Annotated in this window: 53 protein-coding genes, 1 tRNA gene and 1 pseudogene (1 of these 55 cut by a window edge); 27 read left to right on the top strand and 28 right to left on the bottom strand. The window is 72.7% G+C overall.

From position 1 onward, the window contains the following. Window positions 1-87, top strand: a pseudogene (locus AB0D01_RS30225) (lytic transglycosylase domain-containing protein); the annotation flags it as partial. Between the two features lie 130 nt (window positions 88-217). Here the strand turns inward: AB0D01_RS30225 and AB0D01_RS30230 are convergent. Then, window positions 218-1,387: a steroid 3-ketoacyl-CoA thiolase gene (locus AB0D01_RS30230; RefSeq protein ID WP_363060789.1), complete on the bottom strand. Its 1,170-nt coding sequence runs from the start codon at window positions 1,385-1,387 to the stop codon at window positions 218-220. Window positions 1,388-1,644: 257 nt separating this feature from the next. Here AB0D01_RS30230 and AB0D01_RS30235 point away from each other — a divergent pair, with 257 nt between their 5' ends. Continuing rightward, on the top strand, window positions 1,645-2,898 hold the full coding sequence (locus tag AB0D01_RS30235) for a cytochrome P450 (RefSeq protein WP_363060791.1): 1,254 nt from the start codon (window positions 1,645-1,647) through the stop codon (window positions 2,896-2,898). Between the two features lie 243 nt (window positions 2,899-3,141). On the opposite strand, the gene AB0D01_RS30240 is transcribed toward AB0D01_RS30235, so the two are convergent. After that, window positions 3,142-3,657 (bottom strand): PaaI family thioesterase, encoded by a 516-nt coding sequence (locus tag AB0D01_RS30240; RefSeq protein ID WP_363060793.1) that lies wholly within the window; start codon window positions 3,655-3,657, stop codon window positions 3,142-3,144. A gap of 107 nt (window positions 3,658-3,764) precedes the next feature. Here AB0D01_RS30240 and AB0D01_RS30245 point away from each other — a divergent pair, with 107 nt between their 5' ends. Further along, a complete protein-coding gene (locus tag AB0D01_RS30245) occupies window positions 3,765-4,700 on the top strand; it encodes a helix-turn-helix domain-containing protein (RefSeq protein ID WP_363060795.1) in 936 nt (311 codons plus the stop codon). An 86-nt stretch (window positions 4,701-4,786) separates the two neighbouring features. Here AB0D01_RS30245 and AB0D01_RS30250 read toward each other — a convergent pair whose 3' ends face one another. Further along, complete coding sequence (locus AB0D01_RS30250; RefSeq protein ID WP_363060797.1) at window positions 4,787-6,904, bottom strand: bifunctional glycosyltransferase 87/phosphatase PAP2 family protein; 2,118 nt, start codon at window positions 6,902-6,904, stop codon at window positions 4,787-4,789. Between the two features lie 134 nt (window positions 6,905-7,038). On the opposite strand from AB0D01_RS30250, the gene AB0D01_RS30255 reads away from it, so the two are divergent. Continuing rightward, the gene (locus AB0D01_RS30255; protein WP_363060799.1) at window positions 7,039-7,374 is read left to right on the top strand and encodes an antibiotic biosynthesis monooxygenase; all 336 of its coding nucleotides are present in this window, start codon (window positions 7,039-7,041) and stop codon (window positions 7,372-7,374) included. Window positions 7,375-7,548: 174 nt separating this feature from the next. On the opposite strand, the gene AB0D01_RS30260 is transcribed toward AB0D01_RS30255, so the two are convergent. Then, entirely contained in the window at window positions 7,549-7,944 is a 396-nt protein-coding gene (locus AB0D01_RS30260) for a nuclear transport factor 2 family protein (RefSeq protein ID WP_363060801.1), read from the bottom strand. Window positions 7,945-8,158: 214 nt separating this feature from the next. On the opposite strand from AB0D01_RS30260, the gene AB0D01_RS30265 reads away from it, so the two are divergent. After that, window positions 8,159-8,665 (top strand): GNAT family N-acetyltransferase, encoded by a 507-nt coding sequence (locus AB0D01_RS30265; RefSeq protein WP_363060960.1) that lies wholly within the window; start codon window positions 8,159-8,161, stop codon window positions 8,663-8,665. Between the two features lie 20 nt (window positions 8,666-8,685). Here the strand turns inward: AB0D01_RS30265 and AB0D01_RS30270 are convergent, their stop codons facing one another. Next, window positions 8,686-10,737: an MFS transporter gene (locus AB0D01_RS30270; RefSeq protein WP_363060803.1), complete on the bottom strand. Its 2,052-nt coding sequence runs from the start codon at window positions 10,735-10,737 to the stop codon at window positions 8,686-8,688. A 136-nt stretch (window positions 10,738-10,873) separates the two neighbouring features. Here AB0D01_RS30270 and AB0D01_RS30275 point away from each other — a divergent pair, with 136 nt between their 5' ends. Continuing rightward, complete coding sequence (locus AB0D01_RS30275; protein ID WP_363060805.1) at window positions 10,874-12,445, top strand: peptidoglycan-binding protein; 1,572 nt, start codon at window positions 10,874-10,876, stop codon at window positions 12,443-12,445. 204 nt (window positions 12,446-12,649) lie between these two features. Continuing rightward, on the top strand, window positions 12,650-13,339 hold the full coding sequence (locus tag AB0D01_RS30280) for an HAD-IA family hydrolase (protein ID WP_363060807.1): 690 nt from the start codon (window positions 12,650-12,652) through the stop codon (window positions 13,337-13,339). A 196-nt stretch (window positions 13,340-13,535) separates the two neighbouring features. On the opposite strand, the gene AB0D01_RS30285 is transcribed toward AB0D01_RS30280, so the two are convergent. Beyond that, window positions 13,536-14,057 (bottom strand): DinB family protein, encoded by a 522-nt coding sequence (locus AB0D01_RS30285; RefSeq protein ID WP_363060962.1) that lies wholly within the window; start codon window positions 14,055-14,057, stop codon window positions 13,536-13,538. Between the two features lie 147 nt (window positions 14,058-14,204). Beyond that, window positions 14,205-14,786 (bottom strand): TMEM165/GDT1 family protein, encoded by a 582-nt coding sequence (locus AB0D01_RS30290; protein WP_363060809.1) that lies wholly within the window; start codon window positions 14,784-14,786, stop codon window positions 14,205-14,207. Between the two features lie 510 nt (window positions 14,787-15,296). On the opposite strand from AB0D01_RS30290, the gene AB0D01_RS30295 reads away from it, so the two are divergent. From AB0D01_RS30295 to AB0D01_RS30310, 4 genes are all read left to right on the top strand, one after another. Next, entirely contained in the window at window positions 15,297-15,971 is a 675-nt protein-coding gene (locus AB0D01_RS30295) for an HNH endonuclease family protein (RefSeq protein ID WP_363060811.1), read from the top strand. 106 nt (window positions 15,972-16,077) lie between these two features. Then, the gene (locus tag AB0D01_RS30300; protein WP_363060813.1) at window positions 16,078-17,736 is read left to right on the top strand and encodes an alkaline phosphatase D family protein; all 1,659 of its coding nucleotides are present in this window, start codon (window positions 16,078-16,080) and stop codon (window positions 17,734-17,736) included. A 216-nt stretch (window positions 17,737-17,952) separates the two neighbouring features. Beyond that, complete coding sequence (locus tag AB0D01_RS30305; protein ID WP_363060815.1) at window positions 17,953-18,570, top strand: VTT domain-containing protein; 618 nt, start codon at window positions 17,953-17,955, stop codon at window positions 18,568-18,570. A gap of 287 nt (window positions 18,571-18,857) precedes the next feature. Then, on the top strand, window positions 18,858-19,352 hold the full coding sequence (locus AB0D01_RS30310) for a hypothetical protein (protein ID WP_363060817.1): 495 nt from the start codon (window positions 18,858-18,860) through the stop codon (window positions 19,350-19,352). Between the two features lie 59 nt (window positions 19,353-19,411). On the opposite strand, the gene AB0D01_RS30315 is transcribed toward AB0D01_RS30310, so the two are convergent. From AB0D01_RS30315 to AB0D01_RS30330, 4 genes are all read right to left on the bottom strand, one after another. Then, window positions 19,412-19,642 carry a DUF2277 domain-containing protein gene (locus AB0D01_RS30315; protein ID WP_363060819.1) on the bottom strand — a complete coding sequence of 77 codons (231 nt, stop codon included), beginning with the start codon at window positions 19,640-19,642 and terminating at the stop codon, window positions 19,412-19,414. A gap of 7 nt (window positions 19,643-19,649) precedes the next feature. Continuing rightward, the gene (locus tag AB0D01_RS30320; RefSeq protein WP_363060821.1) at window positions 19,650-20,303 is read right to left on the bottom strand and encodes a hypothetical protein; all 654 of its coding nucleotides are present in this window, start codon (window positions 20,301-20,303) and stop codon (window positions 19,650-19,652) included. A gap of 469 nt (window positions 20,304-20,772) precedes the next feature. Further along, window positions 20,773-20,979, bottom strand: a complete 207-nt coding sequence (locus AB0D01_RS30325) for a hypothetical protein (protein WP_363060823.1) — start codon at window positions 20,977-20,979, stop codon at window positions 20,773-20,775. A 150-nt stretch (window positions 20,980-21,129) separates the two neighbouring features. Next, window positions 21,130-21,204, bottom strand: a tRNA-Val gene (locus AB0D01_RS30330). A gap of 105 nt (window positions 21,205-21,309) precedes the next feature. On the opposite strand from AB0D01_RS30330, the gene AB0D01_RS30335 reads away from it, so the two are divergent. The 3 genes from AB0D01_RS30335 to AB0D01_RS30345 all read left to right on the top strand — a co-directional run bounded on the left by AB0D01_RS30335 (window position 21,310) and on the right by AB0D01_RS30345 (window position 23,767). Continuing rightward, window positions 21,310-22,554: a hypothetical protein gene (locus tag AB0D01_RS30335; protein WP_363060825.1), complete on the top strand. Its 1,245-nt coding sequence runs from the start codon at window positions 21,310-21,312 to the stop codon at window positions 22,552-22,554. A gap of 276 nt (window positions 22,555-22,830) precedes the next feature. Continuing rightward, window positions 22,831-23,532 (top strand): DUF4383 domain-containing protein, encoded by a 702-nt coding sequence (locus AB0D01_RS30340; RefSeq protein WP_363060827.1) that lies wholly within the window; start codon window positions 22,831-22,833, stop codon window positions 23,530-23,532. A 10-nt stretch (window positions 23,533-23,542) separates the two neighbouring features. Continuing rightward, the gene (locus AB0D01_RS30345) at window positions 23,543-23,767 is read left to right on the top strand and encodes a zinc ribbon domain-containing protein (RefSeq protein ID WP_363060829.1); all 225 of its coding nucleotides are present in this window, start codon (window positions 23,543-23,545) and stop codon (window positions 23,765-23,767) included. 78 nt (window positions 23,768-23,845) lie between these two features. Here AB0D01_RS30345 and AB0D01_RS30350 read toward each other — a convergent pair whose 3' ends face one another. Genes AB0D01_RS30350 through AB0D01_RS30365 form a run of 4 tightly spaced genes read right to left on the bottom strand, consistent with a single transcriptional unit; the run spans window position 23,846 to window position 29,131 of the window. After that, window positions 23,846-24,505 (bottom strand): O-methyltransferase, encoded by a 660-nt coding sequence (locus AB0D01_RS30350; RefSeq protein WP_363060831.1) that lies wholly within the window; start codon window positions 24,503-24,505, stop codon window positions 23,846-23,848. After that, on the bottom strand, window positions 24,502-25,323 hold the full coding sequence (locus AB0D01_RS30355) for an HAD family hydrolase (RefSeq protein ID WP_363060833.1): 822 nt from the start codon (window positions 25,321-25,323) through the stop codon (window positions 24,502-24,504). The genes AB0D01_RS30350 and AB0D01_RS30355 overlap by 4 nt, the downstream gene beginning before the upstream one ends. Continuing rightward, window positions 25,320-27,896 carry a phosphoribosyltransferase gene (locus AB0D01_RS30360; RefSeq protein WP_363060835.1) on the bottom strand — a complete coding sequence of 859 codons (2,577 nt, stop codon included), beginning with the start codon at window positions 27,894-27,896 and terminating at the stop codon, window positions 25,320-25,322. The genes AB0D01_RS30355 and AB0D01_RS30360 overlap by 4 nt, the downstream gene beginning before the upstream one ends. Window positions 27,897-27,955: 59 nt before the next feature. Then, on the bottom strand, window positions 27,956-29,131 hold the full coding sequence (locus AB0D01_RS30365) for an HpcH/HpaI aldolase/citrate lyase family protein (protein WP_363060837.1): 1,176 nt from the start codon (window positions 29,129-29,131) through the stop codon (window positions 27,956-27,958). Between the two features lie 194 nt (window positions 29,132-29,325). On the opposite strand from AB0D01_RS30365, the gene AB0D01_RS30370 reads away from it, so the two are divergent. Further along, the gene (locus AB0D01_RS30370; protein WP_363060839.1) at window positions 29,326-30,117 is read left to right on the top strand and encodes a TerD family protein; all 792 of its coding nucleotides are present in this window, start codon (window positions 29,326-29,328) and stop codon (window positions 30,115-30,117) included. A 107-nt stretch (window positions 30,118-30,224) separates the two neighbouring features. On the opposite strand, the gene AB0D01_RS30375 is transcribed toward AB0D01_RS30370, so the two are convergent. From AB0D01_RS30375 to AB0D01_RS30400, 6 genes are all read right to left on the bottom strand, one after another. After that, window positions 30,225-30,965, bottom strand: a complete 741-nt coding sequence (locus AB0D01_RS30375; RefSeq protein ID WP_363060841.1) for a Tellurium resistance — start codon at window positions 30,963-30,965, stop codon at window positions 30,225-30,227. A 129-nt stretch (window positions 30,966-31,094) separates the two neighbouring features. Next, window positions 31,095-32,210 carry a DUF475 domain-containing protein gene (locus tag AB0D01_RS30380; RefSeq protein WP_363060843.1) on the bottom strand — a complete coding sequence of 372 codons (1,116 nt, stop codon included), beginning with the start codon at window positions 32,208-32,210 and terminating at the stop codon, window positions 31,095-31,097. A gap of 25 nt (window positions 32,211-32,235) precedes the next feature. Next, window positions 32,236-32,811, bottom strand: a complete 576-nt coding sequence (locus tag AB0D01_RS30385; protein WP_363060845.1) for a TerD family protein — start codon at window positions 32,809-32,811, stop codon at window positions 32,236-32,238. A gap of 121 nt (window positions 32,812-32,932) precedes the next feature. Then, window positions 32,933-33,508 carry a TerD family protein gene (locus AB0D01_RS30390; protein ID WP_266788238.1) on the bottom strand — a complete coding sequence of 192 codons (576 nt, stop codon included), beginning with the start codon at window positions 33,506-33,508 and terminating at the stop codon, window positions 32,933-32,935. Between the two features lie 150 nt (window positions 33,509-33,658). Beyond that, on the bottom strand, window positions 33,659-34,117 hold the full coding sequence (locus tag AB0D01_RS30395; RefSeq protein ID WP_363060847.1) for a peroxiredoxin: 459 nt from the start codon (window positions 34,115-34,117) through the stop codon (window positions 33,659-33,661). A gap of 166 nt (window positions 34,118-34,283) precedes the next feature. Next, window positions 34,284-34,706 carry a DUF3052 domain-containing protein gene (locus AB0D01_RS30400; protein ID WP_363060849.1) on the bottom strand — a complete coding sequence of 141 codons (423 nt, stop codon included), beginning with the start codon at window positions 34,704-34,706 and terminating at the stop codon, window positions 34,284-34,286. 437 nt (window positions 34,707-35,143) lie between these two features. On the opposite strand from AB0D01_RS30400, the gene aceE reads away from it, so the two are divergent. Both aceE and AB0D01_RS30410 read left to right on the top strand, forming a co-directional pair. Then, window positions 35,144-37,876, top strand: a complete 2,733-nt coding sequence (gene aceE, locus AB0D01_RS30405; RefSeq protein ID WP_363060851.1) for a pyruvate dehydrogenase (acetyl-transferring), homodimeric type — start codon at window positions 35,144-35,146, stop codon at window positions 37,874-37,876. 117 nt (window positions 37,877-37,993) lie between these two features. Continuing rightward, entirely contained in the window at window positions 37,994-38,794 is an 801-nt protein-coding gene (locus tag AB0D01_RS30410; protein WP_363060853.1) for a potassium channel family protein, read from the top strand. Here AB0D01_RS30410 and AB0D01_RS30415 read toward each other — a convergent pair. After that, window positions 38,775-39,167, bottom strand: coding sequence for a peptidase inhibitor family I36 protein (locus AB0D01_RS30415; RefSeq protein WP_363060855.1), 393 nt, complete (start codon window positions 39,165-39,167; stop codon window positions 38,775-38,777). The genes AB0D01_RS30410 and AB0D01_RS30415 overlap by 20 nt on opposite strands. A gap of 202 nt (window positions 39,168-39,369) precedes the next feature. After that, on the bottom strand, window positions 39,370-40,962 hold the full coding sequence (locus tag AB0D01_RS30420; RefSeq protein WP_363060857.1) for an MFS transporter: 1,593 nt from the start codon (window positions 40,960-40,962) through the stop codon (window positions 39,370-39,372). Between the two features lie 117 nt (window positions 40,963-41,079). On the opposite strand from AB0D01_RS30420, the gene AB0D01_RS30425 reads away from it, so the two are divergent. From AB0D01_RS30425 to AB0D01_RS30435, 3 genes are all read left to right on the top strand, one after another. Continuing rightward, window positions 41,080-41,751 carry a TetR family transcriptional regulator gene (locus tag AB0D01_RS30425; RefSeq protein WP_363060859.1) on the top strand — a complete coding sequence of 224 codons (672 nt, stop codon included), beginning with the start codon at window positions 41,080-41,082 and terminating at the stop codon, window positions 41,749-41,751. 211 nt (window positions 41,752-41,962) lie between these two features. Further along, on the top strand, window positions 41,963-43,105 hold the full coding sequence (locus AB0D01_RS30430; RefSeq protein ID WP_363060964.1) for an alpha/beta hydrolase: 1,143 nt from the start codon (window positions 41,963-41,965) through the stop codon (window positions 43,103-43,105). A 97-nt stretch (window positions 43,106-43,202) separates the two neighbouring features. Further along, window positions 43,203-43,931: a DUF4429 domain-containing protein gene (locus AB0D01_RS30435; RefSeq protein WP_363060861.1), complete on the top strand. Its 729-nt coding sequence runs from the start codon at window positions 43,203-43,205 to the stop codon at window positions 43,929-43,931. Window positions 43,932-43,992: 61 nt separating this feature from the next. Here the strand turns inward: AB0D01_RS30435 and AB0D01_RS30440 are convergent, their stop codons facing one another. Then, entirely contained in the window at window positions 43,993-45,078 is a 1,086-nt protein-coding gene (locus tag AB0D01_RS30440; protein WP_363060863.1) for an aldo/keto reductase, read from the bottom strand. Beyond that, window positions 45,078-45,476 (bottom strand): MerR family transcriptional regulator, encoded by a 399-nt coding sequence (locus AB0D01_RS30445; protein ID WP_363060865.1) that lies wholly within the window; start codon window positions 45,474-45,476, stop codon window positions 45,078-45,080. The genes AB0D01_RS30440 and AB0D01_RS30445 overlap by 1 nt, the downstream gene beginning before the upstream one ends. Before the next feature lie 79 nt (window positions 45,477-45,555). Here AB0D01_RS30445 and AB0D01_RS30450 point away from each other — a divergent pair, with 79 nt between their 5' ends. Continuing rightward, complete coding sequence (locus tag AB0D01_RS30450; protein ID WP_363060966.1) at window positions 45,556-46,377, top strand: serine hydrolase domain-containing protein; 822 nt, start codon at window positions 45,556-45,558, stop codon at window positions 46,375-46,377. A gap of 50 nt (window positions 46,378-46,427) precedes the next feature. Here the strand turns inward: AB0D01_RS30450 and AB0D01_RS30455 are convergent, their stop codons facing one another. Next, window positions 46,428-47,090 carry a pirin family protein gene (locus AB0D01_RS30455; protein WP_363060867.1) on the bottom strand — a complete coding sequence of 221 codons (663 nt, stop codon included), beginning with the start codon at window positions 47,088-47,090 and terminating at the stop codon, window positions 46,428-46,430. An 81-nt stretch (window positions 47,091-47,171) separates the two neighbouring features. Here AB0D01_RS30455 and AB0D01_RS30460 point away from each other — a divergent pair, with 81 nt between their 5' ends. From AB0D01_RS30460 to fabF, 5 genes are all read left to right on the top strand, one after another. Next, the gene (locus tag AB0D01_RS30460) at window positions 47,172-48,389 is read left to right on the top strand and encodes a helix-turn-helix domain-containing protein (protein WP_363060869.1); all 1,218 of its coding nucleotides are present in this window, start codon (window positions 47,172-47,174) and stop codon (window positions 48,387-48,389) included. A gap of 89 nt (window positions 48,390-48,478) precedes the next feature. Further along, on the top strand, window positions 48,479-49,396 hold the full coding sequence (locus AB0D01_RS30465; protein ID WP_363060871.1) for an ACP S-malonyltransferase: 918 nt from the start codon (window positions 48,479-48,481) through the stop codon (window positions 49,394-49,396). Window positions 49,397-49,415: 19 nt separating this feature from the next. Further along, a complete protein-coding gene (locus tag AB0D01_RS30470; RefSeq protein ID WP_363060872.1) occupies window positions 49,416-50,420 on the top strand; it encodes a ketoacyl-ACP synthase III in 1,005 nt (334 codons plus the stop codon). Between the two features lie 55 nt (window positions 50,421-50,475). Beyond that, window positions 50,476-50,724, top strand: a complete 249-nt coding sequence (locus AB0D01_RS30475; RefSeq protein WP_030227178.1) for an acyl carrier protein — start codon at window positions 50,476-50,478, stop codon at window positions 50,722-50,724. A gap of 79 nt (window positions 50,725-50,803) precedes the next feature. Continuing rightward, the gene (gene fabF / locus AB0D01_RS30480) at window positions 50,804-52,069 is read left to right on the top strand and encodes a beta-ketoacyl-ACP synthase II (RefSeq protein ID WP_363060874.1); all 1,266 of its coding nucleotides are present in this window, start codon (window positions 50,804-50,806) and stop codon (window positions 52,067-52,069) included. 83 nt (window positions 52,070-52,152) lie between these two features. Here the strand turns inward: fabF and AB0D01_RS30485 are convergent, their stop codons facing one another. Further along, the gene (locus AB0D01_RS30485) at window positions 52,153-52,647 is read right to left on the bottom strand and encodes a DUF3145 domain-containing protein (RefSeq protein WP_030160508.1); all 495 of its coding nucleotides are present in this window, start codon (window positions 52,645-52,647) and stop codon (window positions 52,153-52,155) included. Between the two features lie 250 nt (window positions 52,648-52,897). Here AB0D01_RS30485 and AB0D01_RS30490 point away from each other — a divergent pair, with 250 nt between their 5' ends. Then, complete coding sequence (locus AB0D01_RS30490; RefSeq protein ID WP_363060876.1) at window positions 52,898-53,794, top strand: SGNH/GDSL hydrolase family protein; 897 nt, start codon at window positions 52,898-52,900, stop codon at window positions 53,792-53,794. Window positions 53,795-53,960: 166 nt separating this feature from the next. Here the strand turns inward: AB0D01_RS30490 and AB0D01_RS30495 are convergent, their stop codons facing one another. Next, window positions 53,961-55,246: the 3' portion of a glycoside hydrolase family 3 C-terminal domain-containing protein gene (locus AB0D01_RS30495; protein ID WP_363060878.1), read on the bottom strand. It continues 1,192 nt past the right edge of the window; 1,286 of the gene's 2,478 nt are visible here — the last part of the coding sequence; the start codon falls outside the window, past its right edge — the gene reads right to left on this strand; its stop codon occupies window positions 53,961-53,963.

The raw sequence follows: 55,246 nt of genomic DNA on the forward strand, positions 1-55,246 counted from the left end.
ATCAAGTGGGGCCTGGACTACATGAACGAGCGCTACGGCAGCCCCGTCGGCGCCTGGAACTTCTGGCAGGCCAACCACTGGTACTAGGCCGCCACAGCACGAGCGCGGTACGTACACGAAGGCCCCGGCGGCCGACCTCCCCAGGTCCGGCCCCCGGGGCCTTCCGCATCCCATCCCACGGGGTCTGGTGCGCGCGCGTGGCGTCAGGCGTGCGACGTCACAGGCGCTGGATGATCGTGCCGGTCGCCAGCGCGCCGCCCGCGCACATGGTGATCAGCGCGAACTCCTTGTCGCGGCGTTCCAGCTCGTGCAGCGCGGTGGTGATCAGTCGGGCGCCGGTGGCGCCGACGGGGTGGCCGAGCGCGATGCCGCCGCCGTTGACGTTGACCTTCTCCAGGTCCTGGTCGAAGACCTTGGCCCAGCTGAGGACCACGGAGGCGAAGGCCTCGTTGATCTCCACGAGGTCGATGTCCTTGAGGGACATGCCCGCCTTGCCGAGGACGGCGCGGGTCGCGTCGATCGGTCCGTCCAGGTGGAAGTGCGGGTCGGAGCCGACCAGCGCCTGGGCGACTATGCGGGCGCGCGGGCGCAGTTTGAGGGCGCGGGCCATCTTGCGGGAGGCCCACATCACCGCGGCGGCGCCGTCGGATATCTGCGAGGAGTTCCCGGCGGTGTGCACGGCGGTCGGCATGACCGGCTTGAGCCGTGCGAGGCCCTCCATGCTGGTGTCGCGCAGGCCCTCGTCGCGGTCGACCAGTCTCCACATGCCCTGTCCGGCGGCCTGCTCGGCCTCGGTGGTCGGGACCTGGACGGCGAAGGTCTCGCGCTTGAAGCGCTCCTCGGCCCAGGCGGTGGCGGCCCGCTCCTGGGAGAGCACGCCGAGGCGGTCGACGTCCTCGCGAGTCAGGCCCCGGTGGCGGGCGATCCGCTCGGCGGCCTCGAACTGGTTGGGGAGGTCGACGTTCCACTCGTCCGGGAAGGGTTTGCCCGGTCCGTGCTTGGAGCCGGAGCCCAGCGGGACGCGGCTCATGGCCTCGACGCCGCAGGCGATGCCGACGTCGATGACCCCGCCGGAGATCATGTTGGCGACCATGTGGTTGGCCTGCTGGGAGCTGCCGCACTGGCAGTCCACGGTGGTCGCGGCGGTCTCGTAGGGCAGTCCCATGGCGAGCCAGGCGTTGCGGGCCGGGTTCATGGACTGCTCGCCGGCGTGGGTGACGGTGCCGCCGACGATCTGTTCGACGCAGTCGGGCTGGATGGCGGTGCGGGCGAGGAGTTCGCGGTAGGTCTCGCCGAGCAGGTAGGCGGGATGGAGGTTGGCCAGGGCGCCCCCGCGTTTCCCGATGGGGGTGCGTACGGCTTCGACGATGACGGGTTCCGCGGCCATGAGCTCGTCCTCTCCTGCACATCTCTACCGGCACAGCGCCGTCGGGGCGGGCCGTCCCGGCGCCCCGCCCGAACTAGTACGCGTTCTAGTTCCTCCCCCGCAGTCTTATGACCCGGAGCCTCGGCACGCAAGGGTCTTGCACGCGGCTTACACGGATTCCACACTCGACAGTTGGCGCGGGAGCCCTTGTCACTTGTGGAACTCGTTACTACCTTCAAGCCAACTTCTGATGGGCCGTCAGACTTTGGAGTCGCCCGATGCCCTGTCCCGCGCTGCCCGAAGGCTTCGACGCAACCGACCCCGACCTCCTGCAAGAGCGGGTCCCCTTCCCGGAGTTCGCACAGCTGAGGCAGACGGCCCCCGTGTGGTGGTGCCCCCAGCCGCGGGGCATCACCGGCTTCGACGACGACGGCTACTGGGCCGTCACCCGGCACGCGGACGTCAAGTACGTCTCCACGCACCCCGAGCTGTTCTCCTCCACCACCAACACCGCGATCATCCGCTTCAACGCGCACGTGCAGCGCGAGCAGATAGATGCCCAGCGACTGATCATGCTGAACATGGACCCGCCGGAGCACACCCGCGTACGCCAGATCGTGCAGCGGGGCTTCACCCCCCGCGCCATCCGCGGCCTGGAACAGGCCCTTCGCGAACGGGCCCGGAAGATCGCCGAAGGGGCGCGCGAGGTCTCGGCGGACGGCGGCTTCGACTTCGTCACCCAGGTGGCGTGCGAACTCCCGCTCCAGGCCATCGCCGAGCTGATCGGCGTACCCCAGGAGGACCGCACCCGGATCTTCGACTGGTCGAACAAGATGATCGCCTACGACGACCCGCAGTACGCGATCACCGAGGAGGTCGGCTCCAACGCGGCCGTGGAGCTCATCGGCTACGCCATGAACCTGGCCGCCGAGCGCAAGCAGTGCCCGGCCAAGGACATCGTCACGCAACTGGTGGCGGCGGAGGGACAGGGCAACCTGGGCTCCGACGAGTTCGGCTTCTTCGTCCTGCTGCTGGCGGTCGCCGGCAACGAGACCACGCGCAACGCCATCAGCCACGGCATGCACGCCTTCCTCACCCACCCCGAACAGTGGGAGCTGTACAAGGCGACGCGGCCCGCCACGGCGGCCGAGGAGATCGTCCGCTGGGCCACCCCCGTGGTGTCCTTCCAGCGCACCGCCACCCGGGACACCGAGCTGGGCGGCCAGAAGATCAAGGCCGGTGACCGGGTGGGGATGTTCTACTCCTCCGCCAACCACGACCCCGAGGTCTTCGAGGATCCCGACGTCTTCGACATCACCCGCGACCCGAACCCGCACCTCGGATTCGGGGGCGGCGGCCCGCACTTCTGCCTCGGCAAGTCCCTGGCCGTCATGGAGATCGACCTGATCTTCAACGCCCTCGCCGACACCCTGCCCGACCTGCGCCTGAGCGGCGAGGCGCCGAGGCGGCTGCGGGCGGCCTGGCTCAACGGCATCAAGGAACTGCGGGTCGAGCACCCTCCGACGGCCTGACCCCGGGGCGATCGGACGTCGCCGGATCGCTGCCCGGACGTCGCCCGGACGTCGCCCGAGTGGCGGTATCCGGCCGGCGGCCCGATCCTTACAACACGCGGCGATCCACCGCGGGGGCGGGCGGGGGGGGCGGCCCCCCCCCCCCCCCCCCCGCCCGGGGCCCACCCCCGGGGGGGGGGCGGGGGCGCGCCCCCCCCGCCGCCCCCGCGGCACGAGGCGTCACCCCGAACGTCACCCCGAACGTCAGGCCAGGCGCAGGACGGCGCAGGTCGTGGTCCCGTGGGCGTAGAGCTTGCCGTCGTGGGTGCCGACCACACGGGCCTCGGCGGTGGCCGTGGTCCGGCCGACGTGCAGGGCGGTGCCCTCGCAGCGCAGGGTGGGGGTGTCCGCCAGGACCGGACGGATCATGTGCACGCCCAACTGCACGGTGGTGTAGGTGGTTCCGGCCGGCAGGCGGGTCATCACGGCCGAGCCGAGCGCCGAGTCGAGCAGGGTGGCGAGGAAACCGCCGTGGACCGTGCCCATGGGGTTGAGCAGGTGGTCGCCCGGGTCCCCCTCGAAGACGGCGAACCCCTCCCCCGCCTCGGTCAGCCTGAAGCCCAGGGTGCTCGCCATCGAGGCACCGGGCAGCTCCCCCTTCAGGCTCGCCCGGAGGATGTCCAGGCCGCTCATGACCGGGATCTCGGGTCCGACCTCGGGTCGCGGCTGCCAGGTGTGCGTGCGGGTGCGAGCGGGGGGACCGCTCTCGTACGTGGTCATGCCACCGACCCTAGGCGGGCCCCGACGCGGCCGGGAGTGTCGGATCCGGCATCTTCCGAACCGATTCCGACACGCGGCGGGGGTCGGACGAGGCCTAGGGTGGGAGCGTGAAAGTCGCCGTTCTCGCCCTCGACGGGGTGTTCGACTCCGGGATCTCGGCCGTCCTCGACGTCCTGCACACCGCCAACGTCCTGCGCGGCCGGCTCGACGGCGCCCGCCCGCCCGCCTTCGACATCCGTACGGTCGGCGTGCGCCGACGGGTCCGCAGCGGGCTCGGCCACCGCATCGACACCGAGCCCGTCACCGAGGCCGACGACGCCGGACTGCTGGTCCTGCCCGCGCTCATGGAACGCGGCCCCGCGAAGCTGCTGGAGACGGTGGCCTCCCCCGCGCACCGGACGGCGCGGCGGGTCCTGGCCGAGGCCCGCGAGCGGCGCACGCCCCTCGCCTCCGCCTGCACCGGCACGTTCCTGCTGGCCGAGTCCGGGGTGCTGGACGGGCTGAGCGCGACGACGAGCTGGTGGCTCGCGCCGGTGTTCCGCGAGCGCTACCGCCGGGTGCGCGTCGAGGAGAACCTGATGGTCACCACCTCGGACGGGGTGACCACCGCCGGCGCCGCCTTCGGCCACCTCGACCTGGCGCTCGCCATCGTCGCGGGCCGCAGCCCCGCCCTCGCCGACCTGGTCCGGCACTACCTGGTGGTGGACGACCGCGCCTCTCAGGCCGGCTACGTCATCCCCGGCGCGCTGGCCCGCCACGATCCGCTGGTCGCCGCCTTCGAGCGCTGGGTCCGGGCCCGGATCGCGCAGCCGCTGTCCGTCGCGGACGCGGCCCGTGACCTCGGCGTCAGCGAGCGCACCCTGCAACGCACCCTGGCCCGCACGCTCGGCCGGTCCCCGATCCGCCTGGTGCAGGACCTGCGGGTCGAGCAGGCCGAACACCTGCTGCGCACCACCGACCTGCCGCTGGCCGCCGTCGCGCGCCGGGTCGGTTACGAGAGCCCCGGCCCGCTGCGCGCCCTGCTGCGGCGCGTGCGCGCGTAGGCCCTGCGGGCGGGCGGGCCGTACGGACGCGGGGCCTACGGGCACGGCGGCCCTGCGGACGCGGTGACCCTACGGACGCGGGGACCCTACGGACGCGTCGGGCCCGGGCCGGCCCCGGTGGTCTGCGGCAGTCGCGCGGCGGCCTCCTCCCGCGCCGGCGCGGAGCGTTGCGCGGGCACGTCGGCCCGCGTACGGCGCGGTCCGGACAGGACGTGGACCAGCCCGAAGCCGGCGGCGACGACCGCCGCGCCGCCGACCGCGTCCAGCACCCAGTGGTTGGCGGTGGCCACGATCGCGCACACCGTGATGGTGGGGTGGAGCACCCCGAGGAGCTTCAGCCGGCGCTTCGGCGCGAGCGCGACGATCACGATCCCGCACCACAGGGACCAGCCGAAGTGCAGCGAGGGCATCGCCGCGTACTGGTTGGAGATCGCGGTCATCGCCCCGTAGGACGGGTTCGCGAGGTCCTGCACCCCGTGCACGGTGTCGACGAAGCCGAGGCCGGGCATCAGGCGCGGCGGGGCGAGCGGGTAGAGCCAGAAGCCGGCCAGCGCGAGGACGGTCGCCAGCCCGAGCGAGGCCCGCGCCCAACGGTATGCGGCCGGGCGGCGCCAGTAGAGGACGGCGAGGATCGCGAGCGGGACGACGAAGTGGAAGGAGGTGTAGTAGAAGTCGAAGGACGCCTCCAGCCAGGGCGTGTCGACGACGGCCCGGTTCACGGCGTGCTCGATGTCGATGCCGAGCGCCCGTTCGAGGTCCAGGATCCGGGTGCCGTTGCCCTCCGCGAGGGGGCGGTTGGTGGGGGCGGCGGCGCGGATGTGGGAGTAGAGCGAGTAGCCGACCCGTATCAGCAGCAGTTCCAGCAGCAGGTTCGGTCGGGACGCGACCCGCCGCCAGAACGGCAGCAGGGGCACCCACGCCCACCGGGAGGCGGCGGGGCGCCCGTGGCGGGTGGGCTCGGGCTCGCGCCAGAGCGGGGAGGAGCGCGGCAGGAACGGCACGGCGCAGGCGGCGGCGAGGGCGGCGATGAGCGGCACGTTGTCGCGTACGGGCCCCAACGCGGCCAGGTTCGGCAGGAGTACGTGACTGGGCAGGGTCGCCGCGAGCACCACGGCGACGGGCCACACGGGCCGGTCCGCGGCCCGCCGGCCCACCTTGCCGGCCACCGCGAGCATCACCCACACCAGGGGGTGGCCCCACCCGGTCGGGGACAGGGCGACGGCCGCGCAGCCGGTGACGGCCACGGCGAGCAGCAGTTGGCCGTCGCGGGCGTAGCGGGCCGCGCGACGCAGGCCGATCACGACGACGACGGCGGCGAGGGCGAGGTGGAGCGCGATCCCGGGCGGGCCGTCGAGGCCGAGGCGGGAAAGGGCGCCCTGGACGGACTGGTCGCCGGGGGCGTCGGACGGGCCGCCGGGACCGAAGCCCGCGAGGTGTTCGACCCAGTACGTCCACGCGTCGCGCGGCAGCGCGGCCCAGGACAGCGCGGTGGCGCCGGCGAAGGTCGCGGCGGCGGCCCGGGCGGTGGGGCGGCGGCCGGAGCGCCACAGCAGCGGGGCGAACAGCAGCAGGGCCGGCTGGAGGGCGGCGGCGAGGCCGACGAGGAAGCCGGCCGGGCGTTCGGCGGGCACCCGGAAGAGGGCGAGCAGCACCAACAGGAGGGGCAGGAAGGCGATCCGGCCCGGGAAGGCGGCCTCGCGCACCGGCAGCGAGAGCATCATCAGGGCGACCAGGGCGGGCGCGGCGAGCCGGGCGGTGCGCCGGGCGACGGGCTCGGGCAGGGCGCGGGCGGCGACGAGCCCGGACCCGACGACGAACAGCAGGCTCAGGCAGGTCCAGGCCACCGCCGGGGAGGGGACGGCGAGGCCGAGGAGCGGCTTGAGGACGAGCGCGGCGAAGGGGGGCCCGGTGAACCGTCCGGAGTCGTGGAGGGAACCGGGAGGGAGGTCGGGGAGGTCGGGGAGGAAGCCGGGAACGGAACCGAGAAGGAAGTCGGGGAGGAAGTCGGTGGCGGAGCCCGGGAGGTGGAGGTCGGCCGGTCCGCCTCCCGGTGGCACGCGCAGCACGGCGGCGGCCTGTCGGACGGCCAGGACGGCCGCCACGGCCCACAACAGCAGGCGCGACGCCCCGAGTCGGCCGCCACCACCACCGCCTATGACTCCGACGTGTTCGTTCGTACCGCCGCGCTCCGCCGTCTTGGCCACGCCCCGCCGTCCTCCCGCCCTGTCGGCCCGCCCTGTCGGCCCGCCCTGCCCGCCGCGTCGATCCGCCGCGCCCCGTACCGCGGTCGATGCCCGGGTCCCGACGATATCCCGGAGGGGGTCCCTAGGATGGCGGCATGAGCATCGTGAAGATCAACGCCCTGACCGTCCCCGCCGAGCAGCGGGAAGTGCTGGAGCAGCGTTTCGCCTCGCGCGCGGGCGCGGTGGAGGGTTCGGACGGGTTCGAGTGGTTCGAGCTGCTGCGGCCGATCGAGGGGACGGACCAGTACCTCGTGTACACGCGGTGGCGTTCCGAGGAGGACTTCCAGGCGTGGATGGAGGGTCCGATGAAGGCGGCCCACCAGGGCGGCGGTGGCGGTGCGGGCGGCGGCGAGCGTCCGAAGCCGGCGGCTTCCGGTTCCTCGGTGTGGTCGTTCGAGGTCGTGCAGCAGGCGGCGCCGAAGAAGGCTTGATGGTCACCCTGACGGTCAAGGCCTGATGGTCGAAGCCTGACGGTCGCCCGCACCGCGGCGCGCGTGAGGTCACACCTCGCCGCGGCCACGTCGCCTCACGGACGTGGCCGCGGCGGGGGCGCTGCCGGGGGGCCGCTGCGGGTGGCTCGCTGCGGGAACCCGTCGCCCGTCCGCTCAGCGCCAGAAGGCGTCGTTCTCCTCGATGTCCTCGGTGCACTCGTCGATGTCGGTGATCTTCCCGCCGACGATGGTGAAGAAGAGGCCCTGGCGGATCTCGATGCCGCGGTCACCCCGGTCCGCGCGCTGGGTGTGGAAGGACATGGCGTGGCCCCGGCCGTCCGCCATGACGGAGTGCAGTTCGAGCTGGTGGGTGCCGTGCGTCTCCTCGCCGAGCCGGCGGTAGAGGTCGAGGACGGCCTCCCGCCCCTTGTGGTGTCCCGAGAGCGGGTTGTTGCCGGGCACGTGGTGGATGACGTCGGCCGTCATCATGGCGCCCAGTGCCTCCATGTCCCCCTTGCCGAAGGCCTCGTAGCCGCGGCGGATCAGGGCACAGTCCGGATGCTGCGACATGACGGTTCACACCCTCCGATTGCCGGATTTTCACCTTTTCTCATCATCGGCCCGTGCCTGTGGATATTCCACGCGGGGGACGTGGCGGTCGTCCCACAATGACGCCATGGACAGGAACGTGATGATCAGCGAGAACGCGGGCGACATCGACGCGGTGGGCGTCACGGTCGCCGCCGCGGCCCACGGCGTGGCCGGTACGGGAGGCGCCTGGAGCGTGTCCGCCGAGGCCTTCGGCACCCCGGAGGCCACCGCGTTGCGGCGCGCGTACTACGCGGAGGTCGCCGGCCGGTACTGGAAGCGGTCCGCCACGGAGGCGGAGATCGACCAGGGGATGATCGACGACCCCGCGGACGACCTGACGCCGCCGACGGGAGCCTTCGTCGTGGGCCGGTATGCCGGCGCGCCGCTGGCCTGCGCCGGCATACGCCTGCTCGACGCGCGCACCGCCGAGCTGACGAGGGTCTACGTCGACCCCCGCGCCCGCGGCACCGGCGGCGGGGCGGCCCTGCTCGCCGCGTTGGAGGAGGCGGGCCGCGCCCTGGGCGCCGAGCGGGTGCGCCTGGACACCCGGAGCGACCTGGTGGAGGCCCGCGCCCTGTACGCGCGCCACGGGTACCGGGAGATACCGGCGTACAACGACGGCCCGTACGCGGAGCACTGGTTCGAGAAGCCGCTCGTGCCGGGTCCCGGGCCCGCGGCCGTATCCGCGACCGCCGGGTAGGTCTCGCGGCGCCGGGAGCGTCAGTGGGCGGAGTGGTCCCGTCGCGGCAGGGTGTCGTAGGGCTCCTCGGCGTCGGATCCGCAGAGCTCCCGGTTGAGTTCCTCGACGAGTTTGACCAGGTCGGTCGGGCGGTCGGGGCCCCACCAGTCGCCGAGCAGTTCGGCCAGGGACTCCTGGCGCGCGGCGGAGAGCCGCTCCGCCGCCTCCCGTCCCCGCTCGGTGAGGACCAGCGGGAGCCCGGTGCGGACGGCGAGGCCGCGTTCCTCGACCTGACGGGCGGCGTCGGTGATGATCCGGAGCGGGACGGCGGTGCGTTCCGCGAGGAGCGCGGGCTCGGTCGAGCCGTACTTCCTGATGCGCAGCAGCAGCCAGCTCGCGGCGGGGAGCAGGTCGTAGCCGGCCCGGGCGGTGATCTTCTCGTAGACGTGCCTGCGCCCCTCCCTGGTGCCGAGGACGGACAGCGCCCGGGCGACCTCGTCGTGCGACGAGCGTTGGACGGGGTTGGAGGCGAGGGTCTCCGTCACGTCGGGGGCGGTGACGGAGCCGCGCAGCTTGTCCTCCTTGAGGAACCAGGAGATGACGAAGGCGATCAGGACGACGGGCACGGCGTAGAGGAAGACGTCGGTGATGGCGGTGGCGTAGGCGTCGAGGACGCGGGGGCGGACCTCGGGCGGCAGGAGGGCGAGGGACCGGAAGTCCGCCTCCAGCCGTTCGGGGGTGGCTCCGGGCGGCAGGGGCAGCCCGGCGAGGGCGGTGGACAGTTCGTCGTCGAGGCGGTGGGTGAAGAGCGTGCCGAAGATGGCGACGCCGAAGGAGGCGCCGATGGAGCGGAAGAAGGTGGCGCCGGAGGTGGCGACGCCGAGGTCGGCGTAGCCGACGGAGTTCTGGACGGCCAGGACGAGCACCTGCATGACCAGGCCGAGGCCGGCGCCGAAGACGAAGAAGTAGACGCTCGTCTCCAGGTCGGAGCTGGTGCGGTCGAGTTGGTGCAGGAGCAGCAGGCCGATGGCGGTGACGGCGGTGCCCAGGATGGGGAAGACCTTCCACCGTCCGGTGCGGCTGACGATCTGCCCGGAGCCGGTGGAGGCGAGCAGCAGGCCGAACACCATCGGCAGCATGTGGACGCCGGACATGGTGGGCGATACGCCCCGCACGACCTGGAGGAAGGTCGGGAGGTAGATCATCGCGCCGAACATGGCGAAGCCGACGACGAAGCTGATCACCGAGCAGAGGGTGAAGGTGCGCACGCGGAACAGGCCCAGCGGCAGGACGGGTTCCGCGGCCCGCCGTTCGACCCGCAGGAAGGCGACGAGGAGGAGCGCGGCGAGCACGGCGAGCGTGATGACCTGCGGCGATCCCCAGGCCCAGGTGGTGCCGCCGAGGGAGGCGACGAGGACGAGACAGGTGGCGACGGAGGCGATGAGGAACGTGCCGAGGTAGTCGATGGTGTGGGGTTCGGAGCGGGACGGGATGCGCAGGGCTGCGGCGATGACGGCGAGCGCGATCAGACCGATGGGGAGGTTGATGTAGAAGACCCAGCGCCAGGAGAGGTGGTCGACGAACAGGCCGCCCAGCAGGGGGCCGAGGACGCTCGTCGCGCCGAACACGGCGCCGAACAGGCCCTGGTAGCGGCCGCGCTCGCGGGGCGGGACGATGTCGCCGACGATCGCCATCGACAGCACCATCAGTCCGCCGCCGCCCAGGCCCTGGACGGCGCGGAAGGCGATCAGCTGCGGCATGTTCTGGGCCAGGCCGCACAGCACGGAACCGATCAGGAAGATCACGATGGCGGACTGGAAGAGCTTCTTGCGCCCGTACTGGTCGCCGAGCTTGCCCCACAGCGGGGTGGCGGCGGTGGAGGCCAGCATGTAGGCGGTGACCACCCAGGACAGGTGGGACATGCCGCCGAGTTCGCTGACGATCGTGGGCAGGGCGGTGGAGACGATCGTCTGGTCGAGGGAGGAGATGAGCAGGCCCAGCAACAGGGCCCCGATCGAGACGAGCACCTCACGGGAGGCGCGCTCGGCGCGGGGGCCGGGCTCCACGGACGAAGCGGTCACATCCTGAGCCATCGACTCCTCCTCGGGCCTCCGGCGGGATCAACATCTCCATCCTGAGCGGTGTGTCCCGTTATGGCCTCTCGGACGGGGTTGGGTGGGGCGTGAGGGGTCTGCATAATCGCAGGCATTGCCCAGGGAGGGGATTCCAGTGAGCGCTGAGCGCTGTCCAGATTGCGGTGTCGCGGACACCGACTGCGCGTGCACGCCGGGCGTGGGGTTCAACCCGCTGCGCATTCGCCCGTACGTGGCGATGCCCCACCCGGACCAGGGGACGCCCCCGGAGCCCTCCCCGCAGCCGGTGCTGGGCGCGGTGGCCCCGCCTCCCGCGCAGCCCCCGGCGGGCTTCCCGGGAGGAACCGCGCCGGGCCCGTTCCCGAGTGGCCCCGCGCCCGGCACCCCGGGGGACATCCCCGCGCCGGCTTCCCCCTCCGCCTCCCCGCCCGGGTCCCTGCCCGGGTCCCTGCCCGGACCGGTGCCCGCGTTCGACTCCGTGCCGGGGCCCGGGGCGGCGCCCGCTCCCGGCTCCGTACCGGAGACCGCGCCGGACTTCGGGCCCGGCGCCGCGCCGGCCTCCGCGCCCGCTCCCGGACCGGTGCCCCCGCTCGGCTCCGCGACGGGGTCCGGGGCGGGCTCCGCGCCGGGGTCCGGGTCCGTGCCCGGTTCCCTGCCCGGGTCCGCGCCGGGGTTCGCCGTCGCGGGTGGGACCGACCGCCCGGCGGACCTCCCGTCCGCGGCCGGCGGGGATGCCGCCGCCGCGTCGGCGGGTTTCCCGGGCGAAGCCCCGGTCGGTGCGACGGGCCCGGCTCCGGAGGGCTTCCCTCCCGCGCCCGGGGTGTCGCCGTACCCGGTCGATGACCGGGTGGGCGGCGGGCCGGGGGCCTCGGACGGGGCGCCCGAGGAGGCGACGACCGTCCTGCCGGTGGTGCCGGCGGCCGGTCCCGCCCCCGTCACGGGCCCGCACCCGACGCCCGCCCACGGCGGCCCGGTGGGGCCCGGCGGGCCGGACACGCCCGCGTACGGGATACCCGTACCCGTACCGCCGGCGGCGGACCGGACGGTGCGGCTGCGGGCCGTGCCCCCGCAGGCGTACCCGGCCCCTCCGGTCGGCGCGGGCGGCGCGGACGCGGCAGCCGGCACGGGGAAGCGGCGGCGGGTGCCCGCGGTGGCGCTCGGCGCCGCGGCGGCGGTCGTGGTGGCCGCGGCGGCGGCCGCGTTCGGGCTGGGCCTCTTCTCCGGTTCGGGGGCGAGCGACACCGCCATGGTCGACACCAAGGCCTCCGCGCCGGCCGCCGCCCCGGCGGGTTCCGGGTCCCCGTCCGAGTCGAGCGAGGCCCCCTCGCCGAGCGCGTCCACGAGCGCGACGGCGTCCGCGTCCGCCTCCGCCTCCCGTTCCGCCTCGCCGTCCGCCTCCGCGAGCGCCTCCCGCTCCTCGGCCGCGCCCTCTCCGAGCCGGTCGGCGAGTCCCAGCAGGTCGGCCTCCCCCAAGCCGCCGCCCCCGCCGCCCGCCCAGGCGCCGACGCTGCGCTACGGGGATTCCGGCGCGGAGGTCCAAAAGCTCCAGCGACTGCTGGCGGACCAGGGCCTGTACCGGGGCCGGCAGGACGGCCGGTTCGGCCGCTCCACCCAGAGCGCCGTGGAGAACTTCCAGCTCGAAAGCGGGACCTACGAGGACCCGTGGGGCGTCTACGGACCGGCGACCCGGCGCGCCCTGGAGGGCTAGGACCGGAGGAACGGGGACGGAAACGGGGACGGGGGACGGGAGCGGGGACGGATCGGGCGGATGGAGTCACACGTCACTCGCCGCGCGGTGGCGCGAACCGCCCCGGGTTTTGTATCGTGAAGGAACAAAGTGGTTCCGTCCGCACTCCCTGACCGGTGGACGGAACCACTTGTTCTCTTTTCCCGCCCGTCTGGAGCCCCGCCGATGTCTGCCGGCACCACCGCATCCACCCCCGTCGTCCTCACCGCCAAGGCCCTGCTCCTGGACATGGACGGCACCATCGTCAACTCCGACGCGGTGGTCGAACGCTGCTGGCGCGAGTGGGCCGTCTCCCACGGGCTGGACCCGCAGGAGGCCCTCAAGGTGGTCCACGGCCGCCAGGGCTACGCCACGATGGCGATCCTGCTGCCCGAGCGCCCGATGGAGCTCAACCACGCCGAGAACGCCGTGATGCTCGCCCGCGAGACCGCCGACACCGAGGGCGTGGTCCCCGTCGGGGGCGCACCCGCGTTCATGGCCGCCATCGCCGACCTCCCGCACGCGCTGGTCACCTCCGCCGACGCCGCGCTGGCCGCGGCCCGGATGACGGCCGCCGCGCTCCCCATGCCGGACGTGCGGGTGACCGCCGAGTCCGTCGGGGCCAGCAAGCCGGACCCGGAGGGCTTCCTCAAGGGCGCCGCCGAGCTGGGCTTCGACCCGGCCGACTGCCTGGTCTTCGAGGACTCCGGCGCGGGCATCACCGCGGGCCTGGCCGCCGGGATGAGGGTGATCGGCATAGGCCCCCGCGCCGCCGAGCACGGCCCGACGGCGCACGTCCTCGACCTGACCTCGGTCCGCGTCGACACCGAGGCCGACGGCACGATCCGCCTGACGCTGACCGCCCCGGCCGCGTAACCGATCGGCCCCGCGGGATGCGCGGCGGTCGCCCCGCGCCCCGCCGTACGCGCACGCCCCGGAGCCCCTTCGCGCCCGACGCCGCCCCGCGCGCCGCGCACCCCGTACCGCACCGCGCCCCGGTCGGCCCGCGTGCCGCCGGGGCACGGTGGCGCGTGGGGGACGGGCCGCGCGGGGTGGGGCCCGCCGGCTGCGGCTACTGGCCCACGCGTCCGTCGACGCGCTCGCGCAGGAAGTCCGCGTGGCCGTTGTGGCGGGCGTACTCCTCGATCATGTGCACCAGCACCTCCCGCAGCTCCATCGGCTCGCCGCCGGCGTCTCCGGTGATCCCGAGGTCGGGGGCCTCCTCCACCAGCCGCTCCGCGAAGGCGATCTCCGCCCGCCAGGTGGCCCAGGCGTCCGCGATGACCGCCGGGTCGGGCAGGGCGCCGGTGAACTCCCCTTCCGGGTCCTCGGCCGAGCGGTAGTGGCGGGCGATCTCCTCGCCCGCCATGACCTGCCGGAACCACTTCTGCTCCACTCCCGCGAGGTGGCGTACGAGGCCGAGCAGCGAGAGGTTCGACGGCGGCACGGACCGGCGGGCCATCGCTTCGGCGTCCAGGCCCTCGCACTTGAGCTCCAGCGTCAGGCGCTGGTCGCGCAGGTAGCCGGCGAGGATGGCGCGCTCGCCCCGGAAGCCGCCGTCGGAGCGGGCGTCGCGCGCCGGGTCGACGAACATGTTGGACCAGCCGAAGCGCCGGTCGGAGCCGGGTTCGAGCCCGGCGTCGGAGGTGTTCACGCCCGCGAGCGTGCCCGCGTGCCCGGGGTGCCCGCAAGGGGATTCCCCGGCCCGCGGGGCCGCCCGGGCCCCGTCCCGCGACCGCGGTCAGCCCGCGATGGCCTCGTAGAGCGAGAAGACGGCCAGGGCCGCCATGACGCAGGCGGCGATCTTGGTGATGAGCTTCAGCGGCACGTACTTCATGAGCGTGCGACCGCCCAGGATGCCGATGCCCGCGACCGCCCACAGGGCCAGCACGGCGCCGAGGCCGACGGAGACGGGGTCGTCGTAGCGCGCGGCGAGGTTCGCGGTCATGATCTGGGTCAGGTCGCCGAACTCGGCGACCAGGATCAGCATGAACCCCGCCCCGGAGACCTTCCAGAAGGACTGGTCGGCGGGCGGCTTGACCTCCTCCTCGTCGTCGCTCTTCTTCAGGAGCAGCATCGCCGCGCCCGCGAGGAAGAGGAGTCCGACGACGGCCTGGACCAGCCGGTGGGGCAGGAGCGTGAGCACACTGCCGGCGGCGATGGCGAGCGCGACGTGCACGGCGAAGGCGGCGGCGACGCCCGCGAAGACGTACGAGGCGCGGTAGCGGGTGCCGAGCATCAGACCGGCGAGGGCCGTCTTGTCGGGGAGTTCGGCGAGGAAGACGACGCCGAAGGCGATGGCCATGACGGTGAAGCTGAACACGGAGTGAAACCTCGATCGGTCGGGCAGGACGCCGTCGAACCGAGAGACCTGGGGTGTTTCAGGGGTCGCTTCGGCACGGCGGCGCCCTGGGGGTGGAAACGCGCGACGCGATCACGCGCGCCACACGGACAGGACACTGCGGCCGAAGGTCTCGCTGGCGGCCCGCTCACGCGGTTCGCCTCCGGGCGCCGGCTGGTGTGACCCAGCAGTATGTCGACGGTCCGGCGAAGAGCTACTCCCCTTCTGCTCCGTCCAGGGTACGTGACGACACCCGCACCCCGGACCCGCCCGGTATGTGAGGTTGACCCCGCCCCGCCCCCCTTCGGGACGCCCCGATGTGTGGGGAATCTCAACTTCCGCTTGATTCCCGGACGTTGGACTCCTTGATGTGACGTGCCCATGTCGGCAACCTTTCACCTGGCGCCCGTCCCCCCGACATCCGGCGCCGCCACCATGGCCGCGACCCGCCAGGGGTCGAACGGCCACCACCCCCCGCACCAGGGAGCCCTCATGGCCCTCACATCCACCCGCACGCCCCTCGTCTACGCGCGTCGAACAGTCCGCGCCGGCGTCCTCGCCTCCGCCGTGGCACTCGCCTCCCTCACCACTCTCGTCAACGCCCCCTCCGCCCTCGCCTCCCCGCCCGCCCCGATCAGCGCGGCGGCCGCCCGCTCCTACCTGGCCACCGTCACGCCGACCACCGAGGGCTCCCTCAGCGGCTACAGCCGCACCCTCTTCCCGCACTGGGGCACCGTCTCCGGCACCTGCAACACCCGCGAGACCGTCCTCAAGCGCGACGGAGTGAACGTCGTCACCGACTCCGCCTGCGCCGCCACCGGCGGCAGCTGGTACTCCGAGTACGACGGCGCCACCTGGACCGCCGCCTCCGACGTCGACATCGACCACGTCGTCCCGCTCGCCGAGGCCTGGCGCTCCGGCGCCTCCTCCTGGACCACCGAACGCCGCCGGCAACTCGCCAACGACCTCACCCGGCCGCAGCTCATAGCCGTCACCGACAACGTCAACCAGGCCAAGGGCGACCTCGACCCCGGCAAGTGGCTGCCCTCGCGCACCGCCTACCGCTGCACGTACGCCCGCATGTGGGTCGAGGTGAAGCAGTACTACGGTCTGACCATGGACTCCGGTGAGAAGACGGCCCTGGTCAACGTCCTGAACGGCTGCTGACCCCGACTTCCCGCATTCACCCCTCCCTCTCCCCCGCCAGGGGGAGGCCAGGGCCCCCTCCCACCCCGTACCGTGATCGAAAGGGCTGCCGAGGAGGGGGAGTTGGATGGCCGGATTGCGGCTTGGGCCACTGCTGCGCTACGTCGACTGGAACACGGGCGACAGCGCCACCGTGTGGGTGGAGGCCGACCGCCCGTGCACGGCGGAAGTGCGCTGCGCCGACGGCGCGGGCGGCAGCGCCCGCACCTTCCAGATCGCCGGACACCACTACGCGCTGATACCGGTCACGGGCCTGACGGCGGGCACGACCACGGCCTACGAGGTGTTCCTCGACGGGCTGCCGGTCTGGCCCGCCGTCGACGGCCGCTTCCCGCCCAGCACGATCACCACCCCGGCGGTGGGCGGCCCCGGCCGGCCGACGCCCGAGCTGCGCATCACCTTCGGCTCCTGCCGGCAGGCCGCGCCCCCCGCCGACCGCCGCGGACCGCACGGCGCCGACGCCCTGGACACCCTCGCGGCACGGCTCGCCTCCGCACCGGACGCCACCCGCCCGGACGTCCTGCTGCTCCTCGGCGACCAGGTCTACGCCGACCAGCTGTCCCGCGAGACCCGGCAGTGGCTCGCGGCCCGCCGGGACCTTCGGGAGGCCCCCGGCGCACAGGTCGGGGACTACGAGGAGTACACCCGGCTCTACTACGAGTCCTGGCTCGACCCCGAGATCCGCTGGCTGCTGTCGACGGTGCCGAGCCTGCACATGTTCGACGACCACGACGTCATAGACGACTGGAACACCAGCGCCGCCTGGCTCGCCGAGATGCGGGCGACCCCGTGGTGGCCGGAGCGGATCCTCAGCGGGCTGATGACGTACTGGGTGTACCAGCACCTGGGCAACCTCTCCCACGCCGAACTCGACCGGGACGCCCTGTACGCCTCGGTCCGCGCCACCCCGGACGGCACGGACGCGCTGCGCGCCTTCGCCGCCGCGGCGGACGCCGACCCCGGCTGCGTGCGCTGGAGCTACCGGCGCGACTTCGGGCGCTCGCGGCTGCTGATGGTGGACACCCGGGCCGCCCGGGTGCTCGACGAGGACGACCGGGCCATGCTCGACCCGGCCGAGCGGCAGTGGCTCCGGGAGAACGCGCTGGAGGGACACGGCGGATACGACCACCTGCTGATCGGGTCCTCCCTCCCGTGGCTGATGCCCCCGCTGATCCACGACGCGGAGGTGTGGAACGCCGCCCTGTGCCGGGGGGAGCGGGGGCCCCGGTGGGCTCGGATCGGCGAGGACCTGCGCCGGCGCAGCGATCTGGAGCACTGGGCGGCGTTCCCGGCCTCGTTCGCGGCGCTCAGCGACCTGATCGAGGAGGTGGGCACGGGCCCCCGGGCGCCCGCGACGGTCTGCGTCCTGTCGGGGGACGTGCACCACGCGTACGTCGCCGAGCCCCGAATACCGAGCACGGCCCGGGTGTTCCAGCTGACCTGTTCCCCGGTGCACAACTCCATCCACCTGGCGGTGAAGTGGGGCTTCCGGCTGGGGTGGTCGCGGCTGGGCCGCTGGCTGGGGCGCGGCTTCTCGCGGCACGGGCGGACGGGCCGGCCGCCGCTGAGCTGGCGGCGCTCGGGCGGCCCGTGGTTCGGCAACCAGCTGATGACGCTGGCGCTGGCGGGCCGCTCCGCCCGGCTGCACCTGGACCAGGCCCGCCGCCGGGGCTCGACCACCCGGCTGGTCACGGTCCTGGACCGCGACCTGACCGCCCCGGAGTAGACCGGCCCGGGCGGGACGACGGAGAGCCGAGCCCCGGAGCGCCGGGCCGCCGGGCCGCCGTGCCGAAACCGAATCCAGGCGGGGCAGGGGGTAAGGGGAGGGTGGGGCGGGGGCGGGGGGCCGGGGTGATGCCGCCGGGCGTACGCTGTATGGCTGTCAAGCCGCCCCTGCCGCTCCCCCGCGACCACGCGGCGCCTCGGACCGGGGAGTCCCGCCTTGCTTGAGACTCTGGGGTCGCTGACCGCGAGCCCCTGGATCTACGCCGTGGTGGCGCTGTCCATCCTGCTCGACGTCTTCCTGCCGGTGCTGCCCAGCGGCGTTCTGGTGATCACCGCCGCGGCGACGGCGGCCGCCGGCGCCGGGACGTCCGCGCCGGTGCCGGACGTCGCGACGCTGCTGCTCGTCGCCGCGACCTCCTCGGTGGTGGGCGACATGGCGGCGTACCGGCTCGCGCGGCGCGGCAGCGTCCGGCTGGACCGGGTCGTGGCCCGCTCGCGGCGTCTGACGCGGGCCCACGACCGCCTCGGTACGGCACTGGCCCGCGGCGGCGGCGCCCTCGTCGTGCTGGCCCGCTTCGCCCCGGCCGGCCGTTCGGTGGTGTCGCTGGGGGCGGGCCGGACGCGTCGGAAGGTGCGGGAGTTCCTGCCCTGGTCGGTCCTGGCCGGGATCACGTGGGCGGGCTACAGCGTGGCCCTGGGCTACTTCGGCACCCAGTGGCTGGGGGCGACCTGGCTGGGCCCGGTCGTCTCGCTGATCGCGCTGTTCGCGGCGGGCTCCCTCGCGGCCTTCGTCATCCGTCGTCCCCCTCCCCCCGCCGCCACCCCGGCGACCTGAGCGACCCCGCCGGTCGGGCCGCCCGAGCCCCGCGCCCGGGTGGGCGTACGGGGGAAGCGCGGGCGCACCGGACGGCCGCCGGCGCCGAGCGGCGAGCGGCGAGGGGCCCCGCCCGCCCCGGTTCACCGGCCGCCACGCCCGGCGGACGCCGCTCGTCGCCCGGGTGGGTCAGCGCCGTCACCCGTTCACCCGGCACCGATCGCCGCCCGGCGGCGTGGCTTCTAGCGTCCTAGGCACGGCACGCAACCGAATCCGCGTCGTTTCGAGGAGCCCGAGGAGTTCTCTCCATGTCCCCCACGCGCTACCGGCACCGCCTGACGGGGATCGCCGCCGCGACACTCGTCGTCGCGGCCGTCACCCCCGCCACCCTGGCCTCCGCCGCCCCGTCCGCTTCCGTCTCCCCCGGCACCGTCGCCCCCGGAGGCCGGGTCAGCCTCAACATCGCGGGCTGCGGAACGAAGACCGGCAAGGCCTCCTCCACCCTTTTCGGCGACGTCTCGCTGACCCCGGGCAACCTGGAGGCGACCAACCTCTACGGCACCGCCACCGTCTCCCGCAACGCCACCACCGGCACGCACCCCGTCACCTTCGAGTGCGGCGGTGCCGGCGGGCAGCGGGTCACCGTCTCCCTCCAGGTGTCACCGGGCGCGGCGCGCGGCGGTCTCGGCGGCAGCGTCGACTCGATGAGCCCGGGCCAGATCGCGCTCGGCGGCGTCCTCGCGGCCGGCGCCCTCGGCACCGGCGCGTGGGTCCTGCGCCGCCGCACCGCGGCGACCCGCTGACCGCGCCGGCCCGCGAGGGGTGAGGAGACGCGTGCTCCCCACCCCCCGCCGGGTCGCGGTCAGGAGGCGGCGGGGGCCCGCTGCCCGCGCACCTGGACCCCGTCGAGCAGGAGCCGGGTGGCCTCGGCGACGGCGTCGACCGCCGCCTCGAACACCTCCTGGTTGTGCGCGGCGGGGGCCCGGAAGCCGGACACCTTGCGTACGTATTGGAGCGCGGCCGCGCGGATCTCCTCCTCGGTGGCCTTCTCCGGGATCGCGGGCGGGCGCAGCGTCTTAATGGAACGGCACATGCCTCCACTATGGCGCGGCGGACGGCAGGTCGGCCCCGGAAAGCTTGAGAATCAGCCCGGCCTGCAATCGGCCCCTGAGCGCCGGATCGGCGATCTCGTCCAGCAGGCCGATCGCCTGCTGGGTGTTCTCGGCGGCCCGCCGGTCCTCGCGCAGGGCGGCGGTCTGGGCCGCCATGTGCCGCAGGGCGACGTCGGCCCGCCGGTGGAACAGTTGCCCGACGAGGGTGACGACCAGGCCGACGGAGCTGGTCACGACGCCGACGTACACGTCGCCCGCGCTCTCGGCCTTCCACACGGCGAGGGCGACGCCGAAGAGCAGGATGGCCGCGCCGACCCCGGCGAAGCGTTGGCTGGTCGCGAAGCTGCTGCGGGCCTGGGCGAGTCCGTAGGCGTAGTACTCGACGAGGATCGGGGTGAACTCGTCGCGCCGGTCGCCGAGTACGGAGTCCTCGGCGCCGTGCGTGCCGGCGTCCACGAACCGGGGTTCGGCCGGCTGCGGTCCGGCCGGGGTGCCCGGGGCGACGACGCCCTCCAGCAGTCGCGCCCGCTCCTCGTCGCGGCGCCGCTCGAACCGGTTCCCCCGCAACCACTCGGCGCCCACCAGCGCGGCGGCCGCCACTCCCGCCCCGACTCCGAAGACCCACTCCCCGACCGCGACCATCCCGACCACCCCCCAGGAGGGACATCCCCTCCGCGTCACCCGAACAACCGCACTCTGATGCGGGGCCGTGGGCCGGAACCTAGACTGACGAAGACCCGAATTGTCCGGGATAAGGGAGTACGCACCATGGCCAAGCGAGGAAACAAGCGTCGCGCCCGCAAGAAGAAGAAGGCCAACCACGGCAAGCGCCCCAACGCCTGACCCCACCCCGCCCCACCCGGGCGCACGACCCCGTAGCCGTCGGACCCGCACGCGAAAGGCCCCCAACCGTGCCCGGTTGGGGGCCTTCGTGTCAGTGGGCGCGGACGGTCCGAACCGCATCCGGGGGTCACTTGTGTTTCGCCCGCTTCGGCAGGTCAAGGTCCAGCGCCGGCGTTGGCGACAGGCGCTCCGCAGGCCCACCGGGACCCACAGAGCCGCTGTCATCCACCATCGCTGCTGTCGAATTCGGACGGCGCCTGTCGCCGCTTCAGGACCGGCCGCCGAAAGTCCGCGACCTCTCCGATCGGGGGGGGTAATCCCGGGAGAAGGTCACGTAGACGGGGTACTCAGGGTCTCCGAGTTCCAAGTTGAGGAAGATGTCCACGTCGTGCTTCGCGAACCGGTGCAGATACCGGATGAACAGCTCCAGTTCGCCATCGGAGAGCTTCCCGTCCCCCATAGCGCCCTCAATCATCGGTTGATCGGAATCTCGGGGGCCATCTCGCAGAGGGCGGCCGCGACGACGACGCACCCGCCTCCACGGTATGCGGCCCACCGAGTAGGCATTGCCGTCACTTTTAGCTGTCAAAGGCCCCCAACCAAGATCGGTTGGGGGCCTTTGCACTGGTGGGCGCGGACGGTTTCGAACCGCCGACATCTGCTTTGTAAGAGCAGCGCTCTACCCCTGAGCTACGCACCCGTGGACGAGTGGACAGCCTACATGGAGTGCGCACTCCCCACGCAAACGCGTTCCCGTGGGGGAGAATGGATCGGGGCATGGCGGACACGGCACGGGAGTGGGATTGTGACGACGGCATCCCGGCGGTGGTTCGGGGGGCGGGACGAGAGTCGAAGGGCCGACGCGCAGGCGGCGAAGGATGCCGCCGCGGCGGCGTTCTACGCGTTGGACACGGCCCAGCGGGACCTGCGGATCTCCATCGAGACCATCGCCGCGGCGGACGGGTCTCCCGCCGCGCGGGAGGCGACCGAGGGGTTCGCGGCGCTCGGCCGGCGCATCGACGAGGTCAGTCACGTGTACATCGAGGCGGTCGACGCGCACGACCTGGACCGGGTCGATCTGGAGGGTTCGGCGGCCTCGCAGGCCCGGCAGCAGTTGACGCGGGCCAAGGACGAGCTGGTACGGGTCCAGGGGGAGCTGGAGCGGTTCGCGCAGGGGTTGCAGCCGTTGCTGGACAAGGCGGAGACGCAGCTGGCGCGGGTCGCGCCGGCGCGGGAGCGGGCGCGGGCGGCGCTGTTGGCGGCGAGTGACGCGTTGGACGCGGCGCGGGCGCGGGGTTTTCGGGCCGACGATCTGGCGGCGCGGCTGGCGGCGTTGGGGCCGGAGCTGACGAAGCTGAACCAGGGTGCGGCGCGGCACGGGGTGCAGGAGACGGTGCAGCGCGCGGATCGGATCCTGCGGGACGCGGAGGCCGTACGGGCCGAGGCGGTGCGGCTTCCGGAGCGGGCGGCGGAGGTCGACCGGCGGCTGGTGAGCCTGCGGACCCGGGCGCAGGCGCTGCGCAATCGGGCGGACCGGGTGGATCCGGTGCTCAGCGAGTTGCGTCGGCGGTTCAGTGCGGCGTGTTGGCAGGACCTCCAGCAGGTTCCGCAGGAGGCGGTGCGGGACGTGGCGCGGGCCGAGGAGCGGCTGCGGGAGGCGGGTCGGGCGCGGGAGGAGCAGCGCTGGGCCGATGTCGGGGCGCTCGTCGAGGAGGTGCGGGACGCGCTGGAGGCGACCGACGAGGCGGTGTCTGCGGCGCAGGACCGGCTGACGCGGCTGGAGGCGGTGGCGCGGGACCCGAAGGTGGAGGTGGAGCGGACCCGGTTCGCGATCCGGGACGCGCAGCGGCTGGCGATGGCGGGCCGCAGTGTGCCGGAGCCGCGGCACGCGCGTCCGTTGGACGAGGCGGTGGCCCGGGTGGAGCGGGCGGTGGCGGGGTTGGAGGGGCGGCATCCGGACTACTGGGCGTTCCTGCTGGAGATGGCGGACGTGCGGGGTGCGGTGCACCGGGTGGTGGACGGCATCCGGGCGGAGCGCGGCCAGGGCTGAGCCGGGCCGGGGCCGGTTCGGGCCGGGGCCGGTTCGGGCCCGCGCCGATCCGGGCTCGCATCGGCCCGCGCCGGTCCGATCCGGGCAGCGGCCGATCCGGGCAGCGGCCGACCGTTGCCCGGGACCAGGCGCACACCAGCCGGGCTCCCACCGCCCGGGCTCCCACAACCCGGGTGCCCACCACCCGGGCTCCCACCCGCCGGGCGCCCGTCGTGGCGTTTCGGGCGGTATGGGCGGATGCTGGGAGGTGCCGGGAACGGAGCAGAGGAGGGCACCATGGCTGCCCATACCGTCCACACGTCCCAGGGGTCCTATGCGCCTCACGCCGCGTACGGCTGCACGGAACCCCATGAGCATTACGCACCGTACGTGCCCCACGAGGGCGGCGCGGCGCCCGCGCCACCGGCCCGCCAGGTCATCGCGCGGCGGGTCAATCGCGCCCTGCACCCCGTCAACGCGCGGCTCGACGAGCACCTGCCGACCGACCACAAGCTCAGCAAGGTGTACCGGGTGGGGGCGGGACTGACGGGTCTGTTGCTGGTGGTCTTCGGGATCCTGGGGTTGGTGGACCGGATCGGTTTCTTCGACACGGGCGGCGACACGGTGCTGGCGCTGAACACCAACGGCGCGTTGAGCGTCCTGTCGATCTGCATCGGCGGGCTGCTCTTCGCCGGGATGCTGGTGGGCGGGACCTTCGCCTCGACGTTGAACATCGTGCTGGGCGTGCTGTTCATCGCGAGCGGCTTCGTGAACCTGGCGCTGTTGGACACGGGCCTGAACTTCCTGGCGTTCAGGATCCAGAACGTGCTGTTCAGTTTCGTCGTCGGCGTGATGCTGATGTGGTTCGGGATGTACGGGAGGGTCGGCAGCGCCCTGCCGCACGACAATCCGTACTGGCGTGCCCGTCACCCCGAGGAGGCGGCCCGTGAGCAGCGGGCGCGGGGTCGGGTGCTTCCTGCCGGCGCCCGCTCCTCTTAGTCTTGGCGGCATGCCTCGTTACGAATTCCGCTGCCGGACCTGCGACGACACCTTCGAGGTCAGTCGTCCGATGGCCGAGTCCTCCGCTCCCGCCGACTGCCCCGCCGGGCACGCGGACACCGTCAAGCTGCTGTCGGCGGTCGCCGTCGGCGGGTCGGGCGGGGGGCCCGCGCCGGCCCGGCCGATGGGCGGGGGCGGCGGGGGAGGTTGCTGCGGCGGAGGTGCCTGCGGCTAGCCCGCGAACGAGCGCCGACCGGCCGGCCCGCGGGTCGTTACCGCAGGTCAACGGCCGGTTCCGCCGGTCGACGGCCGGTCAGCGTTTGCGCGAGAGCGTGAGTCCGTCCGAGATCGCCAGCAGGACGGACTCCGTCCGCGGGTCGGCGTCGACGTGGTCGTTGAAGGCCCGCACGCTCGCGCCCCGACCGTCGGGGGACTCGTCGAGGACCGTGCCGTGGAAGAGGGTGTTGTCGGTGACGATCAGGGCGCCCGGCCGCATCCGGGGGACCAGTTCCTCCCAGTAGAGGATCTGGCTCTCCTTGTCGGCGTCGATGTAGGCGAGGTCGATGTGGGGCTCGGCGGGCATGGCGCGCAGGGTGTCCAGGGCCCGGCCGATGCGCAGGTCGATGCGGTCCGCGACGCCGGCGGCCTTCCAGGCCTCGCGCCCGTACGCCGTCCACTCCTCCGAGACGTCGCAGGCGATGAGGCGTCCGTCCGCGGGCAGGGCCTGGGCCATGGACAGGGCGGAGAAGCCGGTGAAGGTGCCCACCTCGACGATGTGTCGGGCTCCCGTGAGGCGGACCAGGAAGGCCAGCAGGGGGCCCTGTTCGTGGGCCGACTGCATCATCGCCCGGTCGGGGAACCTCTCCCACGTGGTCTCGACCAGCCCCCGCTGGAACTCGTCCAGCGGGGGGTTGTGTGCGAGCACGTAGGCGTAGAGCTCGTCAGTGATCTTGGTGCTGTTGCCCTTGGTCATGCGGCCAGTGTGGCAACCGCTTCCCCGAAAGCGCGGATGATTCGCTCACCCGCCACCACTCCGGTCTCCTCCAGCGCGGTCACCGACGGCGCCGTCCAGCCGGCGTCCGCGAGTTCCCCGTGGCCCGGGCGCCACGCCCGGTCGGCCGCCAGCAGCAGGTCGGCGTCCAGGAGGGAGTCGCCGGCGGCCAGGGTGGTCGTGGCCCCCGTGCGTCGGGCGACCTCGCGCATGGCGGCGCTCTTGGTCAGCGGGCGCGGTACGGCGTAGATCTTGCGGCCCTGGAGGGAGACGGTCCAGCCCCGCTCCTCGGCCCACTCGGCGAGGCCCTTGAGCCATTCCTCGGGGACCAGGGGCCGCTCGACGACGAGGTACGCGAAGAGGTCCTCCGCCACGCGCGTCTTGCGCAGCCACGCCGGGTCGGACACGGCGAGCAGGTGCCGGTGCACCTCCTCCAGCGGGGCGCACTCGCGGGCGAGGCGCGCGGCGACGGTCCGGCGCCAGTCCCGGTCCGGGACCCCGTCCACGAGGAGCTGGCCGCCGTTGGCGCAGATCGCGTAGGGGGCGGGCCGGCCGGGGAAGCGGATCCGCTGGTACTGCTTGCGGGTGCGCGTCGTGGTCGGGACGAAGACCACCGACGGGTCGGCGCTCAGCTCCGCGAGCAGTCCGGCCGCCGTCTCCGTCATGTACGACAGCGGCTTGCTCTCGTGGACCTCGACGCACAGCAGGCGGGGGGCCTGCGCGTCGGGCATGGTCAGGCCGAGGGCGGCGGCCGAGTAGATGAGCGTGCGGTCGAGGTCGCTGGCTACGAGGACGGTCACTTGGCGGCCACTGCCTTTCCGTCGGCGCCCGTGGCGCCGCGCGTGTAGCGGGGGTGTATGAGTCCTACGCAGGTGTAGGGCAGCCCGTCGACCTCCTCGACCGTCACCCCGCGCTGCTCGGCGAGCAGGCGCACGTGGTCCAGGTCGGGGCCGGCTCCGCGACGGGCCAGGATCTTCCACGGTACGCGGCGCAGCAGGACGCGGGTGGTCTCGCCGACGCCGGGCTTGACGAGGTTCACGTCGTGGATGCCGTACTCCTCGCTGATGCGTTCGACGGCCGCCCAGCCCACCCAGGTGGGGGTGCGGTCGGCGGCGAGGAGTTCCTTGACCTCTTCGGCGACGGCCTCGGCGACCTCCTCGAAGCGGGCGGCGACGGCGTCGACGAAGTCGGTGGAGACGTCGGCGCCGGCCAGCTCGCGGTAGAACTTCGCGCCGTGGAAGTCGCCGGGCCCGACGAGGTCGGCCCGCAGGACGGTGCGCGAGACGAGGCCGGAGACGGTGGAGTTCAGGCAGGCGGAGGGGATCAGGAAGTCCTCGCGGGTGCCGTACGTCTTCACGCAGGAGCCGGGGTCGGCGAGGACCACGATCTCCGGGTCGAAGCCCTCGAACTCCGCGAGCGCCTCGCGCAGCTCGCGGGTGATGGCGCCCTTGCCGGTCCAGCCGTCGACGAAGACGATGTCGGCCGGGTCGTGGTGGGCGGCCAGCCAGCGCAGGGCGTTGGCGTCGATGCCCCGGCCGCGCACGATCGAGACGGCGTAGTGCGGCAGGTCCAGGCCGTGCCGGTCCCGCGCCCAGCGCCGCATGAGGACGCCGACGGGGGTGCCGGCGCGGGCCAGGGAGACCAGGACGGGGGCCGGGGAGCGTTCGGCGAGGACGGTCTCGGTGACGGTGCCGACGGCGCGGGCGATGCGGGCGGCGGAGGCGTCGAGGGCGCTGCGGTACAGGGCCTGGTAGGCGTCGGAGGGCTGGTACTCGACGGGCAGGGATTCGGCGTAGTGGGCGCCGCCCGCCTGGATGGCCTCCTCGCGTTCCTCGGTCGGCGCCTCCAGTTCCACCCCGGAGAGGTCCTGGAGGAGCCAGCCGACGTCCTCGGGGGCGTACGAGGAGAAGGCCGGGCCGCGCAGGGGTTCGGGGAGCGCGGTGGGCTCGGGCATGATCGGCTCCTGCCGGTCGGGGGCGTGCCCGGGGGTGCGGTCCGGGGTGTACGAGGGGACGACGGCCAGCAGGACGCGTCCGGTGTGCGGGGCGAGCGCGGCCAGGAGGCCGGTGTGCAGGGCGGGGGTGTCGCCGGTGGAGTCGACGACGGCGACGACGGCGTCGAAGCCGGCGCCGCGCACGTTGTACGCGTACCGGTCGCCGGGGCCGTCGGCCGGGTCGTCGTGGGCGGGGAAGACCAGGCGGGTGCGGATGGCGTAGCCGGGGTCGTCGACGGCCAGCACCGGCGAGCGGGTCGTGGTCGAGTACCGCACCTCGGCGGCCGTCCCGGACTCCTCCAGGGCGAGCGCGAGCCGCAGCGGCGCGTACATCAGCTCCTCGTTGCCGAGTACGAGGACCCGGCCGGGCGCCGTGCCGAGCGCGTCCGCGAGCTGCCGGGCCAGGTGCGGGAGGGCCGCCTCCAGGGCGGTGCGGTGCGCGGGGGTGAAGCCGTGCCGGCCCCCGTCGGGCACGCCGGCGGGCCAGTCGAGCGGGATCCGGGTGACGTGGGGGGCCCGGTCGCCGGGGCCGCCTGCGCCGGGGGCCCCGTCCGCAGCCGCGTCCGCGGAGGCCTCGTACTTCTCGTACTCCTCGACCAGGGCCTGGCCCTTGGCCAGGACTCCCTCGGGGAGGGAGACCGTGCCGGAGGCCAGCGCGATCAGGTCCACGCGCGCGCCCAGCCCCTCGGCGAAGGCGGTCAGCCGGTCGCGGTCGGCCGGGCCGCGCATGTCCACGAGGGCGACCACGACGTAGTGACCGCGAGGGTGGCGCGCGTGCAGGTCGGCGATGGTGTTCAGGACGGTGTTGCCGGTGGAGAACTCGTCGTCGACCAGGACCAGCGGGCCGTCGCCCGCCAGCAGGAGCGGGTCCTGCGGCAGCAGCAGGTGCGAGGTGGCGTGCGAGTGGGACTCCTCGAAGCCGCCGGCCGCCTCCACGCCCGCCACCGGGCGGCGCGTGGAGTGCAGGTAGGGGGCGCCGCCCAGGCCGTCGGCGACGCAGTGCCCGAGGCCGGTCGCGGTCTCGGCGTAGCCCAGGACCACCGCCGAGGCGGCCCCCTCGTCCCCGAGCAGCTCCCGTACGCGCTCGCCGAGGCCGTACCCGGCGGCGTGGACGACGGCGGGCGACTGCGGGACGTGCTTGCCCAGCACCCGCGAGACCAGCAGGTGGGCCCGCTTGGGGTTGCGCCGCAGGGCGAGCCCGAGGAGGGATTCCAGGCGCGGGGCCTCGGGGCCTCCACGGACCTCGGAGGCCTCGGGGGCGCCGGGTGCGCCGGGGGCCCGGGGGCCGTCCGCGTCCCGCAGGCCGACGCCCAGCCGGTCCGCGACCCAGGCACCCGACCACACCGGGCCGGTCGTCTCGTCGTTGCGCGCCTTCTCCACTGCCGTTCCCGTCTCCTTCAGCGTTCCGGCGGGGACCCGCGGGGCCCGGTGGTCCGGGCTCACACCTGGAGTCCCGCCGTCAGGAGGTCGACGAAGCCGACCTCCTCCCTCGCCACACCGAAGACCTCGGCGCGCAGCATGGTGCGCTCGGCCCAGGCCCGGTGGGGCTTCACCTCGTTCATCTTGTTCGTGTACGCCGACCGCATCACTCCACCACCGAGCCGCTCGGGCCGCAGGATGTCCTGGGCGTCGCTGAACTCCTCGTGGGAGACCACCGACAGCGCGTGCACGGGCGTGACGTGCGCCGGGTGGATGCAGGTCTTGCCCAGCAGCCCGTTGGCCCGATCGAGTTCGATCTCGCGCAGCAGCCCGTCGAGGTCGTGCTCGATGAGCGCGGTGCGCAGCTCCTCCACGCCCTCCTCCAGGAAGGGGCTGCGGCGCAGCTGCGGCTTGAAGAGTCGCTGCTGGCTGCGGAAGTACTCCCAGACGGGGCCGGTGACGGTGAAGCCGGTGCCGTCGGCGCGGCTGAGGACGTTGACCACGTCGGCGATGACGCCGGCGACGATCTGGACGTCGTAGGCGGTCATGTCGGGGGTGCGGCGCAGGCCGTACACGGAGCAGAAGTCGGTGACGCCGAGGCGCAGGGCGAGGACGCGCTCGCGGTAGCGGTTGACGGTGCGCGAGATGCCCGCGAGGGCGTCGACGCGGGTTTCGAGGTGGAGGAGGTCGGGGGTCTCCAGGACCGGCATCGCGTACAGCCGGGACAGTCCGGCGCGGGCCTCGGCCTCGGCGACGGCGTCGAGGAAGGCCACTCCCCGGCTCTCGGTGAACTTCGGAAGTACGAATCCGGCCAGATGCCGCACCGTGCCTCCGAGCCGGCGCACCAGGTCGGGGATCTGTTCCGGGGTGCGGACGCGGATGAACAGGAGCGGTGGCTCGGCGCCCTGTTCGCTCTCGGCGTCGAGGATCGCGAACTGCCGGACGAGGTTCTCCTCGCCGTCCACGACGTCGGAGTCGCTGATGGAATCCTCCAGGCAGAGGACCATGGAGACGACTCCGCGGCCGGCCTGCTTGCGGATGTCGGCGGCGAGGGCGGGCCGGGTGGCGGGGCTGTAGAGGGTCGCGCCGAGGGCGGCGGCGAGCGTCCCGGCGGGGGAGGCCGAGGAGAACTCGATGGGCTCCTGGTGGAAGAGGTCCTTGCGGGCCATGGGCGTAATGTGCCCGAAGTGACGCATGTGCTTCCCCCGTACTGCCTCTGCGGCCCGACTGGCGTGGCCGGTAATAGTACGTACGAACACGAGTCAAGAGTTCCTCAAACACATGAAGTTCCGGTAACCCTCTCGCACCATGCCCAGCGGTCGCGTTCCGTACAAGGCCCTACGGGGGGCCGCATTGTCCAGGTCGGGCCCGGGAGGGCAGGATGACGGGCATGACGCACGCGATGCAGAAGGGCTCGAACATCCCGGTGGCCCCCGTGGCGGTCCGGGCGGTGCTGCGCTGGACCACGGGGCCCGAGGTGCCGGACGTGGACGCCTCGGCGCTGCTCGTGGGCGCGGACGGGCGCGTGCGCTCGGACGAGGACTTCGTGTTCTACAACCAGCCCCGTCACCCGTCCGGGGCCGTCTGGCGACTGGGGAAGAAGCAGGTCGGCGACGCGGTCACCGACGCCGTCCAGGCCGATCTGCGTGCGGTCACCCCGGCCGTGGACCGGATCCTGGTCGTGGCCTCCGCCGAGGACGTGCCCTTCCAGCGGGTGCGCGACCTGCGGATCCTGCTCTACGACGCCACCCCGGGCGGCGGCCCCGAGCCGCTGGCCCACTTCGACGTGCGGCCCGAGACTGGCGCCGAGACGGCCCTGATGTGCGGGGAGCTGTACCGCCGGGGCGAGGGGTGGAAGTTCCGCGCGCTGGGCGAGGGCTACGTCGACGGGCTCGTGGGCCTGGCCACCGACCACGGCATCTCGGTCGACGAGAACGCCGCCGAGGGCGGTGAGGGCGCCGGCGACGCGTCCTCCGCCGCCTCCACCCCGGCGGCGGGCGGCGACGACCGGACGGCCGCGATGCGCCCGCCGGTGCCGCCCGCCCCGCCCACGCAGGCCCCGCCGGCCGCGCAGCCCGCGTACGGGTACCCGCAGCCGGTCTCCCCGGCCCCGGTCCCGGCCCCGGGAGGCGACCCGGCGTTCCGGCTGCCGGTGCAGGGCCCGCAGTTCATCCGCCGCTGAACCCCGCCGCCGCGCCCGCCGCCGGCTGCCGGCCGCGAAACCCTGCCGCCGACCCCGCCGGGGCCCCGACCGCGGGCCCCTGACCGGGGCCCCGTCCGGGGCTCCGGTCAGGCCTTGGTGCTCTTGTAGCCCCGGCCCCACTGGAGCCCCCACCCGTAGAGGCGGTCCAGCTCGGCCTGGAACCCGTACACGAACTTCACCTCGCGCCGCACGACCAGCTCGCCCTTGACGCTCTCCAGGGAGACCACGGCGCAGGAGCGGGCCTGCGGCTGCCGCTCGTCCAGCGGGATCTCGATCCGCGGGCCGGTGACCGGGTAGAGGGTCACCAGCGCGTGCGTCCGGTCGAAGGCCGGCGTCTGGTCGTAGATGTAGACGAAGACCAGCAGGCGCTTGATCTTGTCGGCGTGGTCGAGGTTGATGTACAGCGTCTCCCCGGAGGCGGAGCCGAAGCGGTCGTCGCCGCTGAGCTTCACGTACGGGGGATCGTTCAGGTCCCCCAGCAGGTTCCCGAGCGGCTGGACGGCGCCCCGCGTGCCGTCGGTCAGCTCGTACAGGCAGCCCATGTCGAGGTCGACGTTGACCATGCCCTGGGTGTGGGCCTGCACCATGTCGGGTTTGAACAGTTTGAACGGATGCCGCAGCAGGCTGCCGCTCGGGCCCGACCTGCCGCCGATGTCGGAGGTGCGCATCCGCCAGGAGAGGTTCACGCGCAGATTGCCGTGCACCGCCTGCTGGCGCGTCAGCGACACCGTGGGCTGCCTCCTGGTCAGCTCGATCGCGTTCGACGAGGCGTGGCCCGAGTCGAACCCCATGGCTCGGGCGCCCCTGATCCCGTCGAAGAACCCCATGTCCCCACTCCCCCCAGATCCCCTCTTCCCCTCCCGCACGTGCGGGCCGCACATGCGAACGGGGCGGCCCGCAGGTCCGTGGACCACTGGGCCGCCCCGCATCCAGAGCGTTCCGCATTACCGGCGAGGTCATGCCTCGGCGGCGGAACCCTCCAGTTCCATGCGCTTGTTGCGTCGCACCGAGGACCAGAAGGACCAGGCGATGAGGATGACGCCGATGCTGCCGGTGATGACCTCGGGGATCTCGTACTGGATGGTGACCAGCAGGAGCACCGCGAGGGCGCCGATCGCGTAGTGGGCGCCGTGCTCCAGGTAGACGTAGTCGTCCAGGGTGCCCTCGCGGACGAGGTAGACCGTCAGCGAACGGACGTACATGGCACCGATGCCGAGGCCCAGGGCCATGAGCACGATGTCGTTGGTGACGGCGAAGGCGCCGATGACCCCGTCGAAGGAGAAGGAGGCGTCGAGGACTTCGAGGTAGAGGAACATGAAGAAGGCGGCCTTGCCGGCCATGGCGACGGCCGTGACGGGCTTGCCGCTCTTCTTGGCCGCTTCCTCCGCCTCGTGCTCGGCTTCCTCCTCTTCCTCCAGCTTGTTCTCGAAGTAGCCGGAGAGGCCGCCGACGATCATGTACGTGATCAGGCCGAGGACGCCGGACATCAGGACGGTCTGCGCCTTGTCGACGTGCATGCCGCCGTGCTGGTGGGCGTTGGCGCCGACGGTCATGGAGGCCACGACCAGGACGATCAGCGCGATGCACGCGGAGAGCATGTCGACCTTGCCGAGCTTGGCGAGCGGGCGCTCCAGCCAGGCGAGCCACTTGATGTCACGGTCCTCGAAGATGAAGTCGAGGAAGATCATCAGCAGGAACATGCCGCCGAAGGCGGCGATGGACGGGTGGGCGTCCGTCACGAGCTGCTGGTACATCTCCTTGTCGGTCATCGCGAGATCGATGGCCTCGATGGGCCCGATCTTGGCACTGACGGCCACGATGACGACGGGGAAGACCAGGCGCATGCCGAACACGGCGATGAGCACACCGATCGTGAGGAAGATCTTCTGCCAGAAGGCATTCATCTTCTTCAGGATTCCGGCGTTGACCACCGCGTTGTCGAAGGACAGCGAGATTTCGAGGATCGACAGGATCGCCACGATCCCAAAAGCGGTCCACCCCCCGTAGAACACCGCTGCGACCAGACCGAGCGCAGTGACTGCGAACGACCAGCCGAAGGTTTTGAGAACCACTGGCACCCCATCGTCTTGTACGGCTTTACGAAACGTTGACCCCGAAGTCTAGAGCGATGCCCCTGAGGCCCGACGCGTACCCCTGTCCTACGGCACGGAACTTCCATTCGCCGCCGTAGCGGTAGACCTCACCGAAGATCATCGCGGTCTCGCTGGAGGCGTCCTCGGTGAGGTCGTAGCGGGCCAGTTCCTGGTCGTCCGCCATGTTGACCACGCGGATGAAGGCGTTGCTCACCTGGCCGAAGCTCTGCCGGCGGGAATCCGCCTCGTGGATCGAGACCGGGAAAACGATCTTGTCCACGCGCTCGGGCACCTTGGTGAGGTCGATGATGATCGACTCGTCGTCGCCGTCACCCTCGCCGGTGAGGTTGTCCCCGGTGTGTTCGACGGAGCCCTCGGGGCTCTTGAGGTTGTTGTAGAAGATGAAGTACGCGTCCCCGAGCACACGGCCGCTGTTGCACAGCAGCGCGCTCGCGTCGAGGTCGAAGTCCGCCCCCGTGGTCGAGCGCGCGTCCCATCCGAGACCGATCAGAACCCGGGTGAGGTTCGGTGCGGCCTTGGACAGGGAGACGTTGCCCCCCTTGGCGAGTGTGACGCCCATGATGTGGTCCTCCCCGGACGACGTGGTGGTGATGGCGGAGCCACCGTGCCCATGGTGGCAAAGCCGGTCCGGCGCCGTACACACAGTGCACGGCGCCGGACGGACGGACTGCTCTTCGGACTCAGACGTTGACGCCGAAGTCCTGCGCGATGCCGCGCAGACCCGAGGCGTACCCCTGGCCGATCGCGCGGAACTTCCACTCCGCGCCGTTGCGGTACAGCTCGCCGAAGACCATGGCGGTCTCGGTCGAGGCGTCCTCGGAGAGGTCGTAGCGGGCCAGCTCGGTGTTGTCGGCCTGGTTCACGACGCGGATGTAGGCGTTGCGGACCTGGCCGAAGCTCTGCTGGCGGCTCTCGGCCTCGTAGATCGAGACGGGGAAGACGATCTTGGCGACATCGCCCGGCACGCCGGCGAGGTTGACCTTGATGGCCTCGTCGTCGCCCTCGCCCTCACCGGTGGTGTTGTCACCGGTGTGCTCGACCGAGCCGTCGGGGCTCTTCAGGTTGTTGAAGAACACGAAGTTCGCGTCGCTGGCGACCTTGCCCTGGTCGTTGGTCAGGATCGCGCTGGCGTCGAGGTCGAAGTCGACACCGGTGGTGGTGCGAGCGTCCCAGCCCAGACCGACGATGACCGCCGTCAGGTTAGGCGCGGCCTTGGTCAGCGAGACGTTGCCGCCCTTGCTGAGGCTGACTCCCACGGGTCCTCCATTGGTATGTGTGTGGGGCGGGGCCCCGTCGTGCGATTGCTACAGGATCAACGGTTCGATCCTAGTGACGGGTTCCCGCCTTCAGGCGGTTTTCGGACGGAGCGGCCCGCGCGGAGGCGCCGGTCCCCCCGTCCGGGATGATCAGAGGCTGTCGAGGGCCTTGATGTACTCGTTCAGGTCACGCGCGTCGGGCAGCCCGTTGACGACGGTCCAGCGCACGACGCCGTCCTTGTCGATGACGAAGGTGCCGCGCACCGCGCAGCCCTTCTCCTCGTCGAAGACGCCGTAGGCGCGGGAGGTCTCGCCGTGCGGCCAGAAGTCGGACAGCAGCGGGTAGTCCAGGCCCTCCTGCTCGGCGAAGACGCGCAGCGTCGGCACGGAGTCGTTGGAGACGGCGAGGAGCTGGACGTCGTCGTTCTGGAAGCGGGGGAGCTGGTCGCGCAGCTCGCACAGCTCGCCGGTGCAGACGCCGGTGAAGGCGAACGGGTAGAAGAGCAGCACGACGGCCTTCTCCCCCCGGAAGTCGGAGAGCCGCACGGTCGCGCCGTGGTTGTCCTTGAGCTCGAAGTCCGGGGCCTTGCTACCGACCTCGATCGCCATCTGTCGCGTCCCTTCGTCCTTGGATCGCCCCGCACTGGGGCCGTTCGAGTGAAGCCCAGCCTAGGGCTTCGACCCCGCGGTCGGCGGGGGTGGAACGAACACACCCCGCCGACCGCGGGGATTCCGGGTCGGCGGGGTGTGTCTCCGCTTGGCTGCGGGGCGCGGCTCAGCGCTTCTTGGCGGTCTTCGGCTTGGTCAGCTTGGTGGAGGTCCACTCCTTGCCGACCGGCAGGCCCTTCGCCAGCGAGAGGCCGGCCGTGGTGGAGGCCTCGCTGATGTCGCTGGCCTCGACGTAGCCGTCACGGCCCGTCTTGGGGGTCAGCAGCAGGATCAGTGCGCCGTCCTCGACCAGCTCGGTCGCGTCGACCAGGGCGTCCGTCAGGTCGCCGTCCTCGTCGCGGAACCACAGCAGCACCGCGTCGGCGACGTCGTCGTAGTCCTCGTCGGCAAGCTCACTGACGAGGCTCTCGACAGTTTCACGGAAATCCTGATCGACGTCCTCGTCGTAGCCGATCTCCTGGACCACCTGTTCGGACTGGAAACCCAGCCGGGCGGCCAGGCTCTCCGCGTGGTCCGCGGTCGCGCTCACGGGGTGCCTCCTGCTCATGTTCGGTGAATGTCTTTCGGCGGCGCGCGTACGCGCAGCATTGGGCGTAGTCCACACGGGCGCGGCGGATCGCGCAAGTACCCGGCCGTCGGGACCGCCGAAACGGTGACGATTACGGCCGTCTCGCCGCAACTTTCAGGCTTCCCCGGCCCACCGCTGGTGATTCATCCCACACGATTCCGACTCATTCGACATCGCATGAGGACTTTCCTACCTGTTTGAGGGACGAACGGCCTTACGAACCCCCTGATCGACTTGAGCGTAAGGTTGCGGTTTGACCAGGCGCGCGACCCGGCCCGCCGGCCGCTCCTTCTCCGCTCCAGGTGTTACCCAGTGGTAGAGGTGAAGATTTCGGCCGGGCGTAAGACCATGGGAGGCGGCGACCCAAGGCACGACTCCCCCGACAGCGAAGGAACAGCGTGGCTTCCGCATCCGATCGCAATCCGATCATCATTGGCGGCCTGCCGAGTCAGGTCCCGGACTTCGATCCGGAGGAGACGCAGGAGTGGCTCGACTCCCTGGACGCCGCCGTCGACGAGCGGGGCCGTGAACGGGCCCGCTACCTGATGCTGCGACTGATCGAGCGGGCCCGCGAGAAGCGCGTGGCCGTGCCGGAGATGCGCAGCACGGACTACGTCAACACGATCGCCACCAAGGACGAGCCGTTCTTCCCCGGCAACGAGGAGATCGAGCGCAAGGTCCTGAACGCCACCCGTTGGAACGCCGCGGTGATGGTCTCGCGGGCCCAGCGTCCGGGCATCGGCGTCGGCGGTCACATCGCGACCTTCGCCTCCTCCGCCTCCCTCTACGACGTGGGCTTCAACCACTTCTTCCGGGGCAAGGACGAGGGCGACGGCGGCGACCAGATCTTCTTCCAGGGTCACGCCTCCCCCGGCATCTACGCCCGCGCCTACCTCCTGGACCGGCTCTCCGAGCAGCAGCTCGACGCGTTCCGGCAGGAGAAGTCGAAGGCCCCGTACGGTCTGTCCAGCTACCCGCACCCGCGGTTGATGCCGGACTTCTGGGAGTTCCCGACGGTCTCGATGGGTCTGGGTCCCCTGGGGGCGATCTACCAGGCGCGGATGAACCGGTACATGGAGGCCCGCGGGATCGCGGACACCTCCAAGTCCCACGTGTGGGCCTACCTCGGCGACGGCGAGATGGACGAGCCGGAGTCGCTGGGCCAGCTGTCGATCGCCGCCCGCGAGGGGCTCGACAACCTCACCTTCGTCGTGAACTGCAACCTCCAGCGCCTCGACGGCCCGGTGCGCGGCAACGGCAAGATCATCCAGGAGCTGGAGTCGCAGTTCCGGGGCGCCGGCTGGAACGTCATCAAGCTGATCTGGGACCGTTCCTGGGACCCGCTGCTCGCGCAGGACCGCGACGGCATCCTGGTCAACCGGATGAACTCGACGCCGGACGGGCAGTTCCAGACGTACGCCACCGAGACGGGCGCGTACATCCGCGAGCACTTCTTCGGCGACGACCAGCGGCTGCGGGCGATGGTCGAGAACATGAGCGACCAGCAGCTGCTGCACCTGGGGCGCGGCGGCCACGACCACAAGAAGATCTACGCGGCCTACGCGGCGGCCAAGGCCCACAAGGGCCAGCCGACGGTGATCCTCGCGCAGACGGTCAAGGGCTGGACGCTCGGCCCGAACTTCGAGGGCCGCAACGCGACGCACCAGATGAAGAAGCTGACGGTCGACGACCTCAAGCGCTTCCGCGACCGCCTGCACATCCCGGTGACGGACGCCCAGCTGGAGAACGGCGCCCCGCCGTACTACCACCCGGGTCCGAACTCGCCCGAGATCCAGTACATGCACGACCGGCGCAGCGCGCTGGGCGGTTACGTACCGACGCGCGTGGTGCGCGCCAAGCCGCTCCAGCTGCCGGACGACAAGGCCTACGCGTCCGCGAAGAAGGGCTCCGGTCAGCAGTCGATCGCCACGACGATGGCGTTCGTCCGCGTCCTGAAGGACCTGATGCGGGACAAGGAGATCGGCAAGCGGTTCGTGCTGATCGCGCCGGACGAGTACCGCACGTTCGGCATGGACGCGTTCTTCCCGAGCGCCAAGATCTACAACCCGTTGGGGCAGCAGTACGAGGCGGTCGACCGCGACCTCCTGCTCGCGTACAAGGAGTCCCCGACCGGCCAGATGCTGCACGACGGCATCTCGGAGGCCGGTTGCACGGCCTCGCTGATCGCGGCGGGTTCGGCGTACGCGACGCACGGCGAGCCGCTGATCCCGGTCTACGTCTTCTACTCGATGTTCGGTTTCCAGCGCACCGGTGACCAGTTCTGGCAGATGGCCGACCAGCTGGCGCGCGGTTTCGTGCTGGGCGCGACCGCGGGCCGGACCACCCTCACGGGTGAGGGCCTTCAGCACGCCGACGGTCACTCCCAGCTGCTGGCGTCGACGAACCCGGGCTGCGTGGCGTACGACCCCGCCTACGGGTACGAGATCGCGCACATCGTCAAGGACGGTCTGCGGCGGATGTACGGCCCCGACGCGGAGGACGTCTTCTACTACCTGACGGTCTACAACGAGCCGATCCAGCACCCGGCCGAGCCGGCCGACGTGGACGTGGACGGCATCCTCAAGGGCATCCACCGGGTGGCGCGGGGCGAGTCGGGAGCGATCCCGGCGCAGATCCTGGCGTCCGGCGTGGGCGTGCCGTGGGCCCTGGAGGCGCAGCGGATCCTGGCGGCCGAGTGGAACGTCCGGGCGGACGTCTGGTCGGCGACCTCCTGGAACGAGCTGCGGCGCGATGCCATCGAGGTGGAGGAGCACAACCTGCTCCACCCCGAGGAGGAGCAGCGCGTGCCGTACGTGACGCGGAAGCTGTCCGGTGCCGAGGGGCCGTTCGTGGCGGTCTCGGACTGGATGCGCGCGGTGCCGGACCAGATCTCACGCTGGGTGCCGGGTTCGTACACCTCGCTGGGCGCGGACGGTTTCGGTTTCGCGGACACGCGGGGCGCGGCGCGGCGCTACTTCCACATCGACGCCCAGTCGGTGGTCCTGGCGACGCTGACCGAGCTGGCCCGCGAGGGCAAGGTCGACCGGTCGGTGCTCAAGCAGGCGGTGGACCGCTACCGGCTGCTGGACGTGAGCGCGGCCGACCCGGGCGCCGCCGGCGGCGACGCGTAGCGACGGCGCAGGCCGTGGCGGTGGCGAAGGCCGCCGCGACGGCGGTGGGCACGGTCGTGTGAGGGGTGTCGGGACGCGGGTCCCGGCGCCCCTCGCGCGTTCCCTACGATGCCTGGCATGAAGGAACCCTCACGCCAGGCCCGGTGGGAGCGCCGTACGCAGGTCCCGCTGCTGGTGCTCGCCGGGGCCTTCGCCCTCGCCTACGCGGTGCCCATCGTCGTACCCGACGCGGACGCGGGGGTGCTGCGGGCCTGTACGTACGCGGAGTGGGTGGTGTGGGCCGCCTTCGCCGCCGACTACCTGGTCAGGCTGGGCCTGGCGACGGACCGGCGGGTGTTCGTGCGTACGCACTGGCTGGACCTGGCCGCGGTGGTGCTGCCGCTCGTGCAGCCGCTGCGGTTGCTGCGACTGGTGGCGACGCTGTTGCTGGTGGGTCGGCGGGCCCGGATGGCGCCGCAGATCCGGCTGACGACGTACGTGGCCGGGGCGGTGGTCGGGCTGCTGATGTTCGGCTCCCTGGCCGTGCTGAGCGTGGAGCGGGACGCCCCGGACGGCAACATCAAGAACCTGGGCGACGCGGTGTGGTGGTCCTTCACCACCATGACGACGGTCGGGTACGGGGACCACTCCCCCACCACGGGACTGGGACGGGTCCTCGCGGTCGGGCTGATGCTGTCGGGGATCGCGCTGCTGGGTGTGGTGACCGCCAACATCGCCGCCTGGTTCATCGCCCGTTTCGAACGGGACGACCAGGCGGAACGGCTCCAGTTGGCGGCCATCCGCGAGCTCCAGGGCGAGGTACGGGCGCTGCGCGCCGAGGTGGCCCGGCTCGGCGCCGACCCCGCCCCGGTGCCGGACCAGGGCGGCGGCGCGGCCGGCGACGGCCGCGCTCAGGCCGTCACCGCTCCCACACCTTGAAGGCCCTGACCTGGTAGGGCGACTGGGGCAGCCAGACGCCGTCGCCGGGGTAGGTCTGGAACTCGCCGGTCTCCTGGCACTCGGCGGACTGGTACGTGGTCACCGGGCGCCCGGTGCGGTTGGTGAGGGACTGCGCGCTGGTCCCGGCGGGCAGGGCGGTGCAGCTGTTGATGTCGAGGGTGCTCAGCTCGTGGGTGTGGCGGGTCCCCTTGAAGTCGGCCTTGGCCCACAGGCACAGCTGTCCGGTGGCGCAGGCCCCCAGGGGCGGCGGCCCCGCGGCGTGCGCGCCGCCGGCGGCGCCCGGGACGAGCGCGGCGGCGGCCAGCAGGACGGCGGCGAGGGTGGTGACGGGTGCGGTGCTCCACGTACGCATGACGGAATCGACTCCTCGTTGACAAGCGGCCCCCGGACGGTCTCCGAAGGCTCCGTGGCACCACGCTGACCTGCGTGAACGGTCGGGCGGAAGGGGGTGCGGGCGGGTCCACCCTGATAGGCGACGGCCCCGCCGGAACCGTTCGGCGGGGCTGTCGTGGGGTGCGGGTTGACCGGGGCGTGACCCCTCGGCGGGCCGGTCGTCAGAGGTGGGCGGCGCCCGCTCCGGCGGCGGCGTTCGCGCCGCGCTTGGTGAAGCAGGCGACGACCGCGGCGAGGACGGCGACGCCGCCGGCGACGGTGAAGGCCGTGCTCATGCCGGAGACGAAGGTGTCGTGGGCGACGCCGGCGATGGCGCGGGCGACCGGCTCGGGCGTGCCGGGCGGCACGGGGGCGTAGCCGACCTGGGCCGCCTTCTCGGCGAGGTCGAGCTGTTCGGGGGCGAGCGGGGGCAGCTGCGCGGCCTGCCACTTGTCCCCGAACGTGTCACCGACCCGGGCCGCCATGACCGCTCCGAGGACGGCGGTGCCGAGGCTGCCGCCGACCTGCATGGCGGCCTGCTGGAGTCCGCCGGCGACGCCGGAGAGCTCCAGCGGGGCGTTGCCGACGATGACCTCGGTGGCGCCGACCATGACGGGGGCGAGGCCGAGGCCCATGAGGGCGAACCAGAGCGACATGGTGAGGGTGCCGGTGTCGGGGGTGAGCGCGGCCATCCCGAAGCACGCGGCGGCGGTGGCGACCATGCCGGCGACGAGCGGGACGCGCGGGCCGACCTTGCTGATCGCCACGCCGGCCAGCGGCGATCCGATGATCATCATGCCGGTGAGCGGGAGCAGGTGCAGGCCGCTGTCGACGGGGCTCATGCCGTGGACGTTCTGCAGGTAGAAGGTGACGAAGAACAGGCCGCCCATGAAGGCGAAGGCCATCAGGACCATGAGCACGGTGCCGGCGGACAGCGGCAGCGAGCGGAACATGCCCAGCGGGATGAGCGGTTCGGCGACCTTGGTCTCCCACAGGGCGAAGAGCAGGAAGCACAGGACGGAGGCCCCGAGGAAGAGCAGGGTCTTCGGGTCGCCCCAGCCCCACTCGGCGGCCTTGATGAGCGCCCAGACGACGGAGAACATCGCGGCCGACAGGAGCAGGACGCCCAGCAGGTCGAAGGAGCGCGGGGCGCCGGCGGCGCGGTGGTCGAGCAGGATGAACAGGCCGAAGAGCAGCGCGACGATGCCGACGGGCACGTTGATGAAGAAGACGGACTGCCAGCTGACGTGCTCGACGAGCAGACCGCCGACGATGGGCCCGGCCGCGGTCGAGGCGCCGATGACCATGCCCCAGATGCCGATGGCCATGTTGAGCTTCTCGGCGGGGAAGGTGGCGCGCAGCAGGCCGAGGGCGGCCGGCATCAGCAGGGCGCCGAAGACGCCCTGGGCGACGCGGAAGCCGATGACCAGGCCGACGCCGGTGGACAGGCCGATCGCGGCGGAGGAGAGCGCGAAGCCGGCGATGCCTATGAGGAAGGTCTGTCGGTGGCCGAAGCGGTCGCCGAGCTTCCCGGCGGTGATCAGGGAGACCGCGAGGGCCAGCAGGTAGCCGTTGGTGATCCACTGCACTTCGGCGAGGCTGGCGCCGAGGTCCTGCTGGATCGCGGGGTTGGCGACGGCGACGATCGTGCCGTCGAGGGTGACCATCATGACCCCGATCGCCACGGCGAAGAGGGTCAGCCAGGGGTGACCGCGCAGTCCGGACCGCGCCGGCGGTGCGCTCGGTTCCTTGGCGAGGGTGATCTGACTCGTCATGCGATCAGGCTAGTGACAGTGACTGACACTTCACAAACGGCTCAGCGTGACAGTCGCTGTCAGGTCCGTCACAGGTACCCTGACCGCTCACTCCGTGTCAGGAAGGACCCTTCGGTGATGACCGAACCGCGGCCGGCGCCAGGCGCCCCGGCGGCCGGGCTCCGCGAACGCAAGAAGCGCCGCACCCGCGACGCCCTCCTGCGCTCCGCCCTCCTCCTCTTCGTCTCCCAGGGCTACGAACAGACCACCGTCGACGAGATCACCGACGCGGTCGAGGTCTCCCAGCGCACCTTCTTCCGCTACTTCGCGAACAAGGAGGAGGTGGCCTTCGCCGTCCAGGACCTGGTCGAGTCGCACTTCCTCGCCGCCCTGCGGGCCCGACCCGCCGCCGAGAGCCCCTTCCAGGCCATGCGCGGAGCGGTGCTCGACGCCTGGGACACCGTCGACCAGGCCATTTCCGACGTGGTGCCGGTGGATCTCTACATGCGGGCCTACCGGCTGATCGAGTCCACCCCGGCCCTCCTCGCCGTCCACCTGCGGCGCTCGGCCCAACTGGAGGAGCAGGTCTCCCGGCTGATCGCCGCCCGCGAGGGACTCGACCTGGATTCCGATCCGCGCCCCCGGGTGGCCGTCGCCGCGTTCTGCGGCGTGATGCGCGTCACGGGCCGGCTCTGGGGTCAGGGCGAGGACACCAGCGTGGCCGCGATCCGCCGGATGACCGAGACCTACCTCGACCGGATCGCCCCGGCACTGGCCGACCACTGGCGCCCCGCCCCCGACCGGAACTGACCACCCGTCACCCGAGCCGCCACGCAGCGTGACGAAAAGGGGTGCGGGTCCCACGGTCGGCCGTGAGCCCTGTCACCCCGCACGCCACGGCCTCCGGTGGTCTCCTAGGCTGGCTCCAGTGAACCTGCCCGGCCACCCCGCCCCCACCCGCCACGAGGCCCCCGCGCGCCCCGCCGCCCTGCGCGCCCTGCTGGCGCTCGCGGTCGTCTTCATGATGCTCGCGACGACCGGCTGGACGGCCGTGCACCGCCCCGAGGCCGGGCCGGCGCCCCGCGCCGCCGCGCTCGCCGCGTGGGCCACGGCGCACGTCGACGGCCGGGCCGTCCCCGCCGCCGACGCGCCCGTACGCACGGTGGCCCGCTTCTTCTCCGAGCTCGACGGCCACCAGCGGGCCCGGCTCGCCGTCACCTACCCGCTCGTCGTCGGCAACCTCGACGGAGTCCCCGCCACCACCCGCTACCGGGCCAACCGCACCTCGCTCCAGAGCGCCCGCCTGGTGGAGCTGGCCCGCGCCAAGGACGTCGCCCTCACCCCCGCCGACCGGGCCACGGCCCTGCGCCGCGCGCACCGCTTCGCGTCCCTCGCCGAGGCCGACCGTCAGATCCTCGTCTTCGATCCCACCGGCGGCGGACTCGTCGCCGAGGTCTTCGGCGACCTCGACACGGCCCGCCGCGTCTCCGTGATCGTCCCCGGTGTGGACACCGACGCCCTCACCTTCGAACGCAGCAGCCGCCGCCTGACGGCCCCCGCCGGCATGGCCGAATCCCTCTACGACGCCGAGCGCGCCGCCGCCCCCGCCGAACGCACCGCCGTCGTCGCCTGGGCCGGCTACACCGCGCCCACCGGCGTCGGCGTCGACGCCGCCACCGGCCGACTCGCCGTCCAGGGCGCCGTACGCCTGGCCTCCATGGCCGCGGCGCTGCCCGGGGACGCGAGCGTGGCCCTCTTCTGCCACAGCTACGGATCGGTGGTGTGCGGGGTCGCCGCCGACCGCCTCCCGCGCCGGGTCACCGACCTGGTCGTCGCGGGCAGCCCCGGCATGCGGGCCGACAACGTCGCCGCCCTGCACACCTCGGCGCGGGTCTGGGCGATGCGGGACGAGGGCGACTGGATCGCCGACGTACCGCACCTGGAACTCGGCGGGCTCGGCCACGGCGTCGACCCGGTGTCGCGGGAGTTCGGCGCACGCCTGCCGGCCTCGACCGGGGCCAAGAGCCACACCGGCTATTTCGAGCCGGGCACCGCCTCCCTCGACAACTTCGCCCGGATCGGAACCGGCGCGTTCTCTTCCGTCACCTGCGCCGACGACACCGCGGACTGCCGACGCGAAATCTCCGCCGACGAAGACCGCTGACGGGTGCCCTCCCCGGGTGACACGCGTAGCGTCCGGAAAAATCCTGCTGCGCGAGGAGGGGGGACGCGCGGGGGCGCGTCCCTTTACGATGTGCCGCATGGGTGACGTACTGGCCGGAAACCATGCGGTCTGGGAGCTCGACTCGGACTCGGTGCTCATCCGCTTCGTACGGGGGATCCGCGCGCCACGGCTGTGGAACGCGCTGGGGACACGACGCATCCCCCTGGAAGCGCTGTCCGAGGTGACCGTGAGCACGGGCGCGGGCCGCCGGGACGCGGTGGTGCTGCGCGCCGCGCCCCGCCCCGGCGCCGATCCGCTGATGGAGGCTGCCGCCGGACAGCTGAAGGAGGTCTGCGACCCCTATCGGCTGGTCCTGCCCGCGGAGCGCGCGCCACAGGCAGCGGCCTTCGCCGACGCGCTGCGCGCCCGTCTGGGGCCCGCCGCGGGCGAGCCGGCGGACCGTTTCCTCGTGGAGGTCCCCCCGCCGCCGGTGCAGCTGAAGGCCTACGACGCCCGGGTGACCTTCGACGGCACGACGATCACCTTCCACTGGTCCCGTACGGGCGCCACCGGCACCAAGTGGAAGGCGGGCGACCAGCGTTGCCCGCTGTCGACCCTCTCCGACGTCGAGTGGGTCTCCCCCGACGGCCCCGACGGCGGCCACCTGCGCCTCCTGCTGCGGGACACCGACCCCGACCCCCGGCCCGACCACGACCTCGCCTCGGCCGTCTTCGCCACCGGCGCCGGAGCCGTCCACCAGTCCCTGCCGTTCGCCGCGTCCGTCCTGGCCGCCCTCAAGGGCTCGGTCCGCCTCCACGGGGCCTGACGGCCCCACCCGGGCGGACGGGCGGACGGGCGGACGGGCGGACGGGCGGACGGGCAGGCCCCTACCGGGCCGTGTCCTCGCGCGCCGCCGAGGTGAACGTCATGTCCGGGTAGCGGTCCCCCGCCACCCGCGCGGCCACCGGCTCCAGCAGGGCCAGCTCCGCTTCCGTCAGAGTGATCCGCGTCGCGGCCGCGTTCTCCACGACCCGGCCCGGCCTGCGGGTGCCGGGGATCGGGACCACCGTCAGGCCGTGCACGGACGCCCGCTGCTGCACCCAGGCCAGCGCGATCTGCGCGGGCGTCGCCCCGTGCGCCGCCGCGACCTCGCGCACCGGGGCCAGCAGGGCGGCGTTCGCCCGGGCGTTGTCCCCCGTGAAGCGGGGCTGCGCCGCCCGGAAGTCACCGGGCCCGAGCTCCGCGGCCGCGTCCGCGAACGCCCCCGCGAGGAAACCCCGACCCAGCGGCGAGTACGGCACGAAGGCCACGCCCAGCTCCGCCGCCGCGCCCACCGCGCTGCGCTCCACGTCCCGGCTGAACAGCGACCACTCGGACTGGAGCGCCGCGATCGGGTGCACCGCGTGGGCCTCGCGCAGTTCGGCGCCGGTGACCTCGCTCAGCCCCAGGTGGCGCACCTTGCCCTCCCGCACCAGCTCGGCCATCGCCCCCACCGACTCGGCGAGCGGCACCGCCGGGTCGCGCCGGTGCATGTAGTAGAGGTCGATCACCTCCACCCCCAAGCGGCGCAGACTGGCCTCGACGGCCCGCCGGACGTAGGCGGGGTCGTTGCGGATCCCCCGGTGGGTCGGGTCGTCCGCGCGCCGCTCCAGGGCGAACTTCGTCGCCAGGGTGATCCCGTCGCGGTGCGCGGCCACGAAGGGGGCGAGGAACTCCTCGTTCGCCCCGCTGCCGTAGGCGTCCGCCGTGTCGAAGAGGGTGACGCCCGCTTCGAGCGCCGCGTCCAGGGTGGCGCGCGCCGCCGCCTCGTCGGTCTCCCCGTAGAACTCGCTCATGCCCATGCAGCCGAGGCCCTGGACGCCGACGACCGGTCCGCCCGCGCCGAGTTCGACCCGCGCGAGGGGAGCCCCGGGGCCGTTGGCCGCGCTCTGCGCCTGCTGCGCCTGCTGCGTCTCTCGCGTCTTTCGCGTCATCACTGCGCCTTCCCCGTGGCCGTCCTCCCGGATGCCCCGGAGTACGTGCCGATCTTGAAGTCCAGTACGCCGAGCGCGTCCGTCAGCTCCGCGATCCGCGCCCGCACCTCGCGGCGCGTGCGCTCCAGCAGTTCCCGACGCTCGGCGAAGGTGTGCTCGCCCTCACGGACCAGTTCCGCGTAGCGGACCATGTCCGCCACCGACATCCCGGTCGCGCGCAGCTTCCCGACGAACTCCAGCCAGCGCAGGTCCCTGTCGCTGAAGCGGCGCTGCCCCGAGTGGGAGCGGTCCACGTGCGGCATCAGGCCGATCCGCTCGTACCAGCGCAGGGTGTGCTGGGTCAGACCGGTTCGGGCCTCGACCTCGCTGATCGTGTACCGGGTGTCCGTGAGGCTCATGGGCTCCACGCTAAAACCTTTGAGTGCACTCCAAGCAAGTAGGCTCGGCCGCATGGAGAGCCTGGAACCCGTGAACAGCATGGCAAGCCTGCGGACCGTCGAGACCTGGCCGGTGCCGACCGCCGCCGTGGCCGTCGTCCGCGCGGACGGGAGCCTGGCCGGCGCGCACGGCCCCGTCGACCACCGCTTCGCGCTCGCCTCGGTCACCAAGCCGCTCGCCGCGTACGCGGTCCTCGTCGCGTACGAGGAGGGGGCCGTCGAGCTGGACGAGCCGGCCGGACCGGAGGGGTCGACGGTCCGTCACCTCCTCGCGCACACCAGCGGCCTGGCCTTCGACGAGCACCGCGTGACGGCCCCGCCCGGACAGCGCCGGCTGTACTCCAACGCCGGTTTCGAGGCCCTGGGCGACCACCTCGCCAAGGCCACCGGCATCCCCTTCGCCGAATACCTCCACCAGGCCGTCTTCGAGCCGCTGGGCATGACCTCCTCCACCCTGGAGGGCTCCCCCGCCAAGGACGGCGTGTCGACCGTCTCCGACCTGGTGCGCTTCGCCGCCGAGCTCCAGGCGCCCCGCCTGCTCGACGTCCGGACCGTCGCCGAGGCCACCTCCGTGGTCCAGGGCGGCCTCAAGGGCGTCCTGCCCGGCTACGGGCACCAGTCCCCCAACGACTGGGGCCTGGGCCTGGAGATCCGCGACGGGAAGTCCCCGCACTGGACGGGCCTGACCTCCTCGCCGCGCACCTTCGGGCACTTCGGCCAGGCCGGCACCTTCCTGTGGGTGGACCCGGACGTCCGCGCCGCGTGCGTGGCCCTGACCGACCGGCCCTTCGGCCCCTGGGCGGTGGAGGCCTGGACCCCCTTCACCGACGCCGTCCTCGCGGAACTGCGCGCCGCCGCGTAGGCCCCCGGGACCCGCCGGGCCCCGCGCCCCGACCCGCCGCCGGCGGCCGGCTACGCGGGGAGTTCCCAGATCAGCAGCTCTCCCGGGGACCCGGCGGTGATCTCCAGGCCGTCGCCCTCGCCGGTGATCCGCACCGCGTCCCCGGGCCCGAGCTCGACCCCGTCCAGCCTGAGGTCCCCGCGCACCACGTGCACGTAGACCCGCTCGGCGCGCGGTACGGGGATCCGCTCGCCCGCCCCCGGACGCCGCACCCGCAGCACCGCGCTGGCCGCCGGGACCTCGTAGGGGGAGCCGTCCGCGAGGTCCCGTACGACCTCGTACGTGGGCTCCCCGCCGGCCGTCAGGGGCGCCAGCCAGGTCTGCACGAACCGCAGGGGCACCCCGGCGTCGTTGCGCTCGACGTGCCGGGCCCCCGATCCCGAGCCGAGCCGCTGGACGTCGCCGGGGCCGACCCGGCCGGTGTGTCCCGTGGTGCTGTCGCGGTGGGTGAGCTCGCCCTCGATCACCCAGGTCACGATCTCGGTGTGGCTGTGCGGGTGCTCGTCGAAGCCGGCGCCGGGGGCGAGCAGCTCCTCGTTGCAGGCCAGCACCGGCCCGAAGCGGATGTTGTCCGGGTCGTAGAACGACCCGAAGGAGAAGGCGTGTCGGGTGGTGATCCCGGCGTCCCGGTCCCCTCCCTCGTAGCGGTCGGCGGCGCGGCGTACGTCAATCATGGTGGTCACGGTAGCCCGCGGCGACGGGGCCGGCGGGAGACCCGCGTCCGCGCCGGGGCGCCGATAAGGCAGTCTTGTCCCGTGCCCCAACCCGAACGCGAGCATTCCCACGAGACCGGCGTCCGTCCCGCGCATCCGGCCCACCCCCACGCCGCGACGCTGCGCCGGCTGGAGAAGTCCTCCGGCCGGCTCGCCGCCAACGCCATCGCGCGCATGGACGAGAACCTGTCGTGGTACCGGGCCATGCCACCGGAGAACCGGTCCTGGATCGGCCTGGTCGCCCAGGCCGGCATCGCCGCGTTCACGGAGTGGTTCCGCCACCCCGACACGCCTCAGGCGATCTCCACGGACGTCTTCGGGACGGCGCCGCGGGAACTGACCCGGGCGATCACCCTGCGCCAGACCGTCGAGATGGTGCGCACCACGATCGAGGTGATGGAGGCCGCGATCGACGAGGTGGCGGCCCCGGGCGACGAGTCGATCCTGCGCGAGGCGCTGCTGGTGTACGCCCGGGAGATCGCCTTCGCGACCGCCCAGGTGTACGCCCAGGCGGCCGAGGCGCGCGGGGCGTGGGACGCCCGTCTGGAGTCCCTCGTCGTCAACGCGGTGCTGTCGGGCGAGGCGGACGAGGGCGCCCTGTCGCGGGCCGCGGCCCTCGGCTGGAACGCGCCGGATCACGTGTGCGTGGTGCTGGGCACCGCCCCGGACGGGGACAGCGAGCTGACGGTGGAGGCGATCCGCCGCGCGGCACGCCACCACAAGCTCCAGGTCCTGACCGGTGTGCTCGGCGACCGTCTGGTCGTCATCGCGGGCGGCAGCGACAACCCGATGCAGGTCGCGAAGTCCCTGATCGGCCCGTTCGCGGCCGGTCCGGTGGTGGCGGGCCCGGTCGTCCCCGACCTGTTGAACGCGACGAAGTCGGCGCAGGCGGCGGCCGCCGGCCTGAAGGCGTGCACGGCCTGGCAGGACGCGCCCCGGCCGGTGTTGGCGGACGATCTCCTGCCCGAACGCGCGATCGCCTCGGATCCCTCTGCCAGGGAACAGTTGGTGGAGGAGATCTACAGACCGCTGGAGGAAGCGGGCTCGGCGCTCCTGGAGACGCTGAGTGTCTATCTGGAGCAGGCGAGCAGCCTGGAGGGGGCCGCGCGGATGCTGTTCGTGCACCCCAACACGGTGCGCTACCGGCTCCGACGTGTGACCGACGTCACCGGCTGGTCACCCTCCGATGTTCGTTCGGCGTTCACGCTGCGGATCGCCCTGATCCTGGGGCGCCTGGCCGACGGAGATCCGCAGTCCTAGACTTTTGTCGGACATCAACAATTACCCCGACGGTTCTTCGTCCCTGTCGTCACGGGCGGCGGAGACCACCCACAAGAGAGAGTGTGAGGGTGCTCGTACTCGTCGCTCCAGGCCAAGGCGCTCAGACGCCCGGCTTCCTGACTCCCTGGCTCGAACTCCCCGGCGCCGCCGAACGCGTCGCGGGGTGGTCCGACGCCATCGGGCTCGACCTTGCCCACTACGGCACGAAGGCCGACGCGGACGAGATCCGCGACACGGCGGTGGCCCAGCCGCTGCTGGTCGCGGCCGGTCTGCTGTCCGCCGCCGCGCTGGGTCCGCGTACGGCCTTCGGGGCCGTCTCGGGCCACAGCGTCGGTGAGATCACCGCCGCCGCGTACGCCGGCGTGCTGACCGAGGACGAAGCGCTGTCGTTCGTCCGTACCCGCGGTCTGGGCATGGCCGAGGCCGCCGCCGTCACCGAGACGGGCATGGCCGCCGTCCTCGGTGGCGACCAGGACGTGGTGGTCGCGCACCTGGAGAAGCTGGGGCTGACCCCGGCCAACATCAACGGCGCGGGCCAGATCGTGGCCGCCGGCACCGCGGAGCAGATCGCCGCTCTGGAGGCCGACAAGCCCGAGGGCTCCATGAAGGTCGTCGCCCTCAAGGTCGCGGGCGCCTTCCACACGCACCACATGGCCCCGGCCGTCGCCACCCTGGAGGAGGCCGCACGCGCCCTCTCCCCGGCCGACCCGGCGCTGAAGTACGTCTCGAACAAGGACGGTCAGGTCGTCACCTCGGGCGCCGATGTCGTCGCCCGTCTGGTGGGTCAGGTCGCCAACCCGGTCCGTTGGGACCTGTGCATGGAGACCTTCGCCGCGTCGGGCGTCACCGGGCTGATCGAGCTCTCCCCCGGCGGGACGCTGCAGGGTCTGGCACGGCGCGCGCTCAAGGGCGTGCCCAACGTGGCTCTGAAGACCCCGGACGATCTCGACAAGGCCGCGGCGCTCATCGCCGAGCAGTCGGCCTGAGAGAAGGAGCCCACACAGCATGTCCAAGATCAAGCCGGCCAAGGGCTCCCCGTACGCCCGCATCCTCGGTGTCGGCGGTTACCGCCCGACCCGGGTGGTGCCCAACGAGGTCATCCTGGAGACGATCGACTCGTCCGACGAGTGGATCCGTTCCCGTTCCGGCATCGCCACCCGGCACTGGGCCTCGCCCCAGGAGACGGTCGCGGCGATGTCCGTGGAGGCTTCCGGCAAGGCGCTCGCCGACGCCGGGATCTCCCCCGAGCAGATCGGTGCGGTGATCGTCTCGACGGTCTCGCACTTCAAGCAGACCCCGGCCGTCGCGACGGAGATCGCGCACCGGATCGGCGCGCTCAAGCCCGCCGCGTTCGACATCTCCGCGGGCTGCGCCGGTTTCGGCTACGGCCTGACGCTCGCCAAGGGCATGGTCGTCGAGGGGTCGGCGCAGTACGTCCTCGTCATCGGTGTCGAGCGGCTGTCGGACCTGACCGACCTGGAGGACCGCGCGACGGCCTTCCTGTTCGGCGACGGCGCGGGCGCCGTCGTGGTGGGTCCCTCGGACGAGCCGGCCATCGGCCCCACGGTGTGGGGTTCGGAGGGCGACAAGTCGGAGACCATCAAGCAGACCGTGCCGTGGGACGCCTACCTCGGCAAGGACTCCGGCGAGAAGTTCCCGGCCATCACGCAGGAGGGTCAGGCGGTCTTCCGCTGGGCCGTCTTCGAGATGGCCAAGGTGGCCCAGCAGGCGCTCGACGCCGCCGGGATCACCGCGGAAGACCTGGACGTCTTCATCCCGCACCAGGCCAACATGCGGATCATCGACTCGATGGTGAAGACCCTCAAACTGCCGGAGCACGTCACGGTCGCCCGTGACGTGGAGACCACCGGCAACACGTCGGCCGCCTCGATTCCGCTCGCGATGGAGCGGCTTCTGGCGACCGGAGCGGCGAAGAGCGGCGACACCGCGCTCGTCATCGGCTTCGGGGCGGGGCTCGTCTACGCCGCGACGGTCGTTACCCTCCCCTAGGGCCGGGAGCAGTTCCCGCCCCGTTCCACCCAGTCAGCTAGAGAAGGAGCGCCACATGGCCGCCACCCAGGAAGAGATCGTCGAAGGTCTCGCGGAGATCGTCAACGAGATCGCCGGCATCCCGGTCGAGGACGTCGAGATCGGCAAGTCCTTCACCGACGACCTGGACGTCGACTCGCTGTCCATGGTCGAGGTCGTCGTCGCCGCCGAAGAGCGCTTCGACGTCAAGATCCCGGACGAGGACGTCAAGAACCTCAAGACGGTCGGCGACGCCGCGGACTACATCCTGAAGCACCAGGCCTGAGCCTGACGAGCGTTTGTCGCCACCTGGCGGTGGCGCCGTGACAATTCAGCACCCCCTGAGACGTGGAGAAAGAATTCCTGTGAGCCCGACCAATCGCACCGTGGTCGTCACCGGTATCGGCGCAACCACTCCGCTGGGTGGCGACAGCGCTTCGACCTGGGAAGGTCTGCTCGCCGGCCGGTCCGGCGTCTCGCCCCTGGAGGGCGAGCGCTTCGCCGAACTGCCGGTCCGCATCGCCGCCCAGGCCGCCGTGGACCCGAGCGAGGTACTGCCCCGCCCGCTGGCCCGCAAGCTGGACCGCTCCGCCCAGTTCGCCGTCATCGCCGCCCGTGAGGCCTGGGCCGATGCCGGTTACACCGCTCCCGCGGGCGAGGACGAGTCCGCCGTCCCCGAGCGCCTGGGCACCGTGATCGCCTCCGGCATCGGTGGCGTCACCACTCTGCTGGACCAGTACGACGTACTGAAGGAAAAGGGTGTGCGCCGGGTCTCCCCGCACACCGTCCCCATGCTCATGCCGAACGGCCCGTCGGCCAACGTCGGCCTGGAGGTCAACGCCCGCGCCGGTGTGCACACCCCGGTCAGCGCGTGCGCGTCGGGCGCCGAGGCCATCGGCTACGCGGTCGAGATGATCCGTACCGGTCGCGCCGACGTCGTCGTCGCCGGCGGCACCGAGGCGGCGATCCACCCGCTGCCGATCGCGGCGTTCGCCAACATGATGGCGATGTCCAAGAACAACGAGGCCCCCACCGAGGCCTCCCGCCCCTACGACAAGGCCCGCGACGGCTTCGTCCTCGGCGAGGGCGCCGGTGTCGTGGTCCTGGAGTCCGCCGAGCACGCCGCCGCGCGCGGCGCCCGCGTCTACTGCGAGGTGCTGGGCCAGGGCCTGTCCGCGGACAGCCACCACATCGCGCAGCCGGAGCCCACGGGTCGCGGCGTCGCGGCGGCCCTGCGCAACCTGCTGGACAACACGCAGCTCGACCCGTCCGAGCTGGTCCACGTGAACGCGCACGCCACGTCCACCCCGCAGGGCGACACGGCCGAGCTGAAGGCCCTGCGCAAGGTCCTGGGCGACGACCTCGACCACATCGCGATCTCCGCGACCAAGTCGATGACCGGTCACCTGCTGGGCGGCGCGGGCGGTATCGAGACCGTCGCGACCGTGCTGGCGCTGTACCACCGCATCGCCCCGCCGACGATCAACATCGACGACCTGGACGAGGACGTCGACGCGGACATCGTGCGCGGCGAGCCCCGCAAGCTGCCGGTCGAGGGCCCGATCTCGGCGATCAACAACTCGTTCGGCTTCGGCGGCCACAACGTCTCGCTGGCGTTCCGTACGGTCTGACCGGGTCGCCCCCGGGCACGCACGACATGAGGGAGGCCCCCACCGGCAGTGCCGGTGGGGGCCTCCCTCATGTGTGCGCCGTCTCAGACGACCTGGTGGAGCCAGCGGACCGGGGCGCCCTCGCCCGCGTAGCGGAAGGGCTCCAGTTCGTCGTCCCAGGGCTTGCCGAGGAGTTTGGCGATCTCCGCCTCCAGGTCGGTCTCGCCGCGCGCCGAGCGGGCGAGGGCGGCGCGGAGCCGGTCCTCGGGGATGAGGATGTCTCCGTGCATGCCGGTGACGGCGTGGAAGATGCCCAGTTCGGGGGTGGAGCTGTAGCGCTCGCCCTCGGCGGTCGGGCAGGGTTCGGCGGTCACCTCGAAGCGCAGCAGGTGCCAGCCGCGCAGGGCCGAGGCGAGTTTCGAGGCGGTGCCGGCCTCGGCCTGCCAGGAGAACTCGGCTCTCCAGGTGCCGGGGGAGGCGGGCTGCCGGATCCAGTCGAGGTTCACACGCACCCCGAGCACGCCCGCAACGGCCCATTCCACGTGCGGACAGAGCGCGCGCGGCGCGGAATGCACGTACAGAACTCCACGTGTCGTCACCGGGACCTCCAGTGTGGGACGAGGTCGGGAATAATCTCCAGAAAACGGACAGTATGTGACGTGATGTAATGTAACGGAAATTATTGGACATTGCGCTGCGGCGCTTGCGGCCGAAACGCCACGGGAAAAAGCTACCGTGCGCCAGGGGTCATGGTGTGACGTACGGTCGCTCCGAACCCGGTAAACACAGAGCATTCACTCAGCAGGACGCCCCGGGAAGGACACGGGGCGACGAGGGAGGGACCACCCGATGCGCACCACCGCCCCGCGACGCCGCGTGCGTCGGACCGTCGCGGGCGTGAGCGTGGCGACGGCCCTGCTCCTGTCGACGGTCACGGCGTGTGACGACGACAGGTCGTCACCCGAGGGGGAGAGGGGCGCGCAGGCGAGGCCGCGCTGGAACACCGCACCCGCCTCGGTCGCCGCCGTCGGGGACTCCATCACCCGCGGCTTCGACGCCTGTTCGGTGCTGGCGGACTGCCCGGAGGTCTCCTGGGCCACCGGCACCGACCCCGCCGTCCGCTCGCTCGCCGCCCGCCTCCTCGGCGACGCCGAGGCGCCCGCCCGCAGCTGGAACCTCGCGGCCACCGGCTCGCGCATGGCAGACCTCCCGGGGCAGCTCGCGCAGGCGGCCGCGCACCGTCCGGGCCTGGTCACGGTGATGGTGGGCTCGAACGACGCCTGCCGGCCGACGGCTTCGTCGATGACCCCGGTGGCCGAGTTCCGGGCGGACTTCGAGCGCTCCCTGCGGGACCTGCGCGCCGCGTCCCCCGCCTCCCAGGTCTACGTGTCCTCCGTACCGGACCTCCAGCGGCTGTGGGAACAGGGCAAGGACAGCCCGATGATCCGGCAGGTCTGGAAGCTCGGCATCTGCCAGTCGATGCTGGCCGAGCCGCTGTCGTCGACGGCCGGGGCCACCGCCCGACGGGAACAGGTGCGGGCGCGGGTGGTCGAGTACAACGAGGTACTGCGCGACGTGTGCGCGCGGGACGAGCTGTGCCGCTACGACGGCGGCGCGGTCTTCCAGTACCCGTTCGCGGCGGAACAGTTGAGCCGCTGGGACTGGTTCCACCCGGGCAAGGACGGGCAGGCGCGGCTCGCGGAGCTCGCGCACCGACAGGTGACGACGGCCGAACCGCCGCGTTGACGCCCGGGCGTGGCGCGGGCGTCGCCCATCCGACGAAAGGACCGGGGGCGGGTGTCAGGGCCCGCCCCCGGTCCGGTTCCGAAGGCCTCGCGACGGGCGATTTCAGGCCACTTCGACCTCGTCGTCCCTTACGGCGTGTCGTGCCGCCGTCGCCGGGCCGGCCGGCTCACAGGTCGAGGGTGACCGTGAGCCGGGTGTCGGCGTGCGAGTGGGCCGCGCGGACCTCGTACGTGCCGTCGATCCGCCGCCAGGCGCCGGCGCCCTCGTCCCAGACCTCGAAGGCCCGGGCGGGCAGCGGGATCTCGACCTCGACGCTCTCCCCGGGGCCGGCCTCGACGCCCGCGAAGGCCGCCAGCCGGCTCGCCGGGCGGCCGGCGCGGTCGTCGGCGGGGTCGCCGGCCGGGTCGCCGGCGGGCGGGGCCAGGTAGACCTGGACGACCTCCCGGCCGGGTCGGGAGCCGGTGTTGACGAGGCGGACCCGCACGGATTCGGCGGTGGCCTCCAGGGACTCGTAGGCCCAGTCGGTGTAGCCGAGGCCGTGCCCGAACGGGTAGGCGGGGGTCACGCCCCGCGCCTCGTAGGCCCGGTAGCCGATGAAGAGGCCCTCGCGGTACTCCAGTCGGCCGTCGGTCGGTACGACCTCGGTGACGGGCGCGTCGGCGAGGACGGCGGGCCAGGTGGTGGGCAGGCGCCCGCCCGGCTCCACCGCGCCGAGGAGCACGTCGGCCAGCGCGGCCCCGCCCTCCTGCCCGGGGAACCACGACAGGAGCACGGCGGCGACGTCCTCGCGCCACGGGAGCTCCACCGGGGAGCCCGCGTTGACGACGACCACGGTGTTCGGGTTCACGGCGGCGACGGCGCGCACCAGGTCGTCCTGTCGGCCGGGCAGGCGCAGGTCGACGCGGTCGAAGCCCTCGGACTCCACGCGTTCGGTGGTGGCGACGACCACGACGGCCGTGTCGGCGGCCCGCGCGGCCTCCACCGCCTCCGCGATGAGCTCGTCGGGGTCGCGCCGGGGGCCGAGGTGGAGCAGCGAGAACATGACGGCCTTGAGGGGCAGGGTGCTCATGTCGGGGACCCGGTAGGTCAGCGAGACCTCGACGGCCTCCCCCGCGGTCAGCACGGCCCGGGCACGCTCGCTGGGGGCGCCGAAGAAGGCCTCGAAGGGGTCGGCCTCGTCGCCCATCTCCTGGACGCCCTCCCAGAGGACCTCCCCGTCGAGGGCGAGGGCGAAGGCGCCGAGGCCGCGGGTGCCGAAGGCGTGCGGGCCGCTCTCGCGCGGCACGAAGCGGCCGGTGACCTCGATGGTGGCCATCGTCTCGTACGCGGCCCCGGCCGGCAGGTCGTCGCCGATCCACTGGACCTGGCCGCTGGGCAGCGAGCCCTCCCCGATGACCGCCCCGGAGGCGTCGCGGCAGACGGCGCGCAGTGCGAAGCCCTGGCCGGCGGGGG

Source organism: Streptomyces sp. NPDC048606 (assembly GCF_040650855.1).
Lineage (GTDB): Bacteria > Actinomycetota > Actinomycetes > Streptomycetales > Streptomycetaceae > Streptomyces.

What these genes read in the sequence shown, in the direction of transcription:
- AB0D01_RS30295 (WP_363060811.1), top strand. Translation starts at nt 15,297, where the DNA reads ATGGCCCTCACATCCACCCGCACGCCCCTCGTCTACGCGCGTCGAACA.
- AB0D01_RS30315 (WP_363060819.1), bottom strand. Translation starts at nt 19,642, where the DNA reads ATGTGCCGTTCCATTAAGACGCTGCGCCCGCCCGCGATCCCGGAGAAG.
- AB0D01_RS30365 (WP_363060837.1), bottom strand. Translation starts at nt 29,131, where the DNA reads ATGCGTCACTTCGGGCACATTACGCCCATGGCCCGCAAGGACCTCTTC.
- AB0D01_RS30285 (WP_363060962.1), bottom strand. Translation starts at nt 14,057, where the DNA reads ATGTTCGTCGACCCGGCGCGCGACGCCCGCTCCGACGGCGGCTTCCGG.
- AB0D01_RS30470 (WP_363060872.1), top strand. Translation starts at nt 49,416, where the DNA reads ATGTCCAAGATCAAGCCGGCCAAGGGCTCCCCGTACGCCCGCATCCTC.
- AB0D01_RS30475 (WP_030227178.1), top strand. Translation starts at nt 50,476, where the DNA reads ATGGCCGCCACCCAGGAAGAGATCGTCGAAGGTCTCGCGGAGATCGTC.
- AB0D01_RS30240 (WP_363060793.1), bottom strand. Translation starts at nt 3,657, where the DNA reads ATGACCACGTACGAGAGCGGTCCCCCCGCTCGCACCCGCACGCACACC.
- AB0D01_RS30425 (WP_363060859.1), top strand. Translation starts at nt 41,080, where the DNA reads ATGACCGAACCGCGGCCGGCGCCAGGCGCCCCGGCGGCCGGGCTCCGC.
- AB0D01_RS30435 (WP_363060861.1), top strand. Translation starts at nt 43,203, where the DNA reads ATGGGTGACGTACTGGCCGGAAACCATGCGGTCTGGGAGCTCGACTCG.
- AB0D01_RS30320 (WP_363060821.1), bottom strand. Translation starts at nt 20,303, where the DNA reads ATGGTCGCGGTCGGGGAGTGGGTCTTCGGAGTCGGGGCGGGAGTGGCG.
- AB0D01_RS30345 (WP_363060829.1), top strand. Translation starts at nt 23,543, where the DNA reads ATGCCTCGTTACGAATTCCGCTGCCGGACCTGCGACGACACCTTCGAG.
- AB0D01_RS30490 (WP_363060876.1), top strand. Translation starts at nt 52,898, where the DNA reads ATGCGCACCACCGCCCCGCGACGCCGCGTGCGTCGGACCGTCGCGGGC.
- AB0D01_RS30430 (WP_363060964.1), top strand. Translation starts at nt 41,963, where the DNA reads ATGATGCTCGCGACGACCGGCTGGACGGCCGTGCACCGCCCCGAGGCC.
- AB0D01_RS30440 (WP_363060863.1), bottom strand. Translation starts at nt 45,078, where the DNA reads ATGACGCGAAAGACGCGAGAGACGCAGCAGGCGCAGCAGGCGCAGAGC.
- AB0D01_RS30395 (WP_363060847.1), bottom strand. Translation starts at nt 34,117, where the DNA reads ATGGCGATCGAGGTCGGTAGCAAGGCCCCGGACTTCGAGCTCAAGGAC.
- AB0D01_RS30375 (WP_363060841.1), bottom strand. Translation starts at nt 30,965, where the DNA reads ATGGGGTTCTTCGACGGGATCAGGGGCGCCCGAGCCATGGGGTTCGAC.
- AB0D01_RS30455 (WP_363060867.1), bottom strand. Translation starts at nt 47,090, where the DNA reads ATGATTGACGTACGCCGCGCCGCCGACCGCTACGAGGGAGGGGACCGG.
- AB0D01_RS30410 (WP_363060853.1), top strand. Translation starts at nt 37,994, where the DNA reads ATGAAGGAACCCTCACGCCAGGCCCGGTGGGAGCGCCGTACGCAGGTC.
- AB0D01_RS30280 (WP_363060807.1), top strand. Translation starts at nt 12,650, where the DNA reads ATGTCTGCCGGCACCACCGCATCCACCCCCGTCGTCCTCACCGCCAAG.
- AB0D01_RS30325 (WP_363060823.1), bottom strand. Translation starts at nt 20,979, where the DNA reads ATGATTGAGGGCGCTATGGGGGACGGGAAGCTCTCCGATGGCGAACTG.
- AB0D01_RS30230 (WP_363060789.1), bottom strand. Translation starts at nt 1,387, where the DNA reads ATGGCCGCGGAACCCGTCATCGTCGAAGCCGTACGCACCCCCATCGGG.
- AB0D01_RS30445 (WP_363060865.1), bottom strand. Translation starts at nt 45,476, where the DNA reads ATGAGCCTCACGGACACCCGGTACACGATCAGCGAGGTCGAGGCCCGA.
- AB0D01_RS30310 (WP_363060817.1), top strand. Translation starts at nt 18,858, where the DNA reads ATGTCCCCCACGCGCTACCGGCACCGCCTGACGGGGATCGCCGCCGCG.
- AB0D01_RS30415 (WP_363060855.1), bottom strand. Translation starts at nt 39,167, where the DNA reads ATGCGTACGTGGAGCACCGCACCCGTCACCACCCTCGCCGCCGTCCTG.
- AB0D01_RS30235 (WP_363060791.1), top strand. Translation starts at nt 1,645, where the DNA reads ATGCCCTGTCCCGCGCTGCCCGAAGGCTTCGACGCAACCGACCCCGAC.
- AB0D01_RS30370 (WP_363060839.1), top strand. Translation starts at nt 29,326, where the DNA reads ATGACGCACGCGATGCAGAAGGGCTCGAACATCCCGGTGGCCCCCGTG.
- AB0D01_RS30420 (WP_363060857.1), bottom strand. Translation starts at nt 40,962, where the DNA reads ATGACGAGTCAGATCACCCTCGCCAAGGAACCGAGCGCACCGCCGGCG.
- AB0D01_RS30385 (WP_363060845.1), bottom strand. Translation starts at nt 32,811, where the DNA reads ATGGGCGTCACACTCGCCAAGGGGGGCAACGTCTCCCTGTCCAAGGCC.
- AB0D01_RS30255 (WP_363060799.1), top strand. Translation starts at nt 7,039, where the DNA reads ATGAGCATCGTGAAGATCAACGCCCTGACCGTCCCCGCCGAGCAGCGG.
- AB0D01_RS30350 (WP_363060831.1), bottom strand. Translation starts at nt 24,505, where the DNA reads ATGACCAAGGGCAACAGCACCAAGATCACTGACGAGCTCTACGCCTAC.
- AB0D01_RS30450 (WP_363060966.1), top strand. Translation starts at nt 45,556, where the DNA reads ATGGCAAGCCTGCGGACCGTCGAGACCTGGCCGGTGCCGACCGCCGCC.
- AB0D01_RS30300 (WP_363060813.1), top strand. Translation starts at nt 16,078, where the DNA reads ATGGCCGGATTGCGGCTTGGGCCACTGCTGCGCTACGTCGACTGGAAC.
- AB0D01_RS30340 (WP_363060827.1), top strand. Translation starts at nt 22,831, where the DNA reads ATGGCTGCCCATACCGTCCACACGTCCCAGGGGTCCTATGCGCCTCAC.
- AB0D01_RS30270 (WP_363060803.1), bottom strand. Translation starts at nt 10,737, where the DNA reads ATGGCTCAGGATGTGACCGCTTCGTCCGTGGAGCCCGGCCCCCGCGCC.
- AB0D01_RS30260 (WP_363060801.1), bottom strand. Translation starts at nt 7,944, where the DNA reads ATGTCGCAGCATCCGGACTGTGCCCTGATCCGCCGCGGCTACGAGGCC.